Origin of the sequence: Micromonospora sp. NPDC005172, from assembly GCF_040608555.1 — a bacterium.
Lineage (GTDB): Bacteria > Actinomycetota > Actinomycetes > Mycobacteriales > Micromonosporaceae > Micromonospora.
Window position 1 is genome coordinate 1 of the sequence record NZ_JBEXIL010000021.1, and the last position, 57,671, is coordinate 57,671.

General features: G+C 72.0%; 42 protein-coding genes and 1 pseudogene (1 of these 43 running past the window's edge). 27 read left to right on the forward strand and 16 right to left on the reverse strand.

Going from position 1 to position 57,671, the window contains the following annotated elements; translation table 11 throughout:
* Positions 1–34 precede the first annotated feature (34 nt).
* The 5 genes and pseudogenes from ABZV06_RS16615 to ABZV06_RS16635 form a co-directional block, all read left to right on the forward strand.
* Positions 35–1,300: an ABC transporter substrate-binding protein gene (locus ABZV06_RS16615; protein WP_355622219.1), complete on the forward strand. Its 1,266-nt coding sequence runs from the start codon at positions 35–37 to the stop codon at positions 1,298–1,300.
* 243 nt (positions 1,301–1,543) lie between these two features.
* A complete protein-coding gene (locus ABZV06_RS16620; protein WP_355243529.1) occupies positions 1,544–2,155 on the forward strand; it encodes a TetR/AcrR family transcriptional regulator in 612 nt (203 codons plus the stop codon).
* Between the two features lie 51 nt (positions 2,156–2,206).
* On the forward strand, positions 2,207–4,996 hold the full coding sequence (locus tag ABZV06_RS16625) for an AAA family ATPase (RefSeq protein WP_355622222.1): 2,790 nt from the start codon (positions 2,207–2,209) through the stop codon (positions 4,994–4,996).
* A gap of 81 nt (positions 4,997–5,077) precedes the next feature.
* Positions 5,078–5,542 carry a MaoC family dehydratase gene (locus tag ABZV06_RS16630; protein WP_355243524.1) on the forward strand — a complete coding sequence of 155 codons (465 nt, stop codon included), beginning with the start codon at positions 5,078–5,080 and terminating at the stop codon, positions 5,540–5,542.
* 308 nt (positions 5,543–5,850) lie between these two features.
* Positions 5,851–6,249, forward strand: a pseudogene (locus ABZV06_RS16635) (helix-turn-helix domain-containing protein); the annotation flags it as partial.
* A 188-nt stretch (positions 6,250–6,437) separates the two neighbouring features.
* On the opposite strand, the gene ABZV06_RS16640 reads toward ABZV06_RS16635, so the two are convergent.
* The 3 genes from ABZV06_RS16640 to ABZV06_RS16650 all read right to left on the reverse strand — a co-directional run bounded on the left by ABZV06_RS16640 (position 6,438) and on the right by ABZV06_RS16650 (position 9,786).
* Complete coding sequence (locus ABZV06_RS16640) at positions 6,438–7,496, reverse strand: cellulose binding domain-containing protein (RefSeq protein WP_355622380.1); 1,059 nt, start codon at positions 7,494–7,496, stop codon at positions 6,438–6,440.
* A 245-nt stretch (positions 7,497–7,741) separates the two neighbouring features.
* The gene (locus ABZV06_RS16645) at positions 7,742–8,731 is read right to left on the reverse strand and encodes an acetylxylan esterase (RefSeq protein WP_355243521.1); all 990 of its coding nucleotides are present in this window, start codon (positions 8,729–8,731) and stop codon (positions 7,742–7,744) included.
* A gap of 14 nt (positions 8,732–8,745) precedes the next feature.
* A complete protein-coding gene (locus ABZV06_RS16650; RefSeq protein ID WP_355622225.1) occupies positions 8,746–9,786 on the reverse strand; it encodes a LacI family DNA-binding transcriptional regulator in 1,041 nt (346 codons plus the stop codon).
* Positions 9,787–10,034: 248 nt separating this feature from the next.
* Between ABZV06_RS16650 and ABZV06_RS16655 the strand changes: the two genes are divergently transcribed.
* The 6 genes from ABZV06_RS16655 to ABZV06_RS16680 all read left to right on the forward strand — a co-directional run bounded on the left by ABZV06_RS16655 (position 10,035) and on the right by ABZV06_RS16680 (position 19,003).
* On the forward strand, positions 10,035–12,425 hold the full coding sequence (locus ABZV06_RS16655) for a glycoside hydrolase family 3 N-terminal domain-containing protein (protein ID WP_355622228.1): 2,391 nt from the start codon (positions 10,035–10,037) through the stop codon (positions 12,423–12,425).
* Between the two features lie 9 nt (positions 12,426–12,434).
* Positions 12,435–13,427 (forward strand): ABC transporter permease subunit, encoded by a 993-nt coding sequence (locus ABZV06_RS16660; protein WP_355622231.1) that lies wholly within the window; start codon positions 12,435–12,437, stop codon positions 13,425–13,427.
* Positions 13,424–14,362: a carbohydrate ABC transporter permease gene (locus tag ABZV06_RS16665; RefSeq protein ID WP_355622234.1), complete on the forward strand. Its 939-nt coding sequence runs from the start codon at positions 13,424–13,426 to the stop codon at positions 14,360–14,362. Before ABZV06_RS16660 ends, ABZV06_RS16665 begins: the two co-directional genes overlap by 4 nt.
* A 52-nt stretch (positions 14,363–14,414) precedes the next feature.
* Complete coding sequence (locus ABZV06_RS16670) at positions 14,415–16,055, forward strand: extracellular solute-binding protein (RefSeq protein WP_355243506.1); 1,641 nt, start codon at positions 14,415–14,417, stop codon at positions 16,053–16,055.
* Between the two features lie 88 nt (positions 16,056–16,143).
* Complete coding sequence (locus ABZV06_RS16675; RefSeq protein WP_355243503.1) at positions 16,144–16,833, forward strand: hypothetical protein; 690 nt, start codon at positions 16,144–16,146, stop codon at positions 16,831–16,833.
* Between the two features lie 43 nt (positions 16,834–16,876).
* Positions 16,877–19,003, forward strand: coding sequence for an alpha-glucuronidase (locus ABZV06_RS16680; RefSeq protein WP_355622237.1), 2,127 nt, complete (start codon positions 16,877–16,879; stop codon positions 19,001–19,003).
* 9 nt (positions 19,004–19,012) lie between these two features.
* Here the strand turns inward: ABZV06_RS16680 and manD are convergent, their stop codons facing one another.
* On the reverse strand, positions 19,013–20,221 hold the full coding sequence (gene manD, locus ABZV06_RS16685) for a D-mannonate dehydratase ManD (protein WP_355243497.1): 1,209 nt from the start codon (positions 20,219–20,221) through the stop codon (positions 19,013–19,015).
* Between the two features lie 309 nt (positions 20,222–20,530).
* Between manD and ABZV06_RS16690 the strand changes: the two genes are divergently transcribed.
* Positions 20,531–21,919 (forward strand): PHB depolymerase family esterase, encoded by a 1,389-nt coding sequence (locus ABZV06_RS16690; RefSeq protein ID WP_355622240.1) that lies wholly within the window; start codon positions 20,531–20,533, stop codon positions 21,917–21,919.
* A 109-nt stretch (positions 21,920–22,028) separates the two neighbouring features.
* Positions 22,029–23,378 (forward strand): endo-1,4-beta-xylanase, encoded by a 1,350-nt coding sequence (locus tag ABZV06_RS16695; RefSeq protein WP_355622383.1) that lies wholly within the window; start codon positions 22,029–22,031, stop codon positions 23,376–23,378.
* Between the two features lie 200 nt (positions 23,379–23,578).
* On the opposite strand, the gene sthA is transcribed toward ABZV06_RS16695, so the two are convergent.
* The 4 genes from sthA to ABZV06_RS16715 all read right to left on the reverse strand — a co-directional run bounded on the left by sthA (position 23,579) and on the right by ABZV06_RS16715 (position 27,997).
* Entirely contained in the window at positions 23,579–24,982 is a 1,404-nt protein-coding gene (sthA, locus tag ABZV06_RS16700) for a Si-specific NAD(P)(+) transhydrogenase (RefSeq protein ID WP_355243491.1), read from the reverse strand.
* A 53-nt stretch (positions 24,983–25,035) separates the two neighbouring features.
* Positions 25,036–26,058 (reverse strand): fibronectin type III domain-containing protein, encoded by a 1,023-nt coding sequence (locus ABZV06_RS16705; RefSeq protein ID WP_355622243.1) that lies wholly within the window; start codon positions 26,056–26,058, stop codon positions 25,036–25,038.
* 89 nt (positions 26,059–26,147) lie between these two features.
* On the reverse strand, positions 26,148–26,786 hold the full coding sequence (locus ABZV06_RS16710) for a response regulator transcription factor (RefSeq protein WP_355622246.1): 639 nt from the start codon (positions 26,784–26,786) through the stop codon (positions 26,148–26,150).
* Complete coding sequence (locus tag ABZV06_RS16715) at positions 26,783–27,997, reverse strand: histidine kinase (RefSeq protein WP_355622249.1); 1,215 nt, start codon at positions 27,995–27,997, stop codon at positions 26,783–26,785. Before ABZV06_RS16715 ends, ABZV06_RS16710 begins: the two co-directional genes overlap by 4 nt.
* 147 nt (positions 27,998–28,144) lie before the next feature.
* Here ABZV06_RS16715 and ABZV06_RS16720 point away from each other — a divergent pair, with 147 nt between their 5' ends.
* The 3 genes from ABZV06_RS16720 to ABZV06_RS16730 all read left to right on the forward strand — a co-directional run bounded on the left by ABZV06_RS16720 (position 28,145) and on the right by ABZV06_RS16730 (position 33,262).
* The gene (locus tag ABZV06_RS16720) at positions 28,145–28,903 is read left to right on the forward strand and encodes an ABC transporter ATP-binding protein (protein ID WP_355243480.1); all 759 of its coding nucleotides are present in this window, start codon (positions 28,145–28,147) and stop codon (positions 28,901–28,903) included.
* On the forward strand, positions 28,900–31,434 hold the full coding sequence (locus ABZV06_RS16725) for an FtsX-like permease family protein (protein ID WP_355622252.1): 2,535 nt from the start codon (positions 28,900–28,902) through the stop codon (positions 31,432–31,434). The genes ABZV06_RS16720 and ABZV06_RS16725 overlap by 4 nt, the downstream gene beginning before the upstream one ends.
* A 244-nt stretch (positions 31,435–31,678) precedes the next feature.
* Complete coding sequence (locus ABZV06_RS16730; protein WP_355622255.1) at positions 31,679–33,262, forward strand: DHA2 family efflux MFS transporter permease subunit; 1,584 nt, start codon at positions 31,679–31,681, stop codon at positions 33,260–33,262.
* A 56-nt stretch (positions 33,263–33,318) separates the two neighbouring features.
* Here ABZV06_RS16730 and ABZV06_RS16735 read toward each other — a convergent pair whose 3' ends face one another.
* The 3 genes from ABZV06_RS16735 to ABZV06_RS16745 form a co-directional block, all read right to left on the reverse strand.
* A complete protein-coding gene (locus ABZV06_RS16735; RefSeq protein WP_355243471.1) occupies positions 33,319–33,771 on the reverse strand; it encodes a DUF5709 domain-containing protein in 453 nt (150 codons plus the stop codon).
* A 114-nt stretch (positions 33,772–33,885) separates the two neighbouring features.
* Positions 33,886–34,770 carry an alpha/beta hydrolase gene (locus ABZV06_RS16740; protein ID WP_355622258.1) on the reverse strand — a complete coding sequence of 295 codons (885 nt, stop codon included), beginning with the start codon at positions 34,768–34,770 and terminating at the stop codon, positions 33,886–33,888.
* Positions 34,771–34,882: 112 nt separating this feature from the next.
* Positions 34,883–35,806: a sigma-70 family RNA polymerase sigma factor gene (locus ABZV06_RS16745; RefSeq protein ID WP_355243465.1), complete on the reverse strand. Its 924-nt coding sequence runs from the start codon at positions 35,804–35,806 to the stop codon at positions 34,883–34,885.
* A 165-nt stretch (positions 35,807–35,971) separates the two neighbouring features.
* On the opposite strand from ABZV06_RS16745, the gene ABZV06_RS16750 reads away from it, so the two are divergent.
* Positions 35,972–36,715, forward strand: a complete 744-nt coding sequence (locus ABZV06_RS16750) for a DUF2071 domain-containing protein (RefSeq protein WP_355243462.1) — start codon at positions 35,972–35,974, stop codon at positions 36,713–36,715.
* 22 nt (positions 36,716–36,737) lie between these two features.
* Here ABZV06_RS16750 and ABZV06_RS16755 read toward each other — a convergent pair whose 3' ends face one another.
* Positions 36,738–37,715: an aldo/keto reductase gene (locus tag ABZV06_RS16755; protein WP_355622261.1), complete on the reverse strand. Its 978-nt coding sequence runs from the start codon at positions 37,713–37,715 to the stop codon at positions 36,738–36,740.
* 177 nt (positions 37,716–37,892) lie between these two features.
* Between ABZV06_RS16755 and ABZV06_RS16760 the strand changes: the two genes are divergently transcribed.
* The 7 genes from ABZV06_RS16760 (at position 37,893) to ABZV06_RS16790 (ending at position 48,190) form a co-directional block, all read left to right on the forward strand.
* Complete coding sequence (locus ABZV06_RS16760; RefSeq protein WP_355243456.1) at positions 37,893–38,753, forward strand: hypothetical protein; 861 nt, start codon at positions 37,893–37,895, stop codon at positions 38,751–38,753.
* A 111-nt stretch (positions 38,754–38,864) separates the two neighbouring features.
* The gene (locus ABZV06_RS16765; protein ID WP_355622264.1) at positions 38,865–40,250 is read left to right on the forward strand and encodes a cellulase family glycosylhydrolase; all 1,386 of its coding nucleotides are present in this window, start codon (positions 38,865–38,867) and stop codon (positions 40,248–40,250) included.
* A 333-nt stretch (positions 40,251–40,583) separates the two neighbouring features.
* Positions 40,584–43,253, forward strand: coding sequence for a carboxylate--amine ligase/circularly permuted type 2 ATP-grasp protein (locus ABZV06_RS16770; RefSeq protein WP_355243451.1), 2,670 nt, complete (start codon positions 40,584–40,586; stop codon positions 43,251–43,253).
* 98 nt (positions 43,254–43,351) lie between these two features.
* Entirely contained in the window at positions 43,352–45,130 is a 1,779-nt protein-coding gene (locus ABZV06_RS16775; protein WP_355622267.1) for an N-acetylglutaminylglutamine amidotransferase, read from the forward strand.
* Complete coding sequence (locus ABZV06_RS16780) at positions 45,131–46,966, forward strand: prolyl oligopeptidase family serine peptidase (RefSeq protein ID WP_355622270.1); 1,836 nt, start codon at positions 45,131–45,133, stop codon at positions 46,964–46,966.
* A gap of 17 nt (positions 46,967–46,983) precedes the next feature.
* A complete protein-coding gene (locus tag ABZV06_RS16785; RefSeq protein ID WP_355622273.1) occupies positions 46,984–47,562 on the forward strand; it encodes a hypothetical protein in 579 nt (192 codons plus the stop codon).
* 16 nt (positions 47,563–47,578) lie between these two features.
* Complete coding sequence (locus ABZV06_RS16790; protein ID WP_355622275.1) at positions 47,579–48,190, forward strand: dihydrofolate reductase family protein; 612 nt, start codon at positions 47,579–47,581, stop codon at positions 48,188–48,190.
* Between the two features lie 9 nt (positions 48,191–48,199).
* Here ABZV06_RS16790 and ABZV06_RS16795 read toward each other — a convergent pair whose 3' ends face one another.
* Complete coding sequence (locus ABZV06_RS16795) at positions 48,200–51,241, reverse strand: BTAD domain-containing putative transcriptional regulator (RefSeq protein ID WP_355622278.1); 3,042 nt, start codon at positions 51,239–51,241, stop codon at positions 48,200–48,202.
* A 59-nt stretch (positions 51,242–51,300) separates the two neighbouring features.
* Between ABZV06_RS16795 and ABZV06_RS16800 the strand changes: the two genes are divergently transcribed.
* Both ABZV06_RS16800 and ABZV06_RS16805 read left to right on the forward strand, forming a co-directional pair.
* On the forward strand, positions 51,301–52,170 hold the full coding sequence (locus tag ABZV06_RS16800) for an alpha/beta fold hydrolase (RefSeq protein WP_355622281.1): 870 nt from the start codon (positions 51,301–51,303) through the stop codon (positions 52,168–52,170).
* A gap of 162 nt (positions 52,171–52,332) precedes the next feature.
* Complete coding sequence (locus ABZV06_RS16805) at positions 52,333–53,016, forward strand: maleylpyruvate isomerase N-terminal domain-containing protein (RefSeq protein ID WP_355622284.1); 684 nt, start codon at positions 52,333–52,335, stop codon at positions 53,014–53,016.
* Positions 53,017–53,128: 112 nt separating this feature from the next.
* Here the strand turns inward: ABZV06_RS16805 and ABZV06_RS16810 are convergent, their stop codons facing one another.
* The gene (locus ABZV06_RS16810; RefSeq protein ID WP_355622287.1) at positions 53,129–53,434 is read right to left on the reverse strand and encodes a hypothetical protein; all 306 of its coding nucleotides are present in this window, start codon (positions 53,432–53,434) and stop codon (positions 53,129–53,131) included.
* Between the two features lie 160 nt (positions 53,435–53,594).
* On the opposite strand from ABZV06_RS16810, the gene ABZV06_RS16815 reads away from it, so the two are divergent.
* Positions 53,595–55,448, forward strand: coding sequence for an adenylyl cyclase (locus tag ABZV06_RS16815; protein ID WP_355622290.1), 1,854 nt, complete (start codon positions 53,595–53,597; stop codon positions 55,446–55,448).
* A 55-nt stretch (positions 55,449–55,503) separates the two neighbouring features.
* On the opposite strand, the gene ABZV06_RS16820 is transcribed toward ABZV06_RS16815, so the two are convergent.
* Positions 55,504–56,985: an acyltransferase family protein gene (locus ABZV06_RS16820; protein ID WP_355622292.1), complete on the reverse strand. Its 1,482-nt coding sequence runs from the start codon at positions 56,983–56,985 to the stop codon at positions 55,504–55,506.
* 129 nt (positions 56,986–57,114) lie between these two features.
* Positions 57,115–57,671: the 3' portion of a UDP-N-acetylglucosamine 2-epimerase (non-hydrolyzing) gene (gene wecB, locus ABZV06_RS16825; protein WP_355243419.1), read on the reverse strand. The gene runs 604 nt beyond the window's last position; the window shows 557 of its 1,161 coding nt (coding positions 605–1,161); its start codon lies off the right edge, out of view; its stop codon occupies positions 57,115–57,117.

Sequence of the window (57,671 nt, forward strand, 5' to 3'; positions counted from 1 at the left end):
GTGGTTTTCACCACTCCACACCCGGCCGCCGGGCGTGAGCCAGACCCCCCCCCCGCCCCCCGGCCGCCCCGGGGGCGCGGGGGGGGGCCCCCCCGACGGCCCCACCTCCGGCGGAAGGTCCGTGCCGGGAGTCACCGACACCGAAATCGTCGTCGGCACCCACATGCCCCTCACCGGGCCGGCGTCGGCCGGCTACTCGAAGATCGCGCCGGCGACGAAGGCGTACTTCGACTACGTCAACGCCAACGGCGGCGTGCACGGTCGGAAGATCACCTACAAGATCATGGACGACGGCTACAACCCGGCCAACACCCAGCAGGTCGTCCGCCAGCTCGTGTTGCAGGACAAGGTGTTCGCCGTCCTCAACGGCCTCGGTACGCCGACGCACAGCGGAGTGCTCGACTTCCTCAAGAGCAACCGGGTGCCGGACCTCTTCGTCGCCTCCGGCAGTCGGAGCTGGGACCAGCCCGAGACGTATCCCGGCACGTTCGGCTTCAACCCGGACTACACCGTCGAGGGCAAGATCCTCGCCAACTACGCTAAGGCGAACCTGGCCGGCCAGAAGGTCTGCTTCCTCGGTCAGGACGACGACTTCGGCCGCGACAGCCTGGCTGGCGTGGAGAAGGTGCTCGGGGCCGGCGCGGTGACGGTCAAGCAGACGTACGTCACCAGCAACACCAACGTCGCGCCGCAGATCGGCGCGTTCAAGGCGGCCGGCTGCCAGGTCGTCGTGCTGGCGACGGTGCCCGGCTTCACCGCGCTCTCCATCGGCACCGCCGCACGGCTGGGCTTCAAGCCCCAGTGGCTCGTGTCCAACGTCGGCGCCGACCAGCCGACCCTGGCCAAGCAGCTCGGCGCCGCCGCGCCGCTGTTGGAGGGCATGGTCGGTACCAACTACCTGCCGATGCAGAACGACACCGCGAACCCGTGGATCCAGCTCTTCACGAAGATCAACAAAACCCACAACGGTGACGCGCCGTTCGACGGGAACACCGTCTACGGCATGTCGGTCGGCTACCTCTTCGTGCAGGTGCTGCTCGCCGCCGGTAAGGACGTCACCCGCGAGAAGGTGATCGACGCGGTCCAGAAGGGTGGCTTCCAAGGTCCCGGCCTCGCGCCGCTGCGTTTCTCCGCCGACGACCACTCCGGCTACGGCGGGCAGCGGTTGAGCCGGGTCAGCGGGGGAGTCCAGAGCTACTTCGGGCCGACGTACGAGACCGACGAGAGGGACGGGCCGGTCAAGGAGTACACCGCCGCGCCGGTAGCGCCGCCGGCGAACGGGGTGCCGACCGCCTCCTGACGCGCGCCACGTTGTCGTACGACCCGGGGGTGACCACGCCCGGGTCGTACGACCGCGCGCGTCCGTGCGCGCCGTCCTGTGGCGTTGACCGACGCCGATGAATACTCTTACTATTTGCACCGTGAATGCAATCCGGCCGGCCCGGATGATGCCGCCCACGCGTACTCGGTACCACCCTGTCACCGTCTGTCTAGACTCCTCGCAGAGTTGGGTGGCACCGTGACGATGAAGGGGCGGGGGCGGATGAACAGGGTCGAGGCGCCGGGGCGGGTCGACGGGCGGACCGCCCGCGCCGAGCGCACGAGGGTGGCCATCGTCGAGGCGCACCTGGCGCTCATCGCCGAGGGTGACCTGCGGCCGACCGGGGAACGCATCGCCGAACGGGCCGGCATCTCCCTGCGGACGCTCTGGACCAACTTCAAGGACATGGAGACGCTCTTCGAGGCCAGTGGTGCGGAGGTGCTGCGGCAGCAGGACGCCGCATACCGGCCGATCTCGACCACGTTGCCGCTGGCCAAGCGCGTCGACGCGTACTGCCGGCAGCGGGCCCGGCTGCTCCAGCTCATCGCGCCGTCGGCGCGGGCGGCGCAGATGCGCGAGCCGGTCTCCGACCAGCTGCACCGCAACCGCCTCAAGCACATCGACCGGGTCCGTGACGAGGTCGAGCAGCTTTTCGCCACCGAGCTGGCGCGTGCCGGGTCCGGGCGCGGGCAGTTGGTCAACGCGGTGGTGGCGGCGAGCATGTGGCCGGCCTGGTCGATGCTGCGCTACGGCCTCGGTCTGGGCGTGGACGCGGCCCGCGGGGTGATGAGCCGTACGGTGGGCGCGCTGTTGGCCGAGGTGGCGGCCGACTGATCCCGGCCTGTCCTCTTTCCATCCGCTTATCGATGAGTGACACTGTGACGCATGGTTACTGCATCACAAGTGCAATTAACTGTGCTGCGCGGCCGGGATGACCAGTGCGGGGCCGTCCGGAGTCTGCTGGACGGCGTGACCGACGGCGGCGGAGCCCTGCTGCTGCACGGTGAGCCGGGCTCGGGCCGGACCGCCCTGGTCTCCTACGCCCACCGGTACGCCGCGAAGGACTGCACGATCCTGGCCGGGGCCGGACTGCCCGAGGAGGCGATGCTGCCGTACGCCGGCCTGCAACGCCTGCTCGATCCGGTGCGCGACCGCGCGGCCGCCCTCCCCGAGCCCCGACGGCACCTGCTGTTCCGGGCGTTGGACGGGGAGGGCTGCCCGCCCGAGCGCCGGCTGGCCCTGTCGGTGGCCGTCCTCGGGCTGCTCGCCGCGGCCGCCCGGGAGCGCCCGCTGCTCGTCACGATGGACGACGTCGACCGGGGTGACCCGCAGACCATGCAGGTGCTCGCGGTCGTGGCCCGCCGACTGCGGTGCCTGCCGGTCGCCGTCCTGCTCACCGCGGACGCCACCGCCACCGTCGACGGTCTCGTGACGTACCGGCTGTCGCCGCTGGACGAGCGGGACAGCGTCGCCGTCCTCACCGATCGACTGCCCGAGCGGCCGGCCGTGCCGGTCGGCGCCATGCTCGCCGCCGTCGGCGGCGGCAACCCGCAGGCCCTCGTGGACCTCGCCGGCGTCCTCACCCCTGGGCAGTGGCGTGGCGAGGAGCCGCTGCCGGCCGCGCCCCCGGCGGACGGCGCGCTGGGACGCGCCTACCGGACCCGCCTCGACCGGCTGCCGGCGGACACCCGCCGGATGCTGCTGCTCGCCGCGCTCGACGAGTCGGACGACGCGGCGACCCTGGTCCGTGCGGCCGGCGCCGCCGGGATGGCCATCGAGGCGCTCGCCCCGGCCGAGGCGGCCGGGCTGGTCCGCGTCGAGCCGGGAGCCGTCACGTTCACGCAGCCACTGGCCCGCGCGATGGTCGCGGCCGGCGCGCCGCTCGCGCAGCGGCGAGCCGCGCACCGGTTGCTCGCGGGCGTGCTCGATCCGCACGGTCAGCGGTTACGCCGGGCGATGCACCTCGCCGACGCCACCGCGGGTGCCGATCCGGCCCTCGCAGAGGAGTTGGAACGGGCGGCGGCCGGCGGGCGCACCGGCTGGGCCGTGGCATCGGCGGCGCTGTGCCGGGCCGCCGCGCTCAGCGACCGTCCCCTCGACGCGGCCGCCCGCCTGCTCGCCGCGGCCCGTTACGCGTGGGCCGCCGGGCAACCCGGCCAGGCCCGCCTGCTGCTCGACCGGCTCCGGGCGACCTGCGCGGACCCGGTCGTCGACGGCCACGCCGGGCTGCTGCGCGGCGAGGTCGACCTGCGCTGCGACGACGCCACCGGCGCGGCAGCCACCCTGGTGACCGCCGCGCGAACGGTGGCCGGAGTCGACCGCGCCCGCGCCCTGGAGGGTCTGGCGCGCGCCGGTGAGGCGGTGTGCTTCGCCGGCGACCAGTACCGGTACGCGGAGGTCGGCCGGCGCGCCGCGGAGCTTCGGCAGCGCAACGATCCGCCGGTGGTGGAGCTGACCGGCTGCCTGGTCACCGGGGTGGCGGCCACGCTGCGCGGCGACCACGAACGGGCCGGGCCCGCGCTGCGCCGGGCCGTCGTCCTGGGTGGCCGGCTGACCGGGCCGGAACTGACCACCACCGCGCTCACCTGTGCGGCGGCGGCCGGGCTGGTGGTCGCCGTGGACGGCGCCGCGCACCGGTTGGCCGAGCGCGCCGTCGGGTTGGCGCGGGAGCGCGGCGAGCTGTCGATGCTCTCCCGGGCGTTGGAGCTGCGGGCGGTCGCCGAGTACTGGCTGGGACGGCACGAGGCGGCGGCGGAGACGTCCCGCGACGGGCTGCGGGTCGCGCGCGCCACCGGGCAGTTCAACTGCGCGAACGTCCACCTGGGCATGCTCGCCGTGCTCGCGGCCGTGCGCGCCGACCGCGAGAACTGCCTTCGGCGAATCCGGGAGATCGGTACGACGCCGACGCCGGGCAGCCGACCGCACGCGCTCGCCGGCTGGGCGCTGGCCGTCCTGGACCTCGTCGACGGCCGGCACGCCGAGGCGGCGAACCGACTCGCGTCGCTGGCCCGCCTCGGCACCGGCCGAGGCCAGGTGCTCGTCCAGGTGATGGCCACCCCGTACCTGGTGGAGGCCGCCGCCCACCTGCCGCACCGCCCGGCGGCGACCGCCGCGCTCGCGGCCTTCGACAGGTGGGCGAGCAGCACCGCGAGCCCGCTGCGCCGGGCTCTGTCGGCCCGGTGTCACGCGCTGCTGGCGCCCCGGGGCGGCGTCGAGGCGGAGCGGGAGTTCCGGACGGCGCTGCGGCTGCACCCGACGGAGGCCGGGGCGTTCGAGCGGGCCCGCACCGAGCTGCTCTTCGGTCAGGAGCTGCGGCGCAGCCGGCGACCGCGGGACGCCCGGGAGCATCTGCATCGTGCCCGGGAGGCCTTCACCCTGCTCGGGGTCGGTCGTTGGGCCGAGCTGGCCACGGCCGAGCTGCGCGCGGCCGGGGAGTCGGTCGGGCCGCCTGATCTCCCCGCGGCGCGGCTGTTGACCGGTCAGCAACTGCGGATCGCCCGACTGGTCGCCGAGGGCGCCACCAACCGGGAGATCGCCGCCCGGATGTTCCTGTCCACCCGCACGGTCGACCATCACCTGCGCAACGTCTTCCACCGGCTGGGCATCCGCTCCCGTACCGAGCTGGTCCGCGCGTTCGCCACCGAACCGCACGCCGGTCTGGCCTCCGACCGCTGAGCGCCGCCGTCCGCTCTGGACGGCGTAAACTATCACCGCTAGTTTGTGGGTCAGGCACCCTCCAGCGCTAAGGACACCCGCATGCGAGTCTTCACCTCCGTCGACGAACTGGCCGCCGCGGTCGGCGAGACCCTCGGCCCCGGTCCCTGGCAGCGGATCGACCAGGATCGCGTGAACCTGTTCGCCGACGCGACCGACGACCACCAGTGGATCCACGTCGACCCGGAACGCGCGGCGGCAGGTCCCTTCGGTGCCCCGATCGCGCACGGCTTCCTCACCCTGTCGCTGGTGCCGGCGCTGGCCGGCCAGCTCTACCGCGTCGAGGGGATCGCGATGGGGGTCAACTACGGGCTCAACCGGGTGCGCTTCCCCGCGCCGCTGCGGGTCGGCGCCGCCGTCCGGGCCAGCGCGGTCATCGCCGAGGTGTCGCCCGTCAGCGGCGGGGTGCAGATGGTCACGGCGGTGACGGTGCACAGTGACGGCGGCGACAAGCCCGTCTGCGTCGCCGAGACGGTGAGCCGCCTCTACCGCGCGGCGACCCGCTGAGCGGACCACACGCTGGGCTGGCGTCGGTCATCCGCATCGGCTGCCCGCCGTGTCGATGTGCTGTTGAGCGTGATGCCTCAGAGGCATCAAGATGACTCTGAGGCATCACGCCGACGACCACATCCGCCCCCAACGGTCGTGGCTGGCGTCTGGTGGGCCATCTCCTTTCGCAGACGATGAGCCGAGGACCCTTGCTCCGCGCATCGAAGCGTGCCGGGCCAGGCAGATGGGCGGTACCTTCGACATGGCGGTGCTCGCGGTAGAGGCCGGTGGTGCCGCCATTCCCGTCCGCTACCGGGAGCACCGCCATGACGGCCCACGTCGACCCACGCTTCGGCGCTACCCTTCGGCAACTTCGTGAGCAGGCCGGCCTGTCCCTGCGGGCGCTCGCTCAGCTCACCCACCGCGGCAAGAGCCATCTCCACGAACTGGAGAACGGCAGCAAAGCGGCCACCTTTGAGACCGCCCGCCACCTCGACCAGACGCTCAACGCAGGCGGCAGACTCGCCCGCCTGGTCGCCGCTCCCGTCGACCACGAAGCCGAAGCGGACGACCTGCTTCAACGGGCGTCGGCCAGCGACGGCAGCGCCGAAACTCTCGCCCGCATCGAGCAGGGTGTTGACGAACTCGCCATCCGGTACCCGACCACCGCCCCGGCCGACCTGCTGCCGCTGGTGCGCCGGCATCTGGGCCACGTCACCCGCCTGCACCTTACGCCCACGCGTCTCGTCGCGGCATCGGCTCATCAGCAGATCCGGACGTCGCTGGGTTGACCCACATGACTGGCCCGAAGGTCAGCCCGTCCGACTCGAGTCGCGTTCGAAGCCATCCGTAACTGCGGGGGCGGCGAGAAGAACTCTCGCCGCCCCCGCTTTCGGTGTCCGGGGCGCGTGTGTCAGGCGACCGCGCAGGCGGTGCCGTTGAGCGTGAAGGCGGTCGGCTTGCCGGCGTTGCCGGTGTGGGTGGCCTGGAAGCCGATGTCCACCGACGTGTTCGGGGCGATGGTGCCGTTGTAGGAGACGTTGCTGGCGGTTACCGCGCCGCTGGTCGGGGAGTAGCTGGCGTTCCAGCCGCCGGTGATGGTCTGGCCGCTCGGCAGCGTGAACGCCAGCGCCCACCCGTTTATCGCGCCGCTACTCGTGTTGGTCACCGAGACGGACGCGGTGAGACCGTTGTTCCAGGCGTTGACCGTGTACGTGACCCGGCAGTCCCCGGACGGCGGCGGCGTGGTGGGCGGCGGGGTGGTGGGCGGGGGAGTCGTCGGGGGCGGGGTGGTCGGTGGGGGAGTGGTGGTGGGCGGTGTGTCCCCGCCGATGCTGCCGGGGACCGCGCGTAGGGCGTCGTACCAGGCGACGGCCATCTTGCGGTAACCCGTGGCGTTGGGATGGACTCCGTCGGCCAGGTCGCTGAGCGTCAGCGCGCGGTACATGTCGACCAGGTGGACGCGCTTGCCGGCCGCGGCTCTGGTCTGCACGATCCCCGGGATCGCCGCGTTGTAGCCCCGGACCACGTTGTCCGCGCCGGACTTCGGGATGATCGTCGCCACGAACACGTCCGCGTTCGGGGCGGTGTTGGTGATGCGGTCGACCAGGGTGGCCAGTCGGCCCGGCGCACCGGAGGTGTCGCCGTACATGTCGTTCGTGCCGATGTGCAGCAGCACGGTGCGCGGGTTGGTGGCGCGCAGCCAGTTCACGATGTTGGCGTCGATCTGCGCGATGGTCCAACCGGAGTGGCCCTCGTGGTCGTGGTCGCCGAGGCTGGACGGGCCGTTGAACATGGAGCCGACGAAGTCGATCCGGTAGCCGCCGGACGCGAACCGCTGCCAGAGTTCGATCCGGTAGCCACCCGCGACGTTGAAGCCGTCGGTGATCGAGTCGCCGAGGGGCATGACGCGTACCCCGCCGTTGGACTCGGCGCTCGCGGGCGCGGTCGCCACCGGCACGGCGGCTGTCATGGCCGCGACGGCGGCCAGCGCCGCCCACCACAGCCGGGCCCGTCGGGGCCTCCGGGTGGTCGCGGGCCTGGCGGGTGTCGGGGGGACGGGTTTACCAAGGGTCACAGTGCTCATGGGGCTTCCTCGGGTGATGGTGCGACGACCAGGAACCCGGACGTCGGGATGTGCCCTTCACCCCGCCCGGACGCACCATAGCTTGTTATCGCTAACACCGGCAATGCATCGATCGCCGACCATGGGTGGGCTCAGCTCGCGAGCGTCGCGGCGAGCCAGCGCAGTTGCCGCCGGACGTGCAGCGCCTCTCCGCTCTCGTGACCGTTGAACGGGTACACGTGCATCTCCCGCCGCGGGGCTTCGGGCCGGCCGGTCGCGGCGCCGTACTGGTTGTAGGCGGCGAAGCCGGTGCTCGGCGGGCAGACGGTGTCGCGCAGGCCGATGCCGAAGTGTGCCGGCGCGGTGGCCCGCCGGGCGAAGGTCACCCCGTCGACGTAGGACAGCGTGCGTCGGACCGCGGCCTCGGCCTCCCGGTTCACCGCCAGGTACCGGGCGATCTCGCCGTACGGCGAGGCGTCGCTGAGCGCGATGGCGTGCTGGACGTCGCAGAGGAACGGCGCGGTGATCAGCACCGCCGCGAGATCGTCGACCAGGCCGGCGACGGCCAGGGCCACGCCCCCGCCCTGGCTGTTGCCGAGCAGGGCGACCCGTCCCGCGTCGACTCCGGGCAGGGCGCGTACCGCCGCGACGGCCCGGACGGCGTCCGTGATCAGCCGTCGGTAGTGGTAGTCGTGCGGGTCGAGGATGCCCCAGGTCGCCGGCCAGGGTCCGCCGGGCGCGCCGTGCGGGTCGGCGGTGTCCCCGGCGGCGTACAGCCCGGACTGGCCCCGGTTGTCCATCAACAGGTGCGCGTATCCGGCCACCGGCCAGACCAGCCGCTCGTGGGGGAGGCCACGGCCACGCCCGTAGCCGGCGTACTCCACCACGGTGGGCAGCGGTTCGGGTACGCCCGCAGGGCGGGTGAACCAGGCCCGTACCTCGTCGCCGTCGAAGCCCGCGAACGTGACGTCCCAGGTGTCGAGGACGCGCAGGTCGGTGGGTTCGGGGCGGACGTCGACGAGCACCGGACGGGCGGCTGCCTCGACGAGGGTGTCACCCCAGAACCGGTCGAAGTCCTCCGGTTCGACGATGGTGGGCGCGTATCGCTCGAGCTCGTCGAGGCGGACAGCGGAGTCGGGCACGGTTCCTCGCAGGGTCAGCGTGGCGGGGCGGGGGGTGCGGTGCTCTCCCGGACGACCAACTCGGTCACCAGGTCGATCCGGCTGGTCGCCGGCTCGGTGCCGGCGGACAGGTCGAGCAGCATCTGGGTGGCGATGCCGGCCATGTCGCGCAGCGGCTGGTTGATCGTCGTGAGGGCCGGATCGGTCCAGGTGGCCAGCGGCAGGTTGTCGTACCCGATCACCGAGAGGTCCTCGGGAACGCGCAGGCCGCACCGCCGGGCGGCCCGGAGCACCCCCATCGCCTGGATGTCCGACCCGGCGAAGATCGCCGTCGGCCGGTCCGGTCGTTGCAGCAGCTGCAACCCGTGGGCGTGCCCGGTGCCGGCGGAGAAACTCCCGTAGCGGATCAGCTCGCGGTCGAGGGTCAACCCGGCTTCGTCGTGCGCGGACTGGAAACCGGCGGCCCGGGCCCGGCTGCACAGCATGTCGGGTGGCCCGGAGATGACCGCGATGCGCTGGTGCCCCAGCTCGATCAGGTGTCGAGCGGCGAGCAGGCCGCCGTTGAAGTTGTTCGAACCGACCGTGGGCACGGAGGCCGAGGTCGCGCTGTCCGTGTCGATCACGACGAACGGCACGCTCTGACGCCGCAGGAGCTGCTGCTGTGCGTCGGTGAGGTGGCAGAGGACGAACAGCACGCCCAGCGGACGTTGCCCGAGCAGGGTGTCGAGCCACCGTGGCGGCGGACGGTGTGCGCCGCCGAGCTGCGACACGGCGAGGCCGACGCCTACGAGGCTCGTCACCGCCTCCACGCCGCGCAGGACCTCCATCGCCCACCCGGTGTCGAACTCGTGGAAGACGAGGTCGATCCGACGCGCGCCGGACGACGATCGCCGGTTGCGGCGCTGGTACTGGTGGCGGTCGAGACTCGCCTCGACCCGGGCTCTGGTGCCGGGGGAGACGTCCTCGCGTCCGTTGAGGACCTTGGAGACCGTCGCGACCGAAACGCCGACGTCGTGGGCGATCGTCGCGATGGTGGTGGTGGAGCCGGGTGGGCCGAGCGGGTGGGGCTCTGTCATCGCAGCCTCATACAGCATCCGAAATTTTCGGGAGACCCTAGCACGATCGGTTGACGATGGTCGTCGATGCAGGTAAGCGGGCTGGGAGGCGTCTCAGGACCCATCGAAACTCTTGACACGCTCTGGCGGCGGACTTAGGTTGCCGAAAAGGTTGCTCTGGTTTCCGGAAAGTTTCGGATTGTGGAACCGCGCGCCACGAACCGGTCCCACGACGGCGCCGATAGTGGCCGGAGCTAAGGGGTCTCGGCATGACAAGTCAGCTGCCCGCCGACGGTGAACCGGCGTCCGGGGACGCCACACCGTGGCGCAACACCCGGCTGTCGCCGGCCGAGCGGGCCGAGGCGCTGCTCGCGCGGATGTCCGTCGAGGAGAAGATCGCCCAGCTCTTCGGGGTCTGGGTCGGCGCCGAGGCATCGGGCGAGGGCGTCGCGCCGCATCAGTCCGACATGATCGACGGCAACCCGCCGTGGGACACGATCATCCGGTACGGGCTGGGTCAACTCACCCGCCCGTTCGGCACCGCGCCGGTCGATCCGGTGCTCGGCGCCCGCTCGCTGGCCGCGTCCCAGGAGCAGATCGTGGCCGTCAGCCGGTTCGGCATCCCGGCCCAGGTGCACGAGGAGTGTCTGACCGGGTTCGCCGCCTGGAAGGCCACCGTCTACCCGACCCCGCTGGCCTGGGGCGCCTCGTTCGACCCCGAACTGGTGGAGGAGATGGCCGGGCGGATCGGGGCGTCGATGCGCGCCGCGGGCGTACACCAGGGCCTCGCGCCCGTCCTCGACGTCACCCGCGACTACCGGTGGGGCCGCACCGAGGAGACCATCGGCGAGGATCCGTACCTGGTGGGAACGACCGGCGCGGCGTACGTACGGGGCCTGGAGAACACCGGTCTGGTGGCCACCCTCAAGCACTTCGCCGGTTACTCGGCCTCCCGGGGCGGACGGAACCTCGCCCCGGTGTCGATGGGCCGCCGCGAGCTGGCCGATCACATCCTGCCGCCGTTCGAGATGGCCCTGCGTCTCGGCGGCGCCCGGTCGGTGATGAACTCCTACGCCGAGATCGACGGCATGCCCGCCGCCGCCGACGAGCACCTGCTGACCGGGCTGCTGCGCGACGAGTGGGGCTTCACCGGCATCGTGGTCGCCGACTACTTCGCCGTGCGGTTCCTGGAGACCCTGCACGGCGTCGCCGAGGGTGCCGTCGACGCCGCCCACCTCGCGTTGCGCGCCGGCATCGACGTGGAACTGCCCACCGTGGACGCCTTCGGCGAGGCGCTGGTGGAGGCGGTCCACGCCGGCGCGGTCGACGAGGCGCTTATCGACCGGGCGGCCCGACGGGTGCTGGTCCAGAAGGTCGAACTCGGGCTGCTCGACGAGGACTGGCGGGCCCTGCCCGACGACGCCGCGGGCCTGCGCCTCGACGACGAGGTCAGCCGGGACGTCGCCGTACGCCTGGCCCGGGAGTCCATCGTGCTGCTGCGCAACACGGGCGCGCTGCCGCTGCCCGTCGCGACCCGGGTCGCCCTGGTGGGTCCGCTCGCCGACGACCCGATGGCCATGCTCGGCTGCTACACCTTCCCCAACCACGTCGGCGTCCACCACCCCGAGCACGGCCTGGGAGTGGAGATCCCGACGCTGCGCGACGAGCTGGCCCGGCGTGTTCCACTGCTCACCCACGAGCCGGGCTGCGCCGTCACCGGCGAGGACGCCTCAGGCATCCCGGCCGCGGTGGCCGCGGCGGCCGGCGCGGACGTGTGCGTGCTCGCCGTCGGGGACCGCGCGGGAATGTTCGGCCGGGGCACCTCCGGCGAGGGCTGCGACGCCGCGGACCTGCGGCTGCCCGGAGTGCAGGCCGACCTCGTCCGGGCTGTCCTCGCCACCGGCACCCCGGTCGTGCTGGTGCTGATGACCGGCCGACCGTACGCGCTCGGGCCGGAGTTCGACACGGCGGCGGCCGTCGTGCAGGCGTTCTTCCCCGGTCAACTCGGCGGGCAGGCGCTCGCGGAGGTGCTCACCGGCGCGGTCAACCCGTCCGGGCGACTGCCGGTCAGCGTGCCCCGCCACGCCGGCGGGTTGCCGGGCACGTACCTGTCGCCGCCGCTCGGGCGACGCAACAAGGTGTCCTCGATCGACCCGACCCCGGCGTACCCGTTCGGCCACGGCCTGAGCTACACCACGTTCGAGTGGTCCGACGCCACCGTCGTGACGCCGGTGGACGCGGATCGGGACGAGGCGACCCCCTGGCCGGTGGACGGCGAGGTCCGGGTGCGGATCACCGTCCACAACAGCGGTGACCGGGCCGGCACCGAGGTGGTGCAGCTCTACCTGCACGACCCCGTCGCGCAGACCACCCGCCCGGTGAACCGGCTGGTCGGCTTCGCCCGGGTGCCCCTCGAGGCTGGAGCGCGGACACAGGTGACGTTCGGCGTACCGGCCGACGTCACGTCGTTCACCGGCCGGACCGGCCAGCGTGTGGTCGAACCCGGCGCGGTCGAGCTGCGGTTCGGACGGTCGAGCGGGGAGCTGACCGACGCGCTGCGGCTGCGGCTCACCGGGGCCGAACGCCAGGTCGGGCACCAGCGGGAACTGCTCACGTCGGTGCGGATCGAGCCGCTCGTGGCCGTTCCGCACTCCGCATAGGAGGCGAGGATGACATCCGAGACATTACGGCCACCGCCGCCGGCGCCACCCGACGCCGCGGTGGAGGCCACCGATCCCGGTCCACGCGCGCCCCGTCGGCGTCGCACCTGGCGACAGTCGCTGCGCCGGGACTGGCAGCTCTACTCGCTCGCCATCCTGCCGCTGCTGTTCTTCCTGGTCTTCCGGTATCTCCCGATGATCGGCAACGTCATCGCGTTCCGCCGGTTCAAGCCCGGCGGGAGCATCTTCGGTGAGTACTGGGTCGGGCTGCGGTACTTCCGGATGTTCCTCAGCGACCCGACGTTCTGGGACGTCTTCACCAACACCCTGGTGCTCGGGGCGCTGACCCTGCTGTTCTGCTTCCCGTTGCCGATCGTGCTCGCGCTGCTGCTCAACGAGGTGCGCGCCCGGCGGCTGCGGCGGTTCGTGCAGTCCGTGTCCTACCTGCCGCACTTCCTGTCGATCGTGATCGTCGCGGCGATGGTCATGCAGTTGACCTCAGTCGACGGCACCGTCAACCAGATCGTGCAGGCCGCCGGCGGCGAGGCGGTGCCGTTCCTGCAACGCGCCGAATGGTTCCGGACGATCTACGTGTCGTCCGAGGTCTGGCAGACGGTCGGCTGGGGCACCATCCTCTACCTCGCCGCGCTCACCACCGTCGACGACGACCTGTACGAGGCGGCGCGGATCGACGGCGCCAACCGGTGGCGGCAGACCTGGCACGTCACGCTCCCGGGCATCCGGCCCACCATGGTGACATTGCTGATCCTCAACATCGGCACGTTCATGGCGGTCGGGTTCGAGAAGATCCTGCTGCTCTACAACCCGCTGACCTACCCGACCGCCGACGTGCTCTCCACGTACCTGTTCCGGATGGGCTTCGGGTCCAGCAACTTCAGCTACGCCGCCGCCATCGGACTGTTCGAGGCGGTCATCGGGCTCACGCTGGTCCTGACGGCGAACCTGATCGCTCGGCGCACGGTGGGGACGAGCCTGTGGTGACCATCGACGCCACCGACACCCTCCGCGCGAGCGACCCACCCGTCCGCGCTCGGCCACGCGGTATCCAGCAGGGCCGGGGCTATCGCGTGTTCCAGGTGTGCAACGCGATCGTGCTCACCATCGTGGTGGCGGCGACCCTGTTCCCGTTCGTCAACGTCCTGGCCCGCTCCCTCAGCGACGAGGGCTACATCATCGCCGGCCAGGTCAACCTCGTGCCGCGCGGGTTCAACCTGGACACCTACCGGCTCGTGCTGAACGACTCGCTGTTCTGGACCAACTACCGCAACACCGTCTTCTACACCGTGGTCGCCACGACCATCTCGATCGTGCTGACCACCTGCTACGCCTACGTGCTGTCCAAGAAGCACCTCCGGGGACGTACGGCTCTGATCGGCATCTCCGTCTTCACCATGTTCTTCACCGGCGGTCTGATTCCCAACTACGTGCTGGTCACCAGTCTGGGCCTGAAGAACAGCGTCTGGGCCATCGCGGTGCCCAACGCGATCAACGTGTTCAACCTCCTGGTGATGAAGGCGTTCTTCGAGTCCCTGCCCACCGACCTGGAAGAGGCTGCCGCCGTCGACGGCCTCAACACGTACGGCATCCTGCTGCGCATCGTGCTGCCACTGTCGAAGGCGATCGTCGCCACGATGGTGCTGTTCTACGCCGTGGCCTTCTGGAACTCCTGGTTCGCCGCCTTCCTCTACATGGACAAGCAGGAGCTGTGGCCGGTGACCGTCTATCTGCGCAACCTGATCGCCGGGGCCACCGGCGCGGAGAACGTCGGCGCGATCGCCGAGGCCGACGAGGTGCAGGCCGAGGCGACCCTCAAGTCCGTGACGATCGTGCTCACGACCCTGCCGATCCTCCTGGTCTACCCGTTCGTCCAGCGGTACTTCGTCCGCGGCGTGATGCTCGGCGCCGTGAAGGGCTAGCCAGCACGTCCACCTGTTCCTCCACCGAACCACCGAACCCGAAAGGACCGCCATGCTCCACCGATCGTGGCGCCGCGTCGCGACAGCGGTAGCCGTGCTGCTCACGGCGACCAGCATCGCCGCCTGCAGTGATGATCCGTCCGACGCCAAGGACCTGTCGGAGAACCGGGCCGGCGCGATGTCCGACTACGGCATCGGCAAGCAGTTCAAGGCGAGCGAGCCGGTCTCCTTCTCCCTCCTGTACAACAACCACCCGAACTACCCGCTGCGCGAGGACTGGCTGTTCTGGTCGGAGCTGAAGTCGCGGGCCAACGTCACCCTCACGCCGGTCGCCGTGCCGCTGAGCGACTACGAGCAGAAGCGCAGCCTGCTGATCGGCGCCGGCGACGCCCCGATGATCATCCCGAAGACGTACCCGGGGCAGGAGGACGCGTACGTGTCCTCGGGGGCGATCCTGCCGGTCAGCGACTACCTGGACCTCATGCCGAACCTGCAGGACAAGATCTCCCGGTGGAATCTGAAGCCCGAGATCGACGGGCGGCGGCAGGAGGACGGCAAGTTCTACGTGCTGCCCGGCCTGCACGAGAAGCCCTGGCAGGACTACTCGGTGGCGATCCGCACCGACATCCTCGACGAGTTGAAGCTGAGCACGCCGAAGACCTGGGACGAGCTGTACACGGTGCTCAAGGCGATGAAGGCCAAGTACCCGGACGTGTACCCGTTCTCGGACCGGTGGAGCAAGCCCAACCCGGCCGGCAACCTGCTCAACATCCTGGCCGTGTCGTACGGCCTGCAGGGTGCGGGCTGGAACTTCCAGCACACGAGCTGGGACGCCAACGCCAAGAAGTTCGTCTACACCGGCGCGAGCGACCCGTACAAGCAGATGCTCCAGTACCTCAACAAGCTGGTGAAGGAGAAGCTGCTCGACCCGGAGAGCTTCACCCAGACCGACGACCAGGCCCGGCAGAAGCTCGCCAACAGCAAGTCCTTCGTGATCAGCGCCAACGCCCAGGCCGTGGTGAACGACTACCGGCCGGACCTGGCCAAGACCAACCCCAAGGCCAGGATCGCCAAGATTCCGCTGCCGGTGGGGCCGGCCGGTGAGGTCAACCCGGCCAACCGGCTGGAGAACGGCGTGATGATCTCCGCGAAGGCCCGCGAGAGCAAGAACTTCGTGGCGATGATGCAGTTCATCGACTGGCTCTGGTACTCCGACGCCGGCCAGGAGTTCGCCAAGTGGGGCGTCGAGGGGAAGACGTTCGTCCGGGACGCCGCCGGCAAGCCCAAGCTGGCGCCGGACGTCAACGTCATCGGGCTCAACCCCAAGGCCCCCAAGCACCTGCAGAAGGACTTCGGCTTCTACAACGGGGTCTTCGCGTACGGCGGCAAGCCGGAGTTGGTGCAGGGCTTCTTCGCCCCGGAGGAGCAGGAGTTCCAGAAGGTCATGAACGCCCGCACGCCGGTCGTCGTGCCCCCGCCGCATCCGTTGACCGACGAGGAGCGGGAGCAGGCGTCCCTGTGGGAGACGCCGCTGAAGGACGCCGTCTACCAGGCGACTCTCCAGTTCGCGCTGGGCCAGCGGGACCTCGCCCAGTGGGACGCCTACGTGGCCGAGCTGAAGGGCAAGAACATGGACGCCTACCTGACCATGGTGAACAAGGCGTACGACCGCTACCAGAAGGACCACCGCTGAGGTGTCGGCCGGTCCGGTGACGCGCCCCGGACCGGCCGACCACGGCAATCCGCGCGGGAATCGCCTGCCGACCGGGAGGAGTAGGACAGTGAACGACACGGCGCCTACCCGGCGGCAGCTCGGCGACGGACCCCTGTCCCGGTTCGCGTCCCGCGTCTACATCCTGCTCGTGGTCGAGGTGCTGCTCCTCCTCACCACGCTGCCCGGCCTGCTCCCGCTGCTGCTGCTCGACCGCGACCCCAGCAACCTGCCGCTGGTCGCGCTGTTGCTGACACCGGTCGGGCCGGCTGTCTCCGCCGCCCTGTACGCCCTGCGCCACCAGCGGCCCGACCTGACGGACCTGCGACCCGCCGCGCTGTTCTGGCGGGGCTACCGCGGCAACGTCGGTGGCGCGCTGCGGGTCTGGACACCGGCGCTGGCGTGGCTGACGGTGCTCGCGCTCAACCTCGCCTACCGCGACGCGGTCGGCCTGCCCACCTGGTGGGTGGTCCCGCTGGTCCTGGTCGCGGTCGGGGTGGCTCTCTGCGCGGCCAACGCGCTGGTGATCACCTCGCTGTTCCAGTTCCGCACCCGTGACGTCCTACGCCTGGCCGTGCACTTCCTCGTCCGTACCCCCGGGGTCTCCGTCGGCAACGCCCTGCTGCTCGGCGCGGCGGCCGGGATCACCGCGGTCTTCTCCGAGGGGGTCCTGGCGCTCCTCGCCTCGGTCGTGGTCCTGGGGGTCCTGCGCGTCGCCGACCCGATGGTCGACCTGATCCGGAAGGAGTTCACCGCATGAGCCGCTCCACGACCGCCGAGGTGATCGTCACGCGGAGGGACGCGTGAACGCGGACTTGGAGGAGACGGTGTTCGTGGCGGAGCCGCCCGACGTCGAGGACCCGCGCGTCCACCCCGCGTGGCTGCCGCCGGAGGCCTTCCGGGCCCTCGGCGCGCGGCGCGTCCTCGTGCACGGCGACGGGCTGCTCGTCGACACCGTCCTCGACGAGGTGACGCGCGCCTGCACGCGCTACGGCGGTCGGGTGTGGCATTCCCCCTCCTGGGACGTCGACGTCGACCTGGTGCTCACCCTTCGCGGGGCGCCCGAGCTGCCCAGTTCCGCGGTCGAGGCGGCCCGTACGGCGGGGGAGGCGGCGCTCGCCGACATGGGCGACGGCGAGACGCTCGGCGACGAGGGGTTCCTGCTGGCCCGCAGCGGCGAGACGACGGTGGTGCTGGCCGACGCGCCCGCCGGCCTCCTGTACGGGCTGTTCCACGTCGTACGGCTCTGCGCGGCAGCCTTCGACCCGGCCCGTCCACCCGAGCTGCACCGACCCGCGCTGCGCCGACGCATGCTGAACCACTGGGACAACGTGGCCGTGCATCCGGTGATGGGCCAGGTCGAGCGGGGGTACGCCGGTGGCTCGATCTTCTGGGCCGGCGGTCGTCCGCGCGGGGACCTGACCCGCATTCGGGAGTACGGACGGCTGTTGGCGGCCAGCGGGATCAACGCGATCTCGGTGAACAACGTCAACGTGGGTCGCGCCGAGGCGCTGTTGCTGACCGACCGACTCGGCGACGTGGCCCAGATCGCGGACGTGCTGCGCCCGTACGGCATCCGGGTGCACCTGTCGGTCACCTTCGCCGCGCCGATGGTCCTCGGCGCGCTGCCGACCGCCGACCCGTTCGACGAGGAGGTGCGCGCCTGGTGGGCGGCCACCACCCGACGGGTGTACGAGCGCATCGACGACTTCGGCGGCTACCTGGTGAAGGCCGACTCGGAGGGGCAGCCCGGCCCGTTCACCTACGGACGCGACCACGCCGACGGGGCGAACCTGCTCGCCGAGGCCCTCGCCCCGTACGGGGGAGTGGTGCACTGGCGGGCGTTCGTCTACAACCACCACCAGGACTGGCGGGACCGGTCCACCGACCGGGCGCGGGCCGCGTACGACCACTTCGCCCCCCTCGACGGGCGGTTCCGTACCAACGTCGTGCTCCAGGTGAAGTTCGGCCCGGTGGACTTCCAGACGCGGGAACCGGTCTCGCCGGTGCTCGCCGCCATGCCGGCCACCCGGGTCGCGGTCGAGGTGCAGGTCACCCAGGAGTACACGGGTCAGCAGCGGCACGTCTGCCACCTCGGGCCGTGCTGGGGCGAGGTGCTGAGCTTCGCTCCCTGGAGCCCCGACGGGCGCACGATCGCCGACGTGGTCACCGGCGAGGCGGGCAAGGGCGGAGGCCTGGTCGCGGTCGCCAACACCGGTGACGACCTCTTCTGGACCGGGCATCCGCTGGCGCAGGCCAACCTGTACACGGTCGGCCGGCTCGCCTGGAACCCCCGGCTCGACCCGACGGCGATCCTCGACGAGTGGATGACGTTGACGTTCCCACCGTCGGCGACCGCCGATCCGGAGCTGGTCCGGCGGACGCTGCACGAGATCATGGACGACTCGTGGCACACCTACGAGCGGTACACCGCCCCGCTGGGTGTCGGCTTCATGGTCCACCCCGGCGACCACTACGGCCCCGACGTCGACGGGTACGAGTACTCGCGCTGGGGCACCTACCACTTCGCCGACCGCGACGGCGTGGGCGTGGACCGCACTCGCGCCTCGGGCACCGGCTTCGCCGGCCAGTACCCGCCGTACTGGGCCGAGGTGTACGAGTCGACGCGGACCTGCCCGGACGAGCTGCTGCTGTTCTTCCACCACGTGCCGTACACGCACGTCCTGCACAGTGGATCGACGGTCATCCAGCACATCTATGACACCCACTTCGCCGGCGTCGAGGAGGTGGCCGTGATGCGGCGTCGGTGGCAGACGCTGAACGGGATGATCGACCCGGCCATGTACGAGCGGGTGGCCGAGCGCCTCGACGAGCAGGTGCGCAGCGCCACCGAGTGGCGGGATCAGATCAACACGTACTTCTTCCGCAAGTCCGGGGTGCCCGACGCGCGGGGACGACGCATCTACTGAGCCAGCGGTTCACCAGGGGTGCACGGTCCCGTCCTCCAGCCGGTTGACCGGCAGGTACGCGGGCGCGTACGGGAAGCGGGCCGCCGCCTCCTCGTCGATGTCGACGCCCAGCCCGGGCGCCTCGGCGGGGTGCAGGTAGCCGTCGGCGAAGTGGTAGCCGTGTGGAAACACCTCGTCGGTCTGCGCGGTGTGCCGCATGTATTCCTGGAGGCCGAAGTTGGGGATCGAGATGTCGAGTTGCAGCGCGGCGGCCATGCAGATGGGGGAGAGGTCGGTGGCGCCGTGTGAGCCGCTGCGGACGTGGTGCAGCGCCGCGAGGTCGAAGATGCGCCGCAGGTGGGTGATCCCGCCGGCGTGCACCACGGTGGCCCGGATGTAGTCGATGAGCTGCTCGCGGATGAGCTGTGCCGCGTCGAAGACGGTGTTGAAGACCTCGCCCACGGCGATCGGCGTGGTGGTGTGCTGCCGGATCAGCCGGAAACCCTCCTGGAGGTCGGCGGGGACCGGGTCCTCCATCCAGGTCAGGGCGTACGGCTCCAGACTCCGGCCGAGCCGGGCCGCCTCGATGGGCGTGAGCCGGTGGTGCACGTCGTGCAGCAGCCGCAGGGTGGGGCCGAACTCGTCGCGGACCCGCGCGAAGACGCTTGGCACGTGCGACAGGTAGCGCTGCGTCGACCAGGTGGCCTCGCTCGGCAGAGCGGCGTCGGCCGGCTCGTAGAAGAGCTTGTCGGCGCTGACCCCGTACGTCTGGGGCAGACCCGGCACACCGCACTGCACCCGGACCGCCCGGTAGCCGAGGTCGACGTAGCGGGCGACCTCGACCAGCACCTCCTCGACGGTCTCGCCGTTGGCGTGGCCGTACACCGTGACGCCCTCGCGGGACCGGCCGCCGAGCAGTTGGTAGACCGGCAGGCCCGCCACCTTGCCCTTGATGTCCCACAGGGCGGTGTCCACCGCGGCGATCGCGCTCATCGTGACCGGACCGCGCCGCCAGTATGCGCCCTGGTAGAGGTACTGCCAGGTGTCCTCGATCCGCGCCGGGTCACGGCCGATCAGCAGCGGCGCCACGTGGTCGCGCAGGTAGGACGCGACGGCCAGCTCCCGCCCGTTCAGGGTGGCGTCACCGACGCCGGTGACGCCCTCGTCGGTGACGATCTTGAGGGTGACGAAGTTGCGGCCCGGACAGGTCACGATGACTCGGGCGTCGACGATCTTCACTCGATCTCCTTCGTGCCCGCGGGAGTCGGGTGAGGACGCTCGCAGGGGGGTGCACGCGAGGACGGTCTGCTTATCGGGAACGTGCCGATAATATCCCGGCGTCGGCCGGTGGCGCAGGGTCCCGCCGGCCCCGGAACCGGTGCTGGTGACCGCGTAATGCCTTACGCCGAAAGGTTTCCGGAAGCCTTGACAATCGAGTGTGCTCGATTGAAGCTGACATCGGTCACGCGAGCCGCGGTCACGGTCGGGCGAAGGGCAGTCCTCGACTAACCCCCTTCCATGCGCCATGTCCCCGAGGGATCGCGAACCATGACACTGAAGACAAGGCTGCTCGGCGTCCTCACGGCCGTCGCGACAGTCGCCGCGGCCGCGCTGGCGTTCGCCACCCCCGCGTCGGCCGCGACGCTCACGCAGGTGACCGGCTTCGGCAACAACCCCACCAACCTCCAGATGCACCTGTACGTCCCGGACCGGGTGGCGTCGCGCCCGGGGATCCTGCTCGCCCTGCACTACTGCACCGGCACCGGCCCCGCCTTCTACTCCGGCACGCAGTACGCGTCCCTCGCCGACCGGTACGGCTTCATCGTCATCTACCCGTCGGCGACCCGCAGCAGCAAGTGCTGGGACGTGGCCTCGCCGCAGGCGCTGCGCCGGGGCGGGGGCAGCGACCCGGTCGGGCTCGTCTCGATGATCGACTACGTCAAGCAGCGGTACTCCGCCGACCCGGACCGCGTCTTCGCCACCGGCACCTCGTCGGGCGCGATGATGACAAACGTCATGCTCGGTGACTACCCGGACGTGTTCGCGGCGGGCGCGTCCTTCGCCGGCGTGCCGTTCGCCTGCTTCGCCACCGGGGGCACCTCGGAGTGGAACAGCCAGTGCGCGAACGGGCAGCTCATCAAGACGGCCCAGCAGTGGGGCGACCTGGTCCGCGGGGCGTACCCCGGTTACAGCGGCCGCCGACCGCGGATGCAGATCTGGCACGGCACGAGCGACGACACCCTGCGCTACCCGAACTTCGGCGAGCAGGTCAAGCAGTGGACCAACGTGCATGGTCTGAGCCAGACCCCGACGTACACCGACTCTCCGCAGTCGGGATACACCCGCACCCGGTACGGCAGCAGCGGCCCGATGGCCCCGGTCGAGGCGATCAGCATGCAGGGCGTCACGCACAACATCCCCGTCGACGCCGCCCAGGTGATCCGCTTCTTCGGCCTCGACGGCACCGCCCCGCCCACGACGCCTCCGCCGACGACGCCGCCTCCCACGACGCCGCCGCCGACCACGCCGCCTCCGACGACGCCTCCTCCGACCACGCCGCCGCCGACGACACCGCCGCCGACCACGCCGCCTCCCACCACGACGCCACCGCCCAGCGCGGGCGCCTGCCGGGTCACCTACACGGTCAACGCCTGGAACAACGGGCTCACCGCGAGCGTGAGCATCACCAACACCGGCACCACCGCGGTGAACGGGTGGGCGCTGACGTTCACCCTGCCCAGCGGCCAGAGCATCACCGGTGGCTGGAACGCCGCCTACTCGCCGACGAGCGGTGCGGTGATCGCCCGCAACGTCTCCTACAACGGCACCATCGCACCGAACACCTCGGTCGACATCGGCTTCCAGGCCACCCACACCGGCGACGCCGGCAAGCCCACGTCGTTCGCCCTCAACGGTGCCGCCTGCTCGGTCTCCTGACCCCACCGCACCCCATCCGCAAGGAGTCACACGAATGGGAATTACGAGATGGAGGGCGGCGTCGAGAGCCGCCATCGCGCTGGCCGGGGCAGGCGCGCTCGCCGCCGGCATGGCGCTGGTCCTGACGGCGCCCGCCGCCGCCGGGACCACGCTCGGCGCGTCCGCCGCCGAGAAGGGCCGCTACTTCGGTACGGCCGTTGCCGGGTTCAAGCTCTCGGACAGCGCGTACACCACGATCCTGAACCGTGAGTTCAACATGGTGACGGCCGAGAACGAGATGAAGATCGACGCCACCGAACCGCAGCAGAACCGGTTCAGCTACGGCTCGGCCGAGCAGATCGTCAACCACGCCCGCAGTCGTGGCATGCAGGTACGCGGTCACACGCTGGCCTGGCACGCCCAGCAGCCGAGCTGGATGCAGGGCATGAGCGGAAGCGCCCTGCGGCAGGCGATCCTGAACCACGTGACGCAGGTGGCCACGCACTTCCGTGGGCAGGTCTACTCCTGGGACGTGGTGAACGAGGCCTTCGCCGACGGCAACTCCGGCGGTCGGCGCGACTCGAACCTCCAGCGCACGGGCAACGACTGGATCGAGGCCGCGTTCCGTGCCGCACGGGCTGCGGACCCGGGCGCGAAGCTCTGCTACAACGACTACAACATCGACAACTGGACGTGGGCCAAGACGCAGGGCGTCTACAACATGGTCCGCGACTTCAAGTCCCGTGGCGTGCCGATCGACTGCGTCGGCTTCCAGTCGCACTTCAACAGCGACTCCCCGTACGTCAGCAACTACCGCACCACACTGTCGAGCTTCGCGGCGCTGGGTGTGGACGTGCAGATCACCGAGCTGGACATCGAGAGCGCCCCGGCGAACACGTACCGGAGCGTGGTCGAGGACTGCCTCGCGGTGGCCCGCTGCAACGGCATCACCGTGTGGGGCATCCGGGACAGCGACTCGTGGCGGTCCTACCAGTCGCCGCTGCTGTTCACCAACAGCGGCCAGAAGAAGCCCGCGTACGACGCCGTGCTCGCCGCGCTGAACAGCGGCACCACCCCGACGACGCCGCCGCCCACCACCCCGCCGCCGACGACCCCGCCGCCCAGCGACCCGCCGCCCACGACTCCACCGCCTACGACTCCGCCGCCCACCACTCCGCCGCCCGGACAGGGTGATTGCTCCGCCTCCGTGACGGTGAACCAGTGGAACGGCGGCTTCGTGGCGAACGTACGGGTGACCGCCGGCTCGTCGGCCCTCAACGGCTGGACCGTGACGATCGACCTGCCGTCCGGCGCGACCGTCACCAACGCCTGGAGCGCCACCAACAGCGGTAGCACCGGCACGACGACCTGGACGAACGTGTCCTACAACGGCCAGGTCGGCGCCGGCCAGTCCACCGAGTTCGGCTTCCAGGGCACCGGCACCGCCGGCACCCTCAGCCCAACCTGCGCGCCAAGCTAACCCCCAACCCCAACCCCACCCCAACCCCAACCCCAACCCCACCCCCCGGAGGTCCCCCGCGCCAAGCGCGTTGATCATGAAGTTATTGCCACGACACGCCGACGAGGGCGGCAATAACTTCATGATCAACCGGGGTGGAGGGCCGGGGTGGAGGGCCGGGGTGGGGGCGGGGGGAGGGGCGCCCGGGGGCGGGGCGGGGGTTAGCCGTCTATTCGGGTTATGTTACGGATCTTGTTGGAGGCGTCCAACGCGGCGACCTTGTACGCCTCGGCCAGGGTCGGATAGTTGAACACCGCGTCGATCAGGTAGTCGATAGTGCCGCCGCAGCCCATCACCGCCTGACCGATGTGGACGATCTCGGTGGCGGCGGTGCCGAACACGTGCACCCCGAGCAGCCGGCCGTCCTCGGGGGAGACGAGGAGTTTCAGCATCCCGTACGAGTCGCCGACGATCTGACCGCGCGCCAACTCCCGGTAGCGGGCGATGCCCACCTCGAACGGCGTGGACGCCTCGGTCAGCTCGGCCTCGGTCTGGCCGACGAAACTGATCTCCGGGATCGTGTAGATGCCGATGGGTTGCAGGCCGAGCATCCCCCGGATCGGTTCGCCGCAGGCGTGCTGCGCGGCCAGCCGGCCCTGCTCCATCGAGGTGGACGCCAGCGCCGGGAAGCCGATCACGTCGCCGACTGCGTAGATGTTGTCGACAGGGGTGCGGTAGTTGGCGTCGACGGTGATGCGGCCGCGTCGGTCTGCCGTGAGGCCGGCCGCCTCCAGGGCCAGGTCGTCGGTCTGGCCCTGTCGGCCGGCCGAGTACATGACGGTGTCCGCGACGATCTTCTTGCCGCTCTTGAGGATGCACAGCGCCGCCGTCTGGTGCTTCTCCACAGCGGCGACCTCCTCACCGAAGCGGAACGCCACCGACAGGTCGCGCAGGTGGTATTTGAGTGACTCGACGACCTCGTCGTCGCAGAAGTCGAGCATCCGCTCGCGGCGCTCGACGACTGTCACCTTGGTGCCGAGGGCGGCGAACATCGACGCGTACTCCATGCCGATCACGCCGGCGCCGACCACGACCATGCTGCGGGGTACGGCCTGGAGGTTGATGACGCCGTCGGAGTCCACGATGGTCCGCTCGTCGAAGTCGACGCTGTCCGGGCGGGCCGGGCGGGTGCCGGCCGCGATGATGGCCTTGTCGAACGTCACCTTGGAGTCGCGCCCCGAGCCGGCATCGACCCAGATGGAGTGGGCGTCCGCGAAACGCCCGGTACCGGTGATCATCGCGACGCGGTTGCGGGCGAGCTGGTTGCGGATGACGTCGGTCTGCCGGGTGATGACGTGCTGGGTGCGGGCGGCCAGGTCGCTGACCGTGATCTCCTCCTTGACGCGGTAGCTGCTGCCGTACAGGTCGCGCTGGCTCAGGCCGGTCAGATAGAGCACAGCCTCGCGCAACGTCTTGGACGGGACGGTGCCGGTGTTGATGCACACCCCACCGAGCATGTCGCGGCGGTCCACGATGGCAACCCGCCTGCCGAGCTTGGCGGCGGCGATCGCGGCCTTCTGACCGCTGGGTCCGGAGCCCAGCACCAACAGGTCGTAGTCATACACGATCGTTAGCGTCGCAAGATGTCGCCGCCGACACCAGACCCCGGATGCGAGCGTTACTCGTCTGCCGCCACGCAGACGCCGCCGTTCAACGTGATCTCCTCCGGCAGTTGCGTGCCGCTGGCGATGACGCCCAGCGACACGGTGCCGCCGGGCCTGATCAGCGCGTTGTGGCTGGTGTTGCGGACCCGCAGGTAGCTGTTGTCGGGCCGGTCGACGACCTGCGCGCCCCAGAGGGCCCGCACCTGCTGGCTGGCCCAGAACCGCCAGGTCATCGTCCAACCGTTCACCGCCGTCGTGCCGGTGTTCTCGACGGCGAGGTACGCCACGAAGCCGTCCGACCACTGTCGGACGACGGTGCGGACGGCGCAGCTCGGCGGGGGCGGCAGGGTGGTCACGGTGACCGGCGGGGACAGCGGCGACCAGTTGCCCGCCTCGTCGCGGGCGCGGACCACGAAGGTGTACGTGGTGTTCGGCGTCAACCCGCTGACCTGGGTCATGGCGGGCCTCGGCGGGAACTGGTACAACTCCCTGACCAGGGTCAGCTGACCACCGGCGTCGACCCGGTACACCTCGTACCGGTCGAGCACGACGTTCTCGGTCGACGGGGCCCAGCGCAGCCACACCAGGGTCGCGGCGACGTCGTACGCGACCGGCTGGCCCGGCGCGCTCGGCGGCTGGGTGTCACCCGGTGGCATCGTCACCCGCAGCATCGGGCTCGACGGTGAGCGGTTTCCCGCCGCGTCCAGCCCAGCCACGCCGAAGGTGTAGGTGCGCGACGGCCCGAGGTCGGTGATGCGGATGCTGTTGGTGCCTGTCGACCACGTCCGGCCGTTGTCCTCGAACATCGCCGAGACCGCGTAGCCGACCACTCCCACATTGTCGGTAGACGCGGCCCACGTCAGCTCGACCGAGGTGGTGTCGATGGCGGTGACCGTGATCGGGCCGGGGGCGGTGGGTCGCTCGGTGTCGTCGGCGGCGTACGCCGGACTCGGGCCCAGCATGGCCGTTGCGGCCACCAGCGCGGCGACGACCAGGGTGACGGCCCGTGATCGGGGCCGCGTTCGGATTGGGTGCACGATGAATCCCTCGCCTCCGGTTGTCCGCAGCGGGCCGGCGATTCACTGCCGTGGATTTTAGGGCAGCGGGCGACGCGAGGATGCCCCGTCTAGGTGACCAGGCGGCGTTCCCAGGCCCAGGCGGCGATCTCGACGCGGTTGCGGGCCGGAAGTTTCGTCTGGACGCTGGCCAGGTGGGTCTTGACCGTGCCGACGGCGATGAAGAGCTGGCTGGCGATCTCGGCGTTGGTCAGACCCCGGGCCACGAGCCGCACGACGTCGAGTTCCCGTGGGGACAGACCCGCGTCGTCGCGTGGCGCGGTGGGCGAGCTGAGGTGCTCCAGCAGTCGTACGGTGATGGACGGGCTGATCAGCGCGTCACCGGAGACGGCGGCGCGGACCGCCTCGACGAGCAGCGCCGGCCCGGAGTCCTTCAGGAGGAATCCGCAGGCGCCGTTGGAGAGCGCGGTGTGCACGTACTCGTCGAGGTCGAAGGTCGTGACCACGACCACCCGCACCGGGTCGGCGACGCCCGGCCCGGCGAGCAGGCGCAACGCCTCCAGGCCGTCGAGGCGGGGCATCCTGATGTCCAGCAGCACCACGTCCGGGCGCAGCCGCCGGACCATCTCGACGGCGGCGACCCCGTCGGCGGCCTCGCCGACCACCGCCATGTCCGGCTGCGCTCCGATGATCATGCTGAAGCCGGTCCGGACCATCGCCTGGTCATCCGCGATCAAGACCCGGATCATCGCGCCACGGCCGACCGCAGCGGGAACGCGGCGTCGAGCACCCAGCCGCCGGCGATGCCCGGTCCGGCGGTGATCGTGCCGCCGAGGGCGCGTACCCGCTCGGTGAGGCCGAGCAGGCCGAAACCGTGCCCCCGGGCGGGAGGCGTGCGTGGGCTCGCGCCGTCGTCGGCGACCCGGACCAGGAGCCAGTCCGGCGTACGACGCACGGACACGGCCACCGACCGGGCGTCCGGCGCGTGCTGACGGGCGTTGGTCAGCCCCTCCATCACCACCCGGTACGCCGAGGTCGACACCTCCACCGGCAGCTCATCGAGCGGACCGTCGACGTACAGCCGGGCCGGCGCGTCGGTCGTGCCGTTGTGGCCCTCCAACAGGGGCGCGAGGTCGGCCACGCCGGCCAACGGGGCCAGCGGCGCGTCCGGCGGGGCGTCCGGATTGCGGAGGACACCGACCATCCGTCGCATCGAGGCCATCGTCTCGGCGCCGGCCCGCTCGATCTGCTCCAGGGCCACGATCACCCGCTGCGGGTCCTGCTCGGCGACGAACCGGGCGCCCTGGGCCTGCACCACGATGCCGGTCACGTGGTGGGCGATGAAGTCGTGCAGGTCGCGGGCGAACTCGGCGCGCTGCTCGGCGCGCTGCTCGGCGCGTACCAGGGCGATGGCCCGCTCCCGCCCGGCGGCGACGACGCGCAGGTAGATTCCGACGGCGGCAGCGCCGACCGCGCCGAGCGCCTGGAGCAGCCCGAAGATCACGTAGACGAGGTCGGTGCCGGCGCGCAGCGGCTGCGCGGCGGCGGCGAGCGCGGCGACCACGGCCGCCCACGGTGCGAGCCGGGGGGAGCCCCACCGGGTCACCACGAACACCACCGCGATCATCCCGGCGGACTCGGCCAGCCCCCAGGTGCCGCCCAGCAGAATGAACCGGCTCGTGCTGAGCACCAGGAAGCCCAGAGTGACGGCGAGGGAGATGACGCCGAGCACGAGCGCCGCGATCGGCAACGACCGGGAACCCTGCCGGTGCACCGGCAGCCAGACCACCGTGGTCGCCGCCGCCATCCCCACCTGTAACAGGGCGCGCAGCGCTTCGGCCATGCCCATCCCGCTGTAGAGGCCGTACCGCAGGTCGAAGGCACAGAGCAGGGCCAGCGCCGCCAGGCCGGCGAGCTGACCCAGGCGTACCCACCAGGTTGAGAATGTCGGCGCGTTCATCGTGACCCAGCGTAGCCACGTGGGCGGCGCGGGCAGATCGGCCGAAAGGCAGACCCGACGCCGGTGTTCCCCGACCGCGGGCCGATGCGGCTCCCCTGCGGCGCGGGCGAGGCTTCCCCGGTCACGTCACAGCCACTGGAGGAACCCATGACAACCCACGCCTCGCCGCCGACCGGGCAGGCGGCCGTCGCGGCCGTCGACCTCGTGAAGGTGTACGGCAGCGGCGACACCGCCGTCCGCGCCCTGGACGGCGTCTCGGTCGGCTTCGGTCGGGCCGGGTTCACGGCGATCATGGGCTCCTCCGGGTCCGGCAAGTCGACGTTGATGCACTGCCTCGCCGGCCTGGACACGGCCACCTCCGGGCGGGTCCTGCTCGGCGGCACGGAGCTGACCGGCCAGTCCGACCGCACGCTGACCCGGGCACGCCGGGACCGGATCGGCTTCGTCTTCCAGTCGTTCAACCTGCTGCCGCAGCTCACCGCCGCGCAGAACATCACCCTGCCGCTGGACCTCGCCGGCCGGGAACCCGACCGTGAGCTGTTCGCGCACCTCGTCGACGTGCTGGGCCTCGGGCAGCGGCTCGGGCACCGGCCCAGCGAACTCTCCGGCGGCCAGCAACAGCGGGTGGCGCTGGCCCGGGCCCTGGTGTCGCGGCCCGAGGTCGTCTTCGCCGACGAGCCGACCGGCAACCTCGACTCCCGCTCCGGGGCGGAGGTGCTCGGCATCCTGCGCGACTCGGTACGCGACCTGGGCCAGACGGTCGTCATGGTCACCCACGATCCGGTCGCCGCCGCGTACGCCGACCGGGTGGTGCTGCTCGCCGACGGTCGGATCGCCGGCGACATCGCCGCGCCGGACCAGGGTGCGATCACCGAGGCGCTGCGCTCCCTGGCGGTGGCGGCATGAGGGCGACCGTGCTGCGTACCCAGGTGAGCGCCGCGGCCCGACGGCCGGGACGGCTGATCCTGACCGGCCTCGCGATCCTCGTCGCGTCGTTCGTCGTCTTCGGCACCGTGCTGGCGCAGGACATCACGGAACGGACCGCGCGGGACAACCTCAGCGGCACACCGGCCGGCACCGACCTGGTGATCGGTGACCCCGAGCAGCCGCCACTGGCCCTGACGGAGTTGCGCGACGTCCGTGCCGTGCCGGGCGTCGCCGAAGCGGTGGGTCGGGTGGCGATCGGTGTCTCCGTCGCCGGCGGGTACGTCAACCTCGAGGCCGACCCGGGCGTCGGCCCGCTGGCGACGGTCCGCCTCGTCCAGGGGCGCTACCCCGAGCGGCCCGGCGAGGTCGCGGTGAGCCCGCGTACCGTCGAGCGGCTGGGGCTGACGGTCGGCACGGTGACCACCGGGACGGGCGGCGACCTCAGCACCGGCGCCCCGCTCACCGTCACGGGTGTGGTCGACACTCCCGTCGACGGCGGCACCAACGCGTACGCCCCGGACGACGCCGTGATCGCGTGGGGTCACCTGAGCGGCGTCGAGCGGATCGACCTGCGGGCGGCGCCGGGCGCGGTGCAGGCGGTGCGCCAGCGGGTGAGCGCGGCGGTCCCGGCCGACCAGCCGGTCCGCTCGGGCGCCGAGGTACGCGACGCCGAGGCCGATGCCGCGGCCGAGCAGGTCGGGAAGCTGTTCGCGCTGGTCGGCATGTTCGTCGCGATCGCGGTGGCTGCCGCGGCCCTCGTGGTCACCTCGACGTTCCGCATCGTCTTCGCCCAGCGGATGCAGCACCTCGCCCTCCTGCGCGCGGTGGGTGCCGGCCGGAGCACGTTGGTGGGCGCGCTCACCGCCGAGGGCGCCCTCACCGGGTTGGTCGCCGGCGTCGTCGGGGTGGCCGCCGCCCTGGCCGTCGGGCAGGCTCTCCCACCCATTCTGCGCGCCTTCGGCGCGGTGGTGTCGTCGCCTGGCCTGCCGCTGGGGGCGGCGGTCGCGGTGGTGCTCGGCGCGGTCGTCCTCACCGTGGTGGCGGTGCTCGCTCCGGCGTTCTCCGCCGCCCGGGTCTCGCCGCTGGAGGCGTTGCGGGCGGCGAGTGTCACCGCCGGGCGGCGCGGCATCGGAGCGTCGCGTCTGGTGTCCGGGGCGCTGCTGATCATCGGTGCGCTGCTGGCCGGCGTGGCGGCGGTGCGTCGCATGCCGACGCCGGGGCAGGAGTCCTACGACCCGACCACGGGTCTGCTCCTGCTGGTCGCCTCGGGTGCGCTGGCGTTTCTCGCCCTGGTCGCCCTCGGGCCGTTGCTGGTGCGTCCGGTGCTGGCCGTGGCGGGCTGGCCGCTGCGCCAGCTCGGCGCGCTGGGTCGGCTGGCGGTCGGTGGGATCGGTGGGACCCCCCGACGGGCCTCCGCCGTGTCCGTCGTGGTGGCGCTCGGGGTGACGCTGATCTCCGGGGTGGTCATCGGCGGCGCGTCCATGCGGGTCGTCGCCGACCGGGACATGGCGCTCTCCGCGCCGGCCGACTACGAGGTCGCCGCGGAGGCGGGTACGACGCTGCCGGTGGCTGTCCTGGCGCGGGCGCGGGCGGAGAGTGGCGCGCTGACCCGGGTCGTGCCGTACCGGATGGTCAACGACGTCGCCCTGCTGCGCGGCGGAGAACGCCTCGGTGGGGCCGAGGCCGGATACTCGACCACCGACCTCGACCTGTCGGCGTTGCCGACCCTCGCCGACCTGGCCGTGGCCCAGGGCAGCCTCGCCGACCGTGGGCCAGGCCGCGTCGTGCTCGGCGACTGGGTCGCCCGCACCGCCGGCCTGCGCGCCGGCGACACGCTGACTCTCGGCCACGACCGGTCGACTGTCGACGTGCGGGTGGCGGCGATCCTGCCCGACCGTGGCCCCCTGTACGCGGGCATCCTCGCCGACCGCGCCGACCTCGACCGGATCGGCGGGCCGACGGCGTACACCGGTCTGCTGGCGGACGCGGCGCGTGCGGGCGAGGACGGTCGTACCGCCGGGGTGCGGGCGCTGCGGCAGGCGGTCGGGACCACCGCCGGGCTGCACATCAGCGTGCTCGCCGACGAGCGGGACCGCAACGACGCGGTGCTGAACGCCCTGGTCTGGATCACCGCCGGTCTGGTCAGCCTGACCGTGTTGATCGCCGTGGTCGGCGTGGGGTCGACGACCGCGCTCTCGGTCGTGGAGCGGGTACGCGAGTCCGGCCTGCTGCGCGCCGTCGGCCTGTCCCGGACCGGTCTGCGCGCGATGCTGACCGTCGAGTCCGGCCTCTACGGTGTGCTCGGGGCTACCTTCGGTCTGCTGCTCGGCGTCCCGTACGCCTGGTTGGCGGTACGGGCTCTGGGCCTCAACGCGCCGTTGTCGCTGCCGGTGCTGCCGCTGGTCGGGCTCTTCGCGGCGCTGGTCGGGCTGACCGCCCTGGCGGGGGTGCTGCCGGCTCGGCGGGCGTCCCGGGTCAGCCCGGTGACGGCGCTGGGCGTCGAGGGCTGAGCGGCGCTCTCCCTGGCTGGGCGGCGAGGTCTCGCACCCGACACCCCGCCGACCGGCTCCAATCCGACGGCCGATCGGTTTCCGCCACGCGGTCGTCACGAAAACGGGCGGCGACCCGTCACAGTCCCCGGATAGTCTGCCTCCGCGCGTCGTCGCCCCGGCACGTCGCGTCCCGCGCCTGGTCGGCGCGGCGATCGCCGCCACCGCCCACCATCCGCCGGATCAACCGACCTCAGGAGAGTTAGTGACACAGCAATCCGTCGCGACATCGGACAAACTCGACGCCGCGGTGCTCAAGGTGGCGGGTGTCGTCGTCCTTGGCGCGATCATGTCGATCCTCGACGTGACGGTGGTCAGCGTCGCGCTGCCCACGTTCCAGAATGAGTTCGACGCGTCCTACGCCCGGGTGGCCTGGACGATGACGGGCTACACGCTCGCCCTGGCCACGGTGATCCCGCTCAGCGGATGGGCGGCCGACCGGTTCGGGACGAAGCGCCTCTACATGGTGGCGCTCGCCCTGTTCACGATCGGGTCCGGGCTCTGCGCCACCGCGGACTCGATCGGCGAGCTGATCGGCTACCGCGTCCTGCAGGGCCTCGGCGGCGGCATGCTCATGCCGCTGGGTATGACGATCATGACCCGGGCGGCCGGGCCGCACCGGATCGGCCGGCTGATGGCGGTCCTCGGTATCCCGATGCTGCTCGGCCCGATCGGTGGCCCGATCCTCGGCGGCTGGCTGATCGACACGGCGAGCTGGCACTGGATCTTCCTGATCAACCTGCCGATCGGTGTCGTCGCCCTGATCTACGCGCAGATGGCGCTCCCCAAGGACGCTCCCGAGCCGTCGGAGTCCTTCGACTTCCTCGGCATGCTGATGCTCTCGCCGGGTCTCGCGCTCTTCCTCTACGGCGTCTCGTCGCTGCCGGAGGCGGGCACCTTCTCCGCGACCAAGGTCTGGGCTCCGATGCTGGTCGGCGGCGTGCTGGTGGTGGCGTTCGTGCTCTACTCCTTCAAGCCCCGGCACCCGCTGCTCGACCTGCGGCTGTTCCGCAACCGCAACCTGACCATCGCCGCGGCGACGCTGTTCGTGTTCATCATCGCGTTCATGGGCGCCGGCCTGCTGTTCCCGAGCTACTTCCTGCAGGTGCGCGGCGAGTCGACGTTGGCCGCCGGTCTGCTGATGGCTCCGCAGGGCATCGGCGCGATGATCACCATGCCGATCGCCGGTACGCTCGCCGACCGGGTGCCGATCGGTCGCACCGTTCCGTTCGCGTTGGCCCTGATCGTGATCGGGTTCTTCGGGTTCACCCAGGTCGACCCGCAGACGTCGTACTGGCTGCTCGGTGGGTCGCTGTTCGTGATGGGCCTCGGCATGGGCGGCACGATGATGCCCATCATGACGTCGGCGCTGCGGACGTTGCAGGCGCAGGAGGTCGCGCGCGGCTCGACGCTTGTCAACATCCTGCAACAGATCGGCGGCTCGGTCGGCGCCGCGGTGATGTCGGTGATCCTGACCAACGAGCTGAACGGCTCCCGCCCGATCCCCGGCCTGGTCGACGAGAGCGGCAAGCCGATCACCGAGGCCGGGCTGGCCATCGCCTCCCAGCAGCGGCCGGAGCTGCTCACGCAGATGCCGGTGGATCCGTCGATCATCGAACGGGGTCTCGACTTCGCCGCGAAGTCGTTCGCCCACACCTTCTGGGTGGCGTTCGCGCTGGTGCTGCTCACGTTCGTGCCGGCCGCCCTGCTGCCGCGCCGGCGTACGCCCGCGCAGCCGCTCGGCGACGAGCAGACCGACCTGCCCAAGACGCCCGTCGTCATCCACTGACCGACGCGCCCGCCGCGCTCGACGCCCGTCCGGTGTCGAGCGCGGCGGTGCGTTGATCAGCGCAGGGGACCGTCGCCAGCCCCGTCGGGGTCCTCGATCACGTGGACCGCTGCCTCCTCGGCGCTGGCGCCACCCGCGTCGATGCCGGCGTCCCACGCCACCGACTCGGCCTCGTCGTCCTCGCGGACGCCCTCGTCGTACTCGACGAGACGGCCCGCGCGCGGCTCGGCCTCGTACCCGCGACGGGTCAGCTCGTCCTCGTCGTCGCCACCCTCGGCGTACGGGTCGACGTCCGGCTCCTCCTGGGCGAGGTACTGGTCCAACGACTCGCCCGCCCGCTCCTCGGCGGGGGTGGTGCCGAACCGGTTCGCCGCCGTCCAGTGGTCCGCGGCGACGATGCCGGTGTCGAGGGGGTCGCCGACGCGGTTGTCGTCGAGGGTGTCCGAGGCGTCCAGCACGCCGTCGTCCTCGACCACGTTCCACTCGTCGACGGAATCCGTCTGGCTCACGGCAGTTTCTCCTTTGTCACAGCGCAGCGAAGCGCCAAGCCTATGACCGTGCAACGCCGCCGGCTCCCGAGGCCTGCCCGTTGTGACGAACCGACCTCGGGGGCGGCACGAGCGTCACCGCTTCAGCAGCTCCACCACGGCCTCGGTGAACTCCGTCGGCTGCTCGACGTGCCCGAAGTGCCCGCTGCGCTCCAGCACCACCAGGCGCGAGTCCTTGAGGCCCGCGTGCAGCTCCTCGGCGTAGCGGGGGCCGCAGATGAAGTCGTACGCGCCGACGATCACCACGGCCGGCGCGGCGATCTCACCGAGCCGGTCGCGCACGTCGAAGGGCGTCGGGTCCTGCGCGCGCGCCGGCGCCGCCCAGGCCCGCAGACCCGCCTGCAACGGGGCGAACTCGGCCCGCCGGGCCCAGAAGTCCGCGAAGTACACCGGCAGCGCCTCGCTGAGACCGGCGCTCAGCGACTCGTCGTCGAAGGCGGCCAGGGCCCGCTGGAGAGCGGCCGGCACGGCCGCCGCCTCCGGGTGCTCGGGGTGCCGCAGCGGGTACGCGGCGAGGCCCTTCATCGCCTCGGCCCAGAACTCGGCGCCGGTGACGGGCGAGGTGTCGTACAGGACGAGGCCGGCGACGCGGTCCGGCTGCTGCAAGGCGTACCGCTGGATGACGAAACCGCCGTACGAGTGCCCGAGCAGGTAGACCCGGGGCTCACCGAGATGTGTGACGACCGCGTCCAGGAAACGGACATAGGTGTCCATCCGGTAGTCGTCGCGGTTGTCGAGGCGGCCCGACGCGCCCGTGCCGACCGGCTCGACGTACACCATGGTGAAGTGCTCTTCGAGGCTCGGCGTCCGCAGGTAGGCCCATTCGATGCCGGGGCCGCCCGAATGCGCCACACACACCGGGCCGGTGCCGGCGACGTGGTAGACCTGCCGCACCCCGTCGACGGTGAACGTGTGGGCGCCCGGCGCGAGCGCGCCGACGTCGTGGCGGGTGGAACCCATGAAGTATCTCCCGATCCGTGGCCCGTGCGGCATGTGCCGCGACGGTGAGTGGTGGCTGACACGGACCAGATGCGCGGGTCGGGGAGAAAGTTCGCTCTGCTCGGGAACTTCCTCAGGCCCGCGCGGGAACGGGATGGAACAGGGTGAGCTGGCGCACTCTCCCGCCGCGTAGCACCTGCAACCACAGAGCCGTGGGCGGGCAGTGCTCCGGGTTGTCCGGCGGACTGATCAGGTCGGTCTCCCAGAGCAGCACGTCGCCGCTGGACACGACGGTGCGCAGCCGCTGCCGTACCCCGGCTTGCAGGTCGCTGGTCATGCCGTGGACCGCCAGGTCCCGGCCGCCGCGTGGGCCGCCCGGGACGATCATCTGGGCGTCGGGCCACCAGGTGTCGTCGACCACCCGGTCGAAGTCGCCGCGCATCGCCGTGGAGATCATGTCGCGGCCCTCGCGCCACCGGGCGTCGGCGGCCGCCCGGACGTCGGCGTGCGCGGCGGTCGCCGCCGTCCGCAGGCCGCCGGCGAGGGCCCGCCGGGCGTGGCTGAGGCGGCTGCGGACGGTGCCGACCGGCACGCCGCACACGGCCGCGATCTGCTCGTACGACGAAGCTTCGCTGAAGTAGCGCAGCAATGTGACCATGCGGTCCGGCTCGGACAACTCGCTGATGGCGTGCCACACCCAGTCGCGCAGCGCGCCGGAGTCCAGCGCCTCCTCCGGGGTGGGGCCGGTGGCGGGCCGGGCGAACCAGTCGGGGTCGGCGACCGGCACCGGACGCGGTCCACGCAGGGCCATCCGGGCGTTGTTGCGGACGATCGTGCGCAGCCACGGGCCGACGGCGGCCTGGTCGTGGACCTCCCCGATACGCCGCAGCGCGGTCACCATCGCGTCCTGCACGGCGTCCTCGGCGTCCGGTCCGTACCCGAGCAGGCTCACCGCCACCGCCCGCATGCCCGCCTCGTGCCGGGTCAGCAGCACGCCGAGCGCCGCCGCATCGCCCGCCCGCGCGAGCGCGACCAGGTCGGCGTCGTCCACCGTCATGACCGGTTCCTCCCCGAAACGCCAGTTCTGAACAGGTCTGCTCGCCCAAGGGTACGGCGGACCGGCGCGACCATCCCCGGGGCGGAGCGGTCCTTCTCCGCAGCCTGCGGGATGGGCGAGGGCGCAGGCGCGCGCCGGTCTGGACGACTGGGTCAGGATGGGGGCGTGGAGATCGAACCGGTCGACGGCGCACCCCGGCAGGCGTTCCGCTGGGCGCTCCTGCGTCAGCGCTGGGAGGACCTCACCTTCCTGCACTGGGCCGTCGCGCCGGAGGTCGTCGCGCCCCTGCTGCCCGCCGGCACCGCGCCGGACACCATCGGCGGGGTCAGCTACGTCGGGCTGATCGGCTTCCGGATGGTCGGGCTGGGCTTCGGCCGTGGCCCGGGCGTGCCGTACTTCGGCACCTTCGCCGAGACGAATGTCCGGCTCTACTCGGTGGACGACACCGGGCGGCGTGCCGTCGTGTTCCGCTCGCTCGACGCGTCCCGCCTGGTGCCGGTGCTCGTCGCGCGGGCGACGCTGCGTCTGCCGTACCTCTGGTCCTCGATGCGGTTGGACCGCGACGGTGACCGACTCACCTACCGGTGCCGGCGACGCTGGCCGGGGCCAGCGGGTACGACGAGCCGGATGGAGGTCCGGGTGGGGGAGCGCATCGCCGATCCCACCGGAGTCGAACACTTCCTCACCGCCCGCTGGGGGCTGCACACCCGGGCGTACGGTCGCACGCTGCATCTGCCCAACTGGCATCCCCGCTGGCCGTTGCACCGGGCGGAGCTGCTACGCCTGGACGACGAACTGGTCGCCGCCGCGGGCCTGCCGCCGCCGGTCGGGCCGCCGGTCAGCGTGCTCTACTCGCCCGGCGTCGGTGTGCGATTCGGGCCGCCCGTCGCGCTCCGGCGGCCCGGCTGAGTGACGCCGGGCCGCCGGTCGCTCAGTAGCGGCCGCCCTCGGGGGCGGGCAGGGCGTCGAGGTCGGCGAGCTCCTGCGCACCGAGCCGCACGTCACCGGCCGCGCAGTTGTCCACCAGGTACTTCGGTGTCTTGGTGCCGGGGATCGGGATGACCCGATCGCCCTGGGCCACGACCCACGCCAGCGCGACCTGCGCGGGGCTGACGCCGGCCCGCTCGGCGATCTCCCGGACCTGGCCGACGATGGCGAGGTTGGCGCGCAACGCCTCCTGCTGGAAGCGCGGCAGGCCACGTCGGAAGTCGTCCGCCGGCAGGTCGTCGAACGAGGCGAATCGTCCGGTGAGGAAACCCCGACCCAGTGGAGAGAAGGGCAGGAAGGCGATGCCCTGCTCGACGCAGTACGGCAGCACCTCGGCCAGCGGGTCCCGGGTCCACAACGACAGCTCGGACTGCACCGACGCCACCGGGTGCACCGCCTGGGCCCGCTCGATCTGGTTGACCGTCACCTCGGACAGGCCGATCTGTCGCGCCTTGCCGGCCGTGACGACCTCCGCCATCGCGCCCCAGGACTCCTCGATGGGCACCTCGGGGTCGACGCGGTGCAGTTGGTAGAGGTCGACGTGGTCGGTGCCGAGGCGACGCAGGCTCTCGTCGATCGCCGCGCGGATGTGCTCCGGCCGGCCGTTGTTGCCGATCTTCGGTGAGTTGCCGGGGCCACCGGTCGGGGAGGTCGCCACCAGGCCGACCTTCGTCGCCAGGACGGCCCGCTCCCGGTGGCCGTCGGCCAGCGCCCGCCCGACCAGTTCCTCGTTGGTGTACGGCCCGTACACATCGGACGTGTCGATAAGCGTGGCGCCCAGATCCAGCGCCTGTCGGATCACGGCGATCGAGGTGTCGTCGTCGCGAGGGCCGGTGATGTCGTATCCGTGGCTCATGCCCATGCACCCGAGGCCGATGACGCCGACCTCGGGTCCCGCACTGCCCAGCGTGGTGGTTCGCATGGGCACCACGCTACGTCCGCCGTCCGCGTTCCGCCTGCCGCCCGGCCTGGTGCCCACCGCGTACCGAGCACGCCGCCGGAGTGGGCGCGGGTGGTGCGAATCGGTCCAGCTTAGAATCGACAAAGCTCACTCTTTTGTGCGGCATGGGCTGGGCTACCACGAAGGGCGGTGTGTGGCATGGGACCGGACGAGCGACGACGGTTGTTCGAGCAGGCGCGGGAGCTCTCGACGCGACAGGAGACGTGGGCGGAGGCCGACCGGCTGTGGGTGCGGGTGGTCGAGGCGTACCGGGATGCCGTGCGCGGTCCGGGTGGGGTCCGCGAGGACCAGCAGCAGTTGGCCCGGGCGCTGTGGCGGCACAGCATGCTGCTCTCCGCGCGCGGCCGGGCCGCCGACGGGACGGCACCCGGCGGTGAGGCGGTGGTCGTCTTCGAGCGGGTGTACGACGCCGTGGCGGCCGAGGGCGGCAACGTGGCGGCCGCGCCCCGCGACGACGCCCTCGCCGAGCTGATCACCGCACTGGTGGACCTGGCCGAGGTCTCGTTCGCCGCCGGTCAGCCCGCCACCCGCCGGGACCTGTTGGAACGTGCCGTGACGGTGGGTCTGACCTCTGCCGGGTCGCCGCCGGAAGCGGGGCCGCGTACCCGGGAGGCGATGGGGACGGCGTACCACAACCAGGCGGTGGCACTGCTGCACCGGCACCTCACCCGGCCGTCGTCGGCGGAGGGCGCCAAGGAGGCGGCGCTGGCGGCGTCACGGGCCTGTGAGCTGCGCCAGGGGCTGCTGGACATGGCGCGCCCGCTGACGTTCTGGGAGTTGGCCAACACCTACGGCGTGTACGCCCAGTGCCTGGTTCTGATCGGCGACCTGGACCGGGCGGCCCTGGTGCTGTCGATGGGCAACCGCTTCGTGGAGACGTTGGGCCCGGCCGCGGCGGAGCCCGCCCAGAAGTTGCGGGTCGCGGCCGAGATGTTGGCTCGGGAGAAGGGTGGGTCGCAGGGTGCGGCTGGTTCGCGCCGCTGGGGCTGGCGTCGCTGAGCGGCGGTGATCCGGCCGCCTCGGCTTGCATGACATCGTCGACGATCGATACTGTGCGCGAAGGCGCCGCCCCGCCTCAGACCATCACCGTCGATCCGAAGCGGGTTCCGCATGCGCACACTGAGACTTGTCACGTCGCTGGCCGTCGCCGGCCTGCTCGCCGGCGCGGTGGCGACGATCGCCACGCCGGCCAGCGCGGCGACCGCCGCGTTCTCCGTGACCAACAGTTGGGGCAATGGCTATCAGGGCCAGGTCACCGTCACCAACGACACCTCCGCGCCGATCACCGGTTGGCGGGTCGAGTTCGACCTCCCGGCCTCCTCGAGCATCAGCCAGTCGTGGAACGCCCAGCAGGTGACCGCCGGCAGCCACTACACCTTCAGCAACGTGTCGTGGAACGGCACCCTCGGCGCGGGCGCGTCGACGTCGTTCGGCTTCCTCGTCAACGGCTCCGGCACCCCGGTCAACTGCACCGTCAACGGCAACGGCGTCTCCTGCTCCGGCGGAACGCCGCCCACCACGCCACCGCCGACCACTCCGCCACCGACGACCCCACCGCCGACCACTCCGCCACCCACGACCCCGCCACCGACCACCGGTACGCCGGTCGAGCGGCACGGGCAACTCCGGGTCTGCGGTACGACGATGTGCGACAGATCCGGCGCGCGGGTGCAGCTGCGCGGTGTCAGCAGCATGTGGCTCAACTGGGAGACCGCTCCGTACGCCGAGAACCTGTCCGCGCTGCGCTGGATGCGGGACAACTGGAACCTCCAGGTGATCCGCGCGGCGATGGGCGTCGAGCCGGCCGGGGCGTACCTGAGTGATCCGAACAAGGCGCGGGCGCAGGTCGAGACCGTCATCAACAACGCGGTCAACGCGGGCGTGTACGTGATCGTCGACTGGCACGCCCACGAGGCGCAGAACAGCCAGTCCCAGGCGGTGGCGTTCTTCGGTGACCTGGCACGCCGCTACGGTCACCTGCCCAACGTGATCTGGGAGACGTGGAACGAGCCGTTGCAGTTCAGCTGGTCCGGCGTCATCAAGCCGTACCACCAGGCGGTCGTGTCCGCGATCCGTGCCGCCGACCCGGACAACATCGTGGTCCTCGGAACGCCGACGTGGTCGCAGGACGTGGACGCGGCGGCGGCCAGCCCGGTCGCCGGCACCAACCTCATGTACACGCTGCACTTCTACTCGTGCACCCACGGCGCGTCGCTGCGGGCCAAGGGAGACGCGGCGATCCGGGCCGGCCTGGCGCTGTTCGTCACCGAGTGGGGCGCCAGCAACGCCGACGGTGGCCTCGACGGTCGCGCCTGCCTGCCGGAGGCGCAGTCCTGGATCGACTGGATGAGGGCCAACGGCATCTCCTGGACCGCCTGGAAGCTCGACGTCGGCACCGACACCACGAACCTGCTCAGCCCAGGGGCCCCCGTGACCGGCGGATGGAACAACTACCTGCACGGCCACGCGCCGTTCGTGGTCGCCAACATGCGGTGACCCGGCCCCGCGACTGAGCGGGTCGGGTCCCGATCAGGCACGGGCGGCCCGCGTCGGGGGACGGTCGTGTCGGTGAGCGGTATACCGCGGAGTCATAACTATGACTCCGCGGTATACCGCTCGTCGTCGTGCGCACCGGGCCGCGCTGCCGTCGGCCGGCGAGTCGCTGACGGAGCCCGCCCCACTGTCCGAAGATGATCAGGCCGTTCTCGTCCTGGAGTGACCACGAGGCGGAACGGCGCGTCACCTTAACGCGCCGGAAACACCCTCGCTATCAAGCCTGGGAACGCTCGTCGGACAGTCGAGACCACCGACACGCGAACCGGGGTGACCATGGTCGACAACACCACGAACGCGGCGACGTTCGACGGACCGGTGGACCGGTCCGGCAACGGCCGGGCCGTGCCGACGTCCCGTCCCGCTCCGACCGCACCGGCGTACGACGACGACCCGGCTGACCTCGCCACGATCGGCGTCGAGGAGGAGTTCCACGTCGTCGACCTGCACACCCGGGAGCTGGTGCCCCGGGCCGGGGAACTGCTCGACCGGCTGCCGGCCACGTCGTTCACCGCCGAGCTGCATCGCAGCGTCGTGGAGACCAATACCGCCGTCTGTCGGACCCTGGACGAGATCCGCGCCGAGCTGACCCGGCTGCGTCAGTCGGCGGTCCAGGTCGCCGACCGGGCCGGGCTGGGCATCGTGGCGGCCGGTACGGTCCCGCTGCGCGCCGACGGCGACCCGAGCGTCACACCCACCTCGCGCTACCGGCGCATGGTCGACGAGTACCAGTTGCTCGCCCGGGAGCAGTTGATCTGCGGCGCGCAGGTGCACATCGGCGTCTCCGACCGGGACCTGGCGGTGGCCGTCACCCGTCGCGTCCAGCCGTGGCTGCCGGTGCTGCTCGCCCTCTCCACCAGCTCGCCGTACTGGATGGGCCAGGACAGCGGCTACGCCAGCGTCCGCTCACTGGTCTGGCAGCGCTGGCCCACGGCCGGTGACCCGGGCGAGGTGACCAGCGCGGCCGACCACGAGGCCCTGGTCGCCGAGCTGATCTCGTCCGAGACCATCACCGACCCCGCCATGATCTACTTCGACGTCCGGCCGTCGGCGCACGTGCCGACCGTCGAGCTGCGCATCACCGACGCCAACGCCGACGTCGAGACGATCGTCCTGCTCACCGGGCTGTTTCGCGCACTCGTGCGGCGGGAGGTCGCCGCCCTGCGCGCCGGGGTCGAACGCACCGCCGTCCGCCCGCCGGTGCTGCGCGCCGCCGTGTGGCGGGCCGCCCGCTCCGGGCTCGAAGGCGACCTGCTCGACCTGCCCCGCTCGGCCCGCCCGGTGCCGGCCACCCAGGCGGTCCGCCGCCTCGTGACCGACCTGCGCCCGCAGTTGGAGGCGACCGGCGACTGGGAACAGGTCAGCGAGCTGACCCGGTACGCGCTGGAGCGTGGCAGCTCCGCCGCACGGCAGCGGCGGGCGTTCGAGCGGCGCGGCCGGCTGGCCGACGTCGTCGACCTGCTGCTCGACGAGACCCGGGGCCGGGTGCGCCCGTCCCTGCCCGGCTCGTCGACACCGCCCGCGCTGCCCACGTACGCTGATGCCGGCGACGAGGTCTTCGGCCCGGCCGGGCCGGCGCCCGCGTACCGTCCGCTCCTCGCCGCCCTGCGTACCCTCGGCGCCGCCGGCCTGCGTCAACGCGAGCACGACCGGGACGAGGAGCAGCGCGCCCGGGGCGTGACGTTCAGCGTGGCCGGCGAGGCCAGCACCCGGCTCTTCCCGGTCGACCTGGTGCCCCGGGTCGTGCCCGCCGACGACTGGCGGACGCTGCGTGCCGGCCTGGTGCAACGCGCCCGCGCGCTCGACGCGTTCCTGCGCGACGTGTACGCCGACCGGGCGGTGGTGGCCGACGGGGTCGTGCCGGCCTGGGTGGTGGAGTCCTCGCCGGGGCTGCGCCCGACCGGCGCGCTGATGGGTCGGCACAGCACCCGCGCCCAGGTGTCCGGAACCGATCTCGTCCGCGATCCCGACGGCGGCTGGTACGTGCTGGAGGACAACCTGCGGGTGCCCTCGGGCATCGGGTACGCCGTGCAGAACCGGCGGCTCACCCAGGCGGTGCTGCCCGAGCTGCCGGTGCCCGACGACCTGCTGCCCGCCGACGAGACGCCGGCGATGCTGCGCCGGGCGCTCGTCGCCGCCGCGCCGGCCGCTGCCGACGATCCCGCCGTGGTGGTGCTCAGCAGCGGCCCGGGTGACCCGGCCTGGTTCGAGCACCGGCTGCTCGCCGACGAGATGGGTGTGCCCCTGACCGAGAGCAACGACCTGCTCGTCGAGGACGGCCGCGTCCACGTGGTCTCGGAGGGGCACCGCAGCCCGGTGGACGTGATCTACCTGCGGATGGACGAGGAGGCGTTGCTGCACGCCCCGGGTGCGGACGGCGTGCCCCTGGGCTGGCCGCTGCTCGCGGCGGTGCACGCCGGGCGGCTCACGCTGGCCAACGCGCTCGGCAACGGCGTCGGCGACGACAAGGCGCTGTACGCGTACGTGCCCAAGCTCATCGAGTACTACCTCGGGGAGAAGGCGCTGCTCGGGGACGTGTCGACCTACCTGTGCGGGCTGCCCGAGCAGCGCGCCGAGGTGCTGGGCCGGCTCGACGAGCTGGTGCTCAAGCCGGTCGACGGGTACGGCGGTGACCGCGTGGTGATCGGCCCGCGCGCCGAGGCGGAGGAGTTGGACGCCGTCCGGGAGCAGATCCTCGCCGCCCCGCACCGGTGGATCGCCCAGGAAATGGTCACGCTCACCACCCACCCGGTCTTCGACGGCACGGCTCTCGCGCCCCGCCACGTTGACCTGCGGGCATTCGTGTTCCTCGGCGAGACTGCGGAGGTGGCGCCGGTGGCGCTGACCCGGGTCGCGCCGGCCGGCAGCATGATCGTCAACTCTTCGCGGGGAGGTGGGTCGAAGGACACCTGGCTGCTCGGCGGAGCCGGGCAACCCTCGGTGTAACCCACGCTTGACGCAGATGTCATCGGGACGCAACCCGGTCCGCCAAGCCTGGACCGGTCAGCGGCCCGAGCGGACCGAGCCGATGAGAGGTGTGTGCCATGTGCGGTATCGGAGGTGAGTTCCGCCTCGACGGGGCGCCGCCGGACCTGGCGGCGCTGGAACGGATGCTGCCCGTCCTGTCGTCGCGGGGCCCGGACGGCGAGGGGCGGTGGCAGCACGGCCCGGCGGCGCTGGTGCACCGCCGGCTGCGCATCATCGACCTGTCCGACACCGGCGCCCAGCCGATGGTCGACCCCGAGCTGGGCCTCGCCCTCGTCTTCAACGGCTGCATCTACAACTACCGGGAGCTGCGCGACGAGCTGACCGCGGCCGGTTACACCTTCCGGTCCACGTCGGACACCGAGGTGATCCTCAAGGCGTACCACCGGTGGGGAACGGCCTGCGTCGAGCGGCTCTACGGGATGTTCGCCTTCGCCCTGGTCGAGCTGGCCACGCACACGCTCGTGCTGGCCCGTGACCGGCTCGGCATCAAGCCGCTCTACCTGGCCGAGACGCCGGGCCGTATCCGGTTCGCGTCGACCCTGCCCGCGCTGCTCGCCGCCGGTGACGTCGACACCGACCTCGACCCGGTGGCGCTGCACCACTACATGAGCTTCCACTCGGTGGTGCCGCCGCCGCGCACCATCCTGGTCGGCATCCGCAAACTCCCGCCCGCCACCGTGCGCGTGGTCACCGCCGACGGCCGCAGCACCGACACCGTCTACTGGCGGCCCGAGTTCACCCGCGCCGCCGCGCCGACCATGTCCGCCGAGGAGTGGCAGGAACGGATCATGGGGGCGTTGCGCACCGCCGTACGACGGCGGATGGTCGCCGACGTGCCGGTGGGCGTGCTGCTCTCCGGCGGTCTCGACTCCAGCCTGATCGTCGCCCTGCTGGCCGAGCAGGGCCAGACCGGCCTGGCCACCTTCAGCATCGGCTTCGAGGCGGCGGCGGGGGAGAGCGGCGACGAGTTCCACTACTCCGACCTGATCGCCCGCCACTTCGACACCGACCACCACCAGATCCGCATCGACGCGACGCGGTTCGTGCCCGCCGTGCACCAGGCCATCGGGGCGATGAGCGAACCGATGGTCAGCCACGACTGCGTCGCGTTCCACCTGCTCTCCGAGGAGGTCTCGCAGCGCATCACCGTGGTGCAGTCCGGCCAGGGCGCCGACGAGATCCTCGCCGGCTACGACTGGTACCCGCCGATGGCGAACGTCGCCCGCGCGGACGCCGTCGAGGCGTACGCCCGGGTGTTCTTCGATCGTCGGCACGACGCGCTCGCCGGCCACCTGGCGCCCGAGTGGATGCTCGACCACGACGCCAGCCTGGAGTTCGTCGCCGCCCACTTCGGCGCGCCGGGCGCGGACACCGCGCTCGACGCGGCGCTGCGCCAGGACAGCCTGGTGATGCTCGTCGACGACCCGGTCAAGCGGGTCGACAACATGACGATGGCGTGGGGGTTGGAGGCCCGGGTGCCGTTCCTCGACCACGAGGTCGTCGAGCTGGCCGCCGCCTGCCCGCCGGCGCTCAAGCTGGCCCAGGGCGGCAAGGGCGTGCTGAAGGCCGCCAGCCGGGGCATCGTCCCCGACGAGGTGATCGACCGGCCCAAGGGCTACTTCCCGGTGCCCGCCATCCGGCACCTGTCCGGCCCGCTGCTCGACGACGTCCGGGACGCCCTGACGGCGGGCCCGGCGCGCGACCGTGGTCTGTTCCGCAAGGACTACCTCGAGGAGTTGCTGGACACGCCGAACGCCCAGCGGACCACGTTGGGTTCCAACGCGCTCTGGCAGCTCGGGCTGCTGGAGCTCTGGTTGCAGCGGATCGGGGTTTAGATGAGCGTACGGACCGAGGTGCCGCGCCGGCTCCGACCGGCGCGTAACCGGCCGGCGGCGACCCCGCCTCCCGGCCAGGACTTCGCGCCCGCGCCGTCACCGGACGGTCGCCGGGTGGCGTACGTGTCCGATCGTGCCGGCACGCCGGCCGTCTGGGTCCGCGACGTCGACGCCCCCGAGGCCGTCGCGCTGCCCGGCGGCGACGAACCGGTCCTGGCGGTGAGCTGGTCTCCGGACGGGCAGTGGCTGGCCTGCGTGGTCGCGCCCGGTGGCGCGCCCCGCACCGAGCTGTGGGTGCTCCACCCGGACGGCACGCAGCGCCGCCAGGTCGCCGGCTTCGGCCGCCGCAGTGCGAGCCTGGCCGGATGGCTGCCGGGCGGCGCGTTGATGGCGGTCACCGAGACCGCCGAACGGGGTGCCGCAGTGCTCGTCGACGCCGGCACCGGGCATCGGCGGGTGCTGGCCGAGGACGACCTGCTCACCCTCCTGGACGTCAGCCCGGACGGCAGCTCAGCCCTGCTGCGGCGGGGCCCCCGCAACGCCCGCTGGCTGGAACTGCTCGACGTGGCCACCGGCGACCGCGTACGTCTGCTGCCGGACACCGGCCGGGGCAGCACCGACCAGGGCTGGTTCGGCCCCGGCGGGACGAGCGTGTTGGCGCGTACCGACGCGTTCTCGGAGCTGGCGGCGCTGGTGCGCGTCGACCTCGCCCGACCGACCCTGGCCCCGACGCGCGTCGCGGCGCGGCCGGACGCGGAGCTGGAATGCGTCGCGCTCGACGCCCCACGTGAGCGGGCCGCGCTGCTGTGGAACACCTACGGCGGGCGTAGCGAGCTGAGCCTGTGCGATCTCGCCAGCGGCGTCCAACGGGCCGTGACCGCGCCGGGCGAGGTGCTCGGCGACGCCGTCTTCGCCGAGGACGGTGAGCTGCTCTGCGTCACCGCGCAGGGGCCGGTGCAGCCCCGGGAGGTCTGGCTGGTCGACCCGGCGACCTCCACCCCGCGCCCGCTGCGGCCGGACACCGACGCCGAGCGTACGGGTGGCGCGGGGGTCGCGCCGCAGTTGGTCGACCTGCGTGCCCACGACGGAACGCCGCTCTCCGGTTGGCTCTACCGCCCGGCCGGTCCGGGGCCCTGGCCGACGGCGATCAGCCTGCACGGCGGCCCCGAGGCGCAGGAACGGCCCGGCTACAACCCGCTGTTCCAGGCCCTCGTGGCGCAGGGCATCGCGGTGTTCGCGCCGAACGTGCGGGGCTCGTCCGGCTTCGGCCGCTCCTTCGTCGCCGCCGACAACCTCGCCGGCCGGTACGGTGCCATCGCCGACGTGGCGGCGTGCGCCGAGCACCTCGTCGACAGCGGTGTCGCGATCCCCGGCCATCTCGGCTGTCTGGGCCGCTCCTACGGCGGCTACCTGGTCCTCGCGGTGCTGGTGAACTTCCCCGGCCTGTTCGCGGCCGGGGTGGCCGAGTGCGGCATCTCCGACTTCCGCACCTTCTACGCCAACACCGAGCCGTGGATCGCCGCCGCCGCCGTCAGCAAGTACGGCGATCCGGTGCGCGACGCCGAGTTGCTGCGGGACCTGTCGCCGATGACCCGGATCGACCAGCTCGACGTGCCGGTGCTGCTCATCCACGGCGCGAACGACACCAACGTGCCAGCCGGCGAGTCGGTGCAGGTGGCGCGGGCCCTGGCCGCCCGGGACGTGCCGCACGGGCACCTCGTGCTCGCCGGTGAGGGGCACGACTTCCTGGCCCGGGACAACGCCGAGGCGGCGCGTACGGCCACCACCTCCTGGCTGACCCGGCACCTCGCCACGACGGTGATCACCCTCGGCTGAGGCGTTATCCTGCGCCGGTGGACGTCACGGCGCAGGGTGAACGGCTGGCCGCCGACCTGGGCCGGTCCCTCGCCGAGCTGACCTTCGTCGACCTGGACACGGACGAGGTCACGGCGCGGGTGATCGACACCGTGGTGCGGTGGGCCAGGGCGCAGGGCTGGCGGGTCTACCGGCGGGCGCCCAGCGTCCTGCCGTTGCCGCCGCCGATGCAGCAGCGGCACTCGGTCCTCGACGTGGTGTGCGCCCGTCCGGACGGGCCGCCGGTGGTGGTGGAGGTCGACCACACCGACCGGGCCCGTACGGTGCAGAAGCTGACCGCCGAGGCGGACGCCGGACGGATTCCCATCTGGGTGCGCTGGGGCGCCGGCCGGTTCACCGCGCCGCCGCCACCGGTGGCGATGGTGACCGTCGAGGTCACCCGACGGTCCGGACCGGCGGAGCGTGGACGTCTGCACAGCCGCGTCGACGACCGGCCCGCGCCGGCGCACTCTGCCGGCGGCGGCACGGCGGCAACACAGGCGCTGCCGATCCCGCTGGTAGATCCCCTCGCCGACCAGCTGCCGGACCCGCTTTCGAAGCCGGGCAAGGGCACCTGAAGCGAATCGTAAGCGGGTGCCGGCAGTGTTCTGGGTGTCACCGCAGAACACGACCGACACCCAGGAGATTCCGATGCGCAAGCTCATCAACTCGACCTACATCACCCTCGACGGCGTCATCGAGAACCCGATGTGGACCGCGCCGTACTTCGACGAGGAGGCCATGGGTCTGGCCGGCGAGCTGACCGACGCGGCGGACGCGATGCTGATGGGCCGGGCCACCTACGACGGCATGTCCGTCGCCTGGCCGCAGCAGGACGAGAGCGACCCGACCACCGGCGCGGCCTACTTCAACAACGTCAAGAAGTACGTCGCCTCGACCACCCTCACCAACCCCACCTGGAACAACACGGAGGTGCTCCAGGGCGACCTGGTCGAGGCGGTGCGGGGGCTGAAGGCCCAGGACGGCCGGAACATCATCCAGTACGGCTTCGGTTCGGTCACCGCCCAGCTCGTCGACGCGGGTCTGGTGGACGAGGTCCGCTTCTGGATCCACCCGGTGTTGCAGGGCGCGCCGAGCGTGACGTCGCCGCTGAACGACTTCACGGCGTCGTTCGACCTGGTCGACACCCGGGTGCACAGGAGCGGCGTGATCGTGGCGACGTACCGGCCGAAGAGCGCCGTCTGACCGTCCCCCTCAGAGCTGAGCCCGGGCCTCGACCGGGCTCAGCTGCGCGCCCTCGTCGGCCAGCGCCTCGAAGCGCTCCGGCCCGAGGGCGGCCCGGACCCGCGTGGTCACCCGGTCCACCTCGTCACGTTCGGCCGGAGCGCACGGTGCCTGCGCGTCGAGCCGCGCGGCGGCCGCCGCGCCGAGCAGCCGGGCCGCGATCTCCGGACCGCCCACCGCCGAGGCCATCCCCTCCAGCGCGAAGATCGCGTCCCGGGGCGCGGCCATCGCCTCGGCGGTCTCGAACGCCTCGACGTGCAGGGCCAGCGCGGCGTCCGGGTCGCCGCCCTGCTCGACCGCGTGCCCCAGCTCGACGAGGACCGGCGGCAGGTACAGCGCCGGCTGTGCCTCGGCGCGCCCCCGCTCGGCGAGGTTGCCGAGGTGGGTGACGGCCAGGTCGAGTTTGCCGTCACGGCGGGCGGCCAACCCGAGGCACAACTCCGCGAACACCAGGGCGCCCGGGGCGTCCTGCTGCACCGCCAGGTGGTACGCGCGTTCGGCCAGCTCCCGGGCCTGCGGATAGTCCCGGGTCTGCACCGCCAGCCACGCCAGCCAGGACAGTTCGGTGCACACCTGCGGCCACAGCCGCAGCTCCTCGGCCCAGCGCAGCCCCTCGGTGTGCAGCGCGGCGGCGCGTTCGTGGTCGCCGCGCATCTCGGCGAGCCCACCCACCCACTCGGTGGCCTGGAGCCGGCCCCACCGGTCGCCGACCTCGGCGAAGAGCGCCGCGCTGCGGGTCGCCGTCCGCTCCAGCGTCACCTGGTCGCCCGCGACGTGCGCGATCTTGGCCTGGGAGGCGAGCACCGCCGCCCCGGTCCACGTGTCGACGTCGACGGGCATCAGCTCCATGGCCAGGGCCAGGTCACTCTGCTCGATCAGCGCGTTCGCCGCGAACCAGGCGCCCCGGCCGGCGGGGTCGCCGGCCACCGCCGCGCGTACGTCAGCCGCCTCGACCGCCTCGCCCCGCAGCAGCGCGAAGCCGACCCGCCAGGGCGCCGCCCGCCTCTCCTGCTCCGGGTCGCCCGCGACGGCGAGAGCCCGCCGTGCCTCGGTGAGCCGACCGCGCAGATACCAGTACCAGCTCAGCGCGACGGCCAGCCGCAGCCCGCCCCCGTGGACCAGCGCCGCGCGCAGGTTCGCCGTCTCGACGTCCAGCACTGTCAGCCACCGCCGCTGCTCCGGCCCGCGCAACTCCGGGTCGGCGCGCTCGGCCAACTCCGTGTAGTAGCTCGCGTGCCGCGTCCGGACCTCGTCGGCGTCGTCCAGGCGGTCCAGGCAGAACGCGGCGACCGATTCGAGCAGCCGGTAGCGCGGACCCTCCGGCGCGTCGTCCAGCACCACCAGCGACCTGTCCACCAGCCGGGCGAGGGCGTCCAGGTCGGTCTGGCAGACCTGCTCGGCGGCGTCCGGCGTGCAGCCGTCACGGAACACCGCGAGCCGGGCGAGCACCCGCCGGTCGGCCTCGTCGAGCAGGTCCCAGCTCCAGCCGATCACCGCGGTCAGCGTCCGCTGGCGCGCCGGCACGTCACGCTGCTGCGTGGTGAGCAGCCGGAACCGGTCGTCCAACCGTTCCACCACGCCCTGCACGCCCAGCGCGCGGACCCGGGTCGCGGCCAGCTCCAACGCCAGCGGCAGGCCGTCCAGGCGACGGCAGAGCTGGGCGACCGCCGGCGCGGTGCGCTCGTCGAGGCGGAATCCGCGCTGCTGGGCGGCGGCACGGGCGGCGAACAACCGGGCCGCCGCCGAGCGCCGGACCGCGTCCGGGTCACCGTCCGACAGCGGCAACGACAACGGGGGTACGTCCCACAGCAGTTCCCCGGTCAGACCGAGAGGTTCACGGCTGGTGGCGAGCACGGTCACCCCCGGCGCGTCGCGCAGCAGCCGGGCGACCAGCGCGGCGGTCGGCTCGATGACGTGTTCGCAGTTGTCCAGCACCAGCAGCAGGTGCCGTTGGCGCAGCGCCGTGACGAGACGGTCGGTGGGGGACAGGCTGGCACCGGCGGCCTCGCGGACGTCCAGCGCGCCGAGCACCTGCTCGGCGACGCCCGGGTCACCGGCCGGCAGTGGCGACAGCTCGACCAGTAACACGCCGTCCGGCGGCGACTGGGTGCGGGCGGTCTCGGTGGCCAGCCGCGTCTTGCCGACACCACCCGGGCCGACCAGCGTGACCAGCCGCCGCCCGGGCAGCAGGGCACGCAGCTCGGTCAGCGCCTCGGCACGACCGACCAACTCGTCGAGCTGCGCCGGCAGGCTGTTGCGGATGATCGCGGCCTTCGGCGGCGCGCTCAGGCCGGCGTCCTGTTCCAGGACCCGGCGGTGCAGGGCGACCAGCTCGGGGCTCGGGTCGAGGCCCAGCTCGTCGGCGAGCCGATTCCGCAGGTCGGCGTAGCTGTCCAGCGCCTCGGACTGGCGACCGGCCGCGTACAGCGCACGGAGCTGCACCGCCCGCAGGCCCTCGTGCAGGGGATGCCGGGCTACCAGCTCGGCCAGGTCGGCCGCGGCCAGGTCGTGCTCGCCCCGCGCCACCCGCGCCTCGGCCAGCCGCTCGTGCACGGCGAGGCGCTGCTCGGCGAGGCGGGTCGCCTCCGCGCGGACGAACTCGGCGTCGGCCACGTCGGCGTACGCGTCGCCGCGCCACAGCGCGAGGGCCTCGGTCAGCCGGTCGACGTCGGTGTGCCGGGCCAGCTCGGCGAACCGGTCGGCGTCGACCGCCCCGGCCCGCAGCAGGTAGCCCGGAGCGCGGGACTCGACCAGCTCGCGCGCACCCGGCTCGGCGTCGTTCAGCGCCTTGCGGAGCTGGGACACCCGCACCTGAAGGGCGCCGGTGGGATTGGCGGGGGCGTCGTCACCCCACAGGTCGTCGATGAGCCGGTCGGCGGACACGACCTGGTCGCGGTTCGTCAGCAGATCGGCCAGCAGCGCACGTACCTTGACGCCGGGCACCACCACCTGCTCGCCGGTATCCGTGGTGACGGCGAGCGGCCCGAGCACCCCGAACTGCACGGCGGTCATCCTAGCGGTGGTAAGCCGACCTGAAGCGGACCGTAAGCGCGCTGCCGCACCGTGTGGGCATGGACATCTATCACGAGACCCATGGCGACGGCGAAGGCCGGCCACTGCTGCTCGTCCACGGCGCGCTCTCCGGCATCGGCACCTCGTTCGCCACGATCCTGCCGTTCCTGGCACGGTCCCGGCGGGTGATCGCCGTCGAGTTGCAGGCCCACGGCCACACCCCGGACGCCGACCGTCCGTTCACCGTCGAGCACTTCGCCGCCGACGTGGTCGAACTGCTCGACCGCCTCGGCGTCGCCCAGGCGGACGTGTACGGCTGGAGCATGGGCGCGGCGGTGGCGCTGCGCCTGGGCACCGACCACGCCGAACGGGTCGGACGGCTGGTGCTCGCCTCGGTGAGTTTCGACGACGCCGGCCTGCACCCCGGGCTGCTCGACGGCATCCAGGACCTGCGACCGGAGCACCTGCACGGCTCGGAGTTCCACGAGGAGTACCTGCGGACCTCCCCGGACCCGGCGGGCTGGGCCAACCTGGTCACCAAGATGAAGGTGCTGGACGCGAACCTGCCCCGCTGGACACCCGAGCAGATCGCTGCCCTGGCGGTGCCCACCATGATCGTGCTGGCCGACTCGGACATCATCCAGCCCGAACACGCGGTACGGATGTTCCGACTGCTCGGTGGCGCGGTGCCCGGTGACCTGACCGGCCTGCCGGCCTGCCGCCTGGCCATCCTGCCCGGCACCACCCACACGACGATCCCACAGCGCGCCGACTGGCTGGCCCCCATGATCGACGACTTCCTGGACGACCCCACCCCGCCCCCGCCCCCCGCCCCCGCCCCTCCCCGCGCCCCCGCCGATCCCCGCGCCCCCGCCGCTCCCCGCGCCTCCGCCGATCCCCGCGATCTTGCACTTTCTGTCGTGGCATAAGGGGCAAAAGCTGCATAACGTCGACACAAACTGCAAGATCGCGGGAGCGGGAGCGGGAGCGGGAGCGGGAGCGGGAGCGGGAGCGGGAGCGGGAGCGGGGGGTGGGGTGGGGGGTGGGGTGGGGGTGGGGGTGACGGGTGACGGGGCGGCAGGATCGGGGGCATGAGTGACGAGGCGCGTGTTGTGCTGTCTGTTCTTGGTGGGGAGGTTGGCGCGCTCGTTGCCGCGCTCTCTGCATTGCCGGCGCTGGCGTGGGAGCGGCCGACGCGCTGCGATCCCTGGCGGGTACGCGACGTGGTGGGTCACGTCATCGTCGTACTCTCGCGGGTGCCGGACATGGTGGCGGCGCCCGCTCCCGAGCGGGCCGGGACCACCGCGGCGGCGTACTACCGCGCGGACGGGCGGTTCAGCGACGACACGAACGACGAGCGGGTACGGACAGCGCAGCGCCGCGCGGCCGACCCGGACCCGGCTCTGCTCGTGCGGGACCTCGTGGACACCGGACGGACGGTTGTCGAGGTGTGCCGGGAGGAGCCCGCGGACCGGGTGGTCCGGACCCGGCACGGTGACGCGATGCTGCTTACCGACTTCCTGACCACCCGGCTCGTCGAGGTGGGCTTGCACGGGCTCGACGTCGCCGACGCCGTACCCCGCGAGCCGTGGCTCGGCCCGGCGGCCACCGAACACCTGCTGCGCCTGCTCTTCGGCCCACGGTGGCAGGTCGCGGTCGACGCCACCGGAGACCCGATCACCCTGCTGCGCAGGGCAACAGGGCGCGAACCCGTCACCGCCGAACAGCGCCGGGTCCTGGACCAACTGGGCCTGCGCCACCTGGCCCTGGGCTGACCCACCCCTTGGCCCTGGGCTGAACCCAGGCAGCAGCTTCGGGGATGTTGCTGCCTCCGGCGCGTCTGAGGCAGCAACATCCCGGATGTTGTGAGGATCTTGGGCGCGGGGCTCAGGGGGTGGCGCGGCGGCGGAAGATCAGCGCGTACGTCGAGAACCGGCGGCTGCCCCGCAGTGTCAGCTCCTGGGCAGGGTGGGCGGTGACCACGTGAAAACCGGGGAAGGTCGAGCCCTCGGCGAGCGGCCGGGGGCCGGACGCGACGGGGTCGGCGGCGCGCACCAGGCGGGCGTACGCGCCCATGCCGGACCCGCCGAACGTCTCCTCGACGACGTGCAGGAGGTGGGGCCAGACGTCCTGCGGCCCGGCCGCGATCAGCGTGGCGTGCTCGTCCACCGGAGGCAACGAGTCGATTCGCACGGGAGCCTCCCCGGGTCAGGGCCGGTCATCCACCATGGACATCGGCGACAGTAAGCATGGCGTACGGGCCGCCGACCGGGTAGAAACGTTCCAGAGAGCGCTCTCACACCCCAGCTGTGCCGGGAGCACGTGCCGGCCGGCGGATAGGACGACGAACCACATGACGAGCACATCCCGACGTACCCTCACCCTTGCCCTGGTGGTGACCGCCGCCGTCACCATGACCAGCACCGCGGCCAGCGCGGGGCGTCCCACGCACAGCGCGCCCGACTTCGGGCCGAACGTGACAGTCTTCGACCCGTCGATGCCGGTCGGGGAGATCCAGCAGACCCTCGACGCGGCGAACGCCCGGCAGGTCGACAACGAGATGGGCACCGAGCGGCACGCCTACCTGTTCAAGCCGGGCAGCTACGGCACGGCCGAGCAGCCGTTGCAGGCCAAGGTCGGCTACTACACCGAGGTCGCCGGCCTCGGCGCCGCACCCACCGACGTCGCCGTCAACGGCAAGATCGAGGTCTACAACCGCTGCCTCGCCGACGGTGGCACCGGCAACTGCCTCGCGCTCGTCAACTTCTGGCGCACCCTGTCGAACCTCTCGCTCACCGTGAACGGCGCGGGTCAGGACGGCTGCCGCTCGACAGCGAACTTCTGGGCGGTGTCCCAGGCGGTCTCGATGCGCCGGCTCAACATCACCGGCGGCGGGCTGTCCCTGATGGACTACTGCACGGCCGGCCCGCAGTACGCCAGCGGCGGCTTCATCGCCGACTCGCGACTGCCGGCCACCACCAACGGCTCCCAGCAGCAGTGGCTCACCCGCAACAGCGAGGTCGCCGGGTGGTCCAACGCGGTGTGGAACCAGGTCTTCGCGGGTGTCGAGGGCGCGCCGGACGACGCCGCGTTCCCCGACCCGCCGTACACCACCCTCGACACGACCCCGGTGAGCCGGGAGAAGCCGTACCTGTTCGTGGACTCCCGAGGCCACTACAACGTGCGGGTGCCGGCGGCGCAGCGCGACAGCCGGGGCGTCTCGTGGGCCGACGGCGTCACCCCCGGACGGACCATCGGCATCGACGACTTCTTCATCGCGAAGCCGTCCGACCCGGTCCGTGTGATCAACGCGCAGCTCGCGCGCGGCAAGCACCTGCTGCTCACCCCCGGCGTCTACGACATCGCCCGCAGCATCGAGATCCGGCGTGCCAACACGGTGGTGCTCGGCATCGGCCACGCCACCCTCACCGCGGTGAACGGCGCCGTCCCACTGGACGTCGCCGGGGCGCCCGGCGTGATCGTCGCGGGCGTCACGATCGACGCCGGTACGGTCGAGTCGCCGGTCCTGCTACGGGTGGGCCGTCAGCACGGCCACGACGCCAGCAGCCCGGCCAACCCGACCACGCTGTCCGACGTCTACTTCCGCGTCGGTGGCCCGCACATCGGCCGGACGAACACCGCGCTGGAGGTCAACAGCGACAACGTGCTCATCGACCACACCTGGGTGTGGCGCGGTGACCACGGCGTCGAGGGCTTCACCGAGGGTGTCAACGGTGACACCGACCGCTGGCGCACCAACACCGGTCGGTACGGCGTGATCATCAACGGCGACCACGTGACCGCGATGGGCCTCTTCGTCGAGCACTTCCAGCGCTACAACACCGTCTGGAACGGCGAGCACGGCACCACGGTCCTCTACCAGAACGAGCTGCCGTACGACCCGCCGACGCAGGCCGACTGGATAAACGGCCCGGTCGAGGGCTACGCCGGCTACAAGGTCGGCGACCGGGTACGCCACCACGACCTCTACGGCGGCGGGGTGTACGTCTTCAACCAGAACAACCCGTCGATCCACACGGAGAACGGGTTCGAGATGCCGAACCGGCCGGGTGTGCGGCTGCACCACATCATGACCGTCAACCTGAGCGCCGGCACGATCGACCACGTCGTCAACGGCGTCGGCGACGCGGCCGACATGACGAAGGTCGGTGTGCCGGTCTACCTCGCGCAGTACCCGGTTTCGTAACGCTTCCGGGCGTACCAACGGGGGCCGGAGTCACTGACTCCGGCCCCCGTTCAGGTCACTGAGCTGGCGTCGTCGCGGTGGTCTGCGCGGGCTCTGACGGCGCGGTCAGGGCCGGGATGCCCGGTATCGCGCTCTTCGGCGCGGCCGCCGTCGTGTCCCGGCTCGGTGGGACCAGGAACGTCAGGTCCGGCGTGCGGGACCGGTCGGCGCGGCGCAGCGCGGCTCCCACCTTCGGAATCGGCAGCGGGGACCGGCTGTGCCGAGCGCCCGCCTGGTGTCGTCCGGGGCGGCCGGTCGACGGGCGTGCCTCGGCTGGCTTGGCGCTCACCGGGCCGGTCGCGCGCTGCGGACGTCGACGGGCGGCCTGCTTGGCGACCCGGTGCCGGGCGCGTCCACTGCCGGTCTTGAACCCGAGTGCGGGACGCTCCACCAGGTGCCAGGAGAGGGCGGCGCACAGGACGCTGCCGAGCAGACTCAGCACGATGTAGCCGACGATCCCGAACCGGGTGCCGCCGAGCAGGGCGATCATCTGCTGCACCGGGAAGCCGTAGATGTAGATGCCGTACGTGTAGTCGGTCCGGCGGCTGATGCGGGACCACCTCGTGGGCAGCGCGACCGCCGCGAACAACACCAGGTAGGCGAACGCCGGAAGGCCGACCGCGAAGAATCCGCCCAGCCACAGCGAGCAGACCAGCGTGCCGGCGGCCAGCACGGCCAGCGTGGAGTTCATGGGGACCCGGTGTGCGTACAGGCGTGCCGCGGCTCCCAACAGGAACAGGAAGCCGAGCATCAGCGTCCAGTCCGCGGCGAACGCCCCGATCAGCGGGAACGGCCCGACCGCGCCGTGCTGAGGTGGCCGGGAGCTCCAGCCGGGCGCGGCGAAGAAGTCGGCCAGGATCAGGGCGTAGCAGCCGCCGGCCAGCACGAGCACCGCGCGGGGGGCGCGTTGCAGCACCGAGGTCACCATGAGGACGGCGACCACGGCGTAGAGCGCCAGGTCGTACCGGAGCGTCCACAGCGCCCCGTCGAAGGCGCTCGGTCCGCCGACGATCTGACCGTACGGGGTGTCGGCCAGGAGCCCGGCGATGGGGAACTGCTCCATCGAGGCGAGGATGTTGGTGGTGACGTAGTCGAACGGCCCTTCCGGGTGCCCCCAGAACCCGTCGAGATTGCCGTTCTCGTAGAGCGCCGCCAGCGGGGCGAAGACGAACGCGGTGACGAGCAGACAGACCCACAATCCGGGGAAGACCCTCAGCACACGGGCGCGGACGTACTGGCGCAGCGTGGAGCGCAGGGCGCTGTCGGCGATGAGGAAGCCGGAGATGAGGAAGAAGCCGTACAGGCACATGGTGCCGAGGTCGCTCTGTCGGCCGAACGTCGCCGCGCCGATGTTCGCCCGGCCGAAGCCCAGCGGCCCGGCGTGCGCGATGATCACGCCACAGGCCATCGCCAGGCGAAGGACGCCGAAGGCGTTGTGCTGGGCGGAGAACCTGCCCTGCAGAGTCGGGGACTGCTGCCCGTTCAACCTCGCCTGCACCTGAAGACTCCTTCGATCACTGATCTGTGCGGACCTCGGCGCGCAAGGCTGCCGATCGATGGGCCAATTATCAGATGATCCAAGGAGGTTTGTCCCGAAATTCTAACGATTGTCCGAATCAGTGGTGTGTCAGGTTGCGGCGCCGATCGTCCGGCGTACCTGCGTGACGCGCCGAGCCGACACGTCCAGGAGCCGCGCCATGGCGGCGACGCACCGCTCGGCGGCCCGTCCGTCGCCGAACGGTGAGCCGACCGCCGGCACGCGAGCGCTGGCGAGATGCCGGAGCCCGGCCGAGAGCAGCAACTCCGGATCGGTGCCGACCAGCTCGCCCCGACCCGCCGCCAGGGCTTCCGGACGTTCGGTGGTGTCCCTGGTCACCAGCAGCGGCACGCCCAGGGTGGCCGCCTCCTCCTGGAGTCCGCCGGAGTCCGTGACGACCAGGTCGGCCATCCGCAGCAGCCCGACCATCTGCGGGTAGGCCAGTGGCGGGGTGACCCGTGCGTTGGCGATACCCGCCAGGCCCGCGCTGACCTCCGCGCTGAGGCGGGGATTCGGATGGGCGACCATGACGACCTGGACGTCGGGGCGTTGCCGTGCCAGCCGGCGGAGTCCGTCTATCGTGGCCGCCACTCCCTGGCCCCAGTTCTCCCGGCGGTGCGCGGTCGCCACCACCAGCTTGCGGGTCG

Excerpts from the sequence above, each read along its gene's own strand:
- ABZV06_RS16620 (WP_355243529.1), top strand. The coding sequence starts at position 1,544 with ATGAACAGGGTCGAGGCGCCGGGGCGGGTCGACGGGCGGACCGCCCGC.
- ABZV06_RS16625 (WP_355622222.1), top strand. The coding sequence starts at position 2,207 with ATGGTTACTGCATCACAAGTGCAATTAACTGTGCTGCGCGGCCGGGAT.
- ABZV06_RS16630 (WP_355243524.1), top strand. The coding sequence starts at position 5,078 with ATGCGAGTCTTCACCTCCGTCGACGAACTGGCCGCCGCGGTCGGCGAG.
- ABZV06_RS16640 (WP_355622380.1), bottom strand. The coding sequence starts at position 7,496 with ATGACAGCCGCCGTGCCGGTGGCGACCGCGCCCGCGAGCGCCGAGTCC.
- ABZV06_RS16650 (WP_355622225.1), bottom strand. The coding sequence starts at position 9,786 with ATGACAGAGCCCCACCCGCTCGGCCCACCCGGCTCCACCACCACCATC.
- ABZV06_RS16655 (WP_355622228.1), top strand. The coding sequence starts at position 10,035 with ATGACAAGTCAGCTGCCCGCCGACGGTGAACCGGCGTCCGGGGACGCC.
- ABZV06_RS16660 (WP_355622231.1), top strand. The coding sequence starts at position 12,435 with ATGACATCCGAGACATTACGGCCACCGCCGCCGGCGCCACCCGACGCC.
- ABZV06_RS16670 (WP_355243506.1), top strand. The coding sequence starts at position 14,415 with ATGCTCCACCGATCGTGGCGCCGCGTCGCGACAGCGGTAGCCGTGCTG.
- ABZV06_RS16690 (WP_355622240.1), top strand. The coding sequence starts at position 20,531 with ATGACACTGAAGACAAGGCTGCTCGGCGTCCTCACGGCCGTCGCGACA.
- ABZV06_RS16695 (WP_355622383.1), top strand. The coding sequence starts at position 22,029 with ATGGCGCTGGTCCTGACGGCGCCCGCCGCCGCCGGGACCACGCTCGGC.
- ABZV06_RS16710 (WP_355622246.1), bottom strand. The coding sequence starts at position 26,786 with ATGATCCGGGTCTTGATCGCGGATGACCAGGCGATGGTCCGGACCGGC.
- ABZV06_RS16715 (WP_355622249.1), bottom strand. The coding sequence starts at position 27,997 with ATGAACGCGCCGACATTCTCAACCTGGTGGGTACGCCTGGGTCAGCTC.
- ABZV06_RS16720 (WP_355243480.1), top strand. The coding sequence starts at position 28,145 with ATGACAACCCACGCCTCGCCGCCGACCGGGCAGGCGGCCGTCGCGGCC.
- ABZV06_RS16725 (WP_355622252.1), top strand. The coding sequence starts at position 28,900 with ATGAGGGCGACCGTGCTGCGTACCCAGGTGAGCGCCGCGGCCCGACGG.
- ABZV06_RS16740 (WP_355622258.1), bottom strand. The coding sequence starts at position 34,770 with ATGGGTTCCACCCGCCACGACGTCGGCGCGCTCGCGCCGGGCGCCCAC.
- ABZV06_RS16745 (WP_355243465.1), bottom strand. The coding sequence starts at position 35,806 with ATGACGGTGGACGACGCCGACCTGGTCGCGCTCGCGCGGGCGGGCGAT.
- ABZV06_RS16755 (WP_355622261.1), bottom strand. The coding sequence starts at position 37,715 with ATGCGAACCACCACGCTGGGCAGTGCGGGACCCGAGGTCGGCGTCATC.
- ABZV06_RS16760 (WP_355243456.1), top strand. The coding sequence starts at position 37,893 with ATGGGACCGGACGAGCGACGACGGTTGTTCGAGCAGGCGCGGGAGCTC.
- ABZV06_RS16765 (WP_355622264.1), top strand. The coding sequence starts at position 38,865 with ATGCGCACACTGAGACTTGTCACGTCGCTGGCCGTCGCCGGCCTGCTC.
- ABZV06_RS16770 (WP_355243451.1), top strand. The coding sequence starts at position 40,584 with ATGGTCGACAACACCACGAACGCGGCGACGTTCGACGGACCGGTGGAC.
- ABZV06_RS16775 (WP_355622267.1), top strand. The coding sequence starts at position 43,352 with ATGTGCGGTATCGGAGGTGAGTTCCGCCTCGACGGGGCGCCGCCGGAC.
- ABZV06_RS16780 (WP_355622270.1), top strand. The coding sequence starts at position 45,131 with ATGAGCGTACGGACCGAGGTGCCGCGCCGGCTCCGACCGGCGCGTAAC.
- ABZV06_RS16795 (WP_355622278.1), bottom strand. The coding sequence starts at position 51,241 with ATGACCGCCGTGCAGTTCGGGGTGCTCGGGCCGCTCGCCGTCACCACG.
- ABZV06_RS16800 (WP_355622281.1), top strand. The coding sequence starts at position 51,301 with ATGGACATCTATCACGAGACCCATGGCGACGGCGAAGGCCGGCCACTG.
- ABZV06_RS16805 (WP_355622284.1), top strand. The coding sequence starts at position 52,333 with ATGAGTGACGAGGCGCGTGTTGTGCTGTCTGTTCTTGGTGGGGAGGTT.
- ABZV06_RS16815 (WP_355622290.1), top strand. The coding sequence starts at position 53,595 with ATGACGAGCACATCCCGACGTACCCTCACCCTTGCCCTGGTGGTGACC.